General features: G+C 40.3%; 54 protein-coding genes and 2 pseudogenes. 26 read left to right on the top strand and 30 right to left on the bottom strand.

What is annotated here, in order from left to right; translation table 11 throughout:
- Positions 1-45: 45 nt before the first annotated feature.
- Positions 46-972 (bottom strand): manganese-dependent inorganic pyrophosphatase, encoded by a 927-nt coding sequence (locus J7338_RS16365; RefSeq protein ID WP_210798037.1) that lies wholly within the window; start codon positions 970-972, stop codon positions 46-48.
- A gap of 159 nt (positions 973-1,131) precedes the next feature.
- Between J7338_RS16365 and J7338_RS16370 the strand changes: the two genes are divergently transcribed.
- Together J7338_RS16370 and mutM are read left to right on the top strand one after the other, a co-directional pair.
- Positions 1,132-1,650 (top strand): hypothetical protein, encoded by a 519-nt coding sequence (locus J7338_RS16370; protein ID WP_210798038.1) that lies wholly within the window; start codon positions 1,132-1,134, stop codon positions 1,648-1,650.
- Position 1,651: 1 nt separating this feature from the next.
- A complete protein-coding gene (gene mutM, locus J7338_RS16375; RefSeq protein WP_210798039.1) occupies positions 1,652-2,461 on the top strand; it encodes a bifunctional DNA-formamidopyrimidine glycosylase/DNA-(apurinic or apyrimidinic site) lyase in 810 nt (269 codons plus the stop codon).
- A gap of 30 nt (positions 2,462-2,491) precedes the next feature.
- Here mutM and J7338_RS16380 read toward each other — a convergent pair whose 3' ends face one another.
- The 3 genes from J7338_RS16380 to J7338_RS16390 are packed head-to-tail and all read right to left on the bottom strand — an operon-like array spanning position 2,492 to position 4,936.
- Entirely contained in the window at positions 2,492-2,992 is a 501-nt protein-coding gene (locus J7338_RS16380) for a DUF3299 domain-containing protein (RefSeq protein ID WP_210798040.1), read from the bottom strand.
- 10 nt (positions 2,993-3,002) lie between these two features.
- On the bottom strand, positions 3,003-4,250 hold the full coding sequence (locus J7338_RS16385) for an ABC transporter permease (protein ID WP_210798041.1): 1,248 nt from the start codon (positions 4,248-4,250) through the stop codon (positions 3,003-3,005).
- Complete coding sequence (locus tag J7338_RS16390; RefSeq protein ID WP_210798089.1) at positions 4,247-4,936, bottom strand: ABC transporter ATP-binding protein; 690 nt, start codon at positions 4,934-4,936, stop codon at positions 4,247-4,249. The genes J7338_RS16385 and J7338_RS16390 overlap by 4 nt, the downstream gene beginning before the upstream one ends.
- A 184-nt stretch (positions 4,937-5,120) precedes the next feature.
- Between J7338_RS16390 and J7338_RS16395 the strand changes: the two genes are divergently transcribed.
- The 5 genes from J7338_RS16395 to J7338_RS16415 all read left to right on the top strand — a co-directional run bounded on the left by J7338_RS16395 (position 5,121) and on the right by J7338_RS16415 (position 10,594).
- A complete protein-coding gene (locus tag J7338_RS16395; RefSeq protein ID WP_210798042.1) occupies positions 5,121-6,227 on the top strand; it encodes a phosphoribosylaminoimidazolesuccinocarboxamide synthase in 1,107 nt (368 codons plus the stop codon).
- Between the two features lie 163 nt (positions 6,228-6,390).
- A complete protein-coding gene (locus J7338_RS16400) occupies positions 6,391-7,050 on the top strand; it encodes a methylamine utilization protein (RefSeq protein ID WP_210798043.1) in 660 nt (219 codons plus the stop codon).
- Positions 7,043-9,355, top strand: coding sequence for a putative bifunctional diguanylate cyclase/phosphodiesterase (locus J7338_RS16405; protein ID WP_210798044.1), 2,313 nt, complete (start codon positions 7,043-7,045; stop codon positions 9,353-9,355). Before J7338_RS16400 ends, J7338_RS16405 begins: the two co-directional genes overlap by 8 nt.
- The gene (locus J7338_RS16410; RefSeq protein ID WP_210798045.1) at positions 9,342-10,175 is read left to right on the top strand and encodes a DUF3034 family protein; all 834 of its coding nucleotides are present in this window, start codon (positions 9,342-9,344) and stop codon (positions 10,173-10,175) included. The genes J7338_RS16405 and J7338_RS16410 overlap by 14 nt, the downstream gene beginning before the upstream one ends.
- The gene (locus J7338_RS16415; protein ID WP_210798046.1) at positions 10,175-10,594 is read left to right on the top strand and encodes a group I truncated hemoglobin; all 420 of its coding nucleotides are present in this window, start codon (positions 10,175-10,177) and stop codon (positions 10,592-10,594) included. Before J7338_RS16410 ends, J7338_RS16415 begins: the two co-directional genes overlap by 1 nt.
- Here the strand turns inward: J7338_RS16415 and J7338_RS16420 are convergent.
- Positions 10,591-11,601, bottom strand: a complete 1,011-nt coding sequence (locus J7338_RS16420) for a glycosyltransferase family 9 protein (protein ID WP_210798047.1) — start codon at positions 11,599-11,601, stop codon at positions 10,591-10,593. The two genes, J7338_RS16415 and J7338_RS16420, sit on opposite strands and share 4 nt — an antisense overlap.
- A 364-nt stretch (positions 11,602-11,965) precedes the next feature.
- On the opposite strand from J7338_RS16420, the gene J7338_RS16425 reads away from it, so the two are divergent.
- Positions 11,966-12,820 (top strand): sulfurtransferase, encoded by an 855-nt coding sequence (locus tag J7338_RS16425; RefSeq protein WP_210798048.1) that lies wholly within the window; start codon positions 11,966-11,968, stop codon positions 12,818-12,820.
- Here J7338_RS16425 and J7338_RS16430 read toward each other — a convergent pair.
- The 3 genes from J7338_RS16430 to J7338_RS16440 all read right to left on the bottom strand — a co-directional run bounded on the left by J7338_RS16430 (position 12,789) and on the right by J7338_RS16440 (position 17,366).
- Positions 12,789-14,336: a tetratricopeptide repeat-containing sulfotransferase family protein gene (locus tag J7338_RS16430; RefSeq protein ID WP_228733014.1), complete on the bottom strand. Its 1,548-nt coding sequence runs from the start codon at positions 14,334-14,336 to the stop codon at positions 12,789-12,791. The genes J7338_RS16425 and J7338_RS16430 overlap by 32 nt on opposite strands.
- 64 nt (positions 14,337-14,400) lie before the next feature.
- The gene (locus J7338_RS16435) at positions 14,401-16,839 is read right to left on the bottom strand and encodes a TonB-dependent receptor (RefSeq protein WP_210798050.1); all 2,439 of its coding nucleotides are present in this window, start codon (positions 16,837-16,839) and stop codon (positions 14,401-14,403) included.
- Between the two features lie 170 nt (positions 16,840-17,009).
- Positions 17,010-17,366, bottom strand: coding sequence for a DUF5522 domain-containing protein (locus tag J7338_RS16440; protein WP_210798051.1), 357 nt, complete (start codon positions 17,364-17,366; stop codon positions 17,010-17,012).
- Positions 17,367-17,423: 57 nt separating this feature from the next.
- Here J7338_RS16440 and J7338_RS16445 point away from each other — a divergent pair, with 57 nt between their 5' ends.
- From J7338_RS16445 to J7338_RS16455, 3 genes are all read left to right on the top strand, one after another.
- Positions 17,424-17,750, top strand: coding sequence for a hypothetical protein (locus tag J7338_RS16445; protein WP_210798052.1), 327 nt, complete (start codon positions 17,424-17,426; stop codon positions 17,748-17,750).
- Between the two features lie 133 nt (positions 17,751-17,883).
- Positions 17,884-18,042 carry a hypothetical protein gene (locus J7338_RS16450; RefSeq protein ID WP_210798053.1) on the top strand — a complete coding sequence of 53 codons (159 nt, stop codon included), beginning with the start codon at positions 17,884-17,886 and terminating at the stop codon, positions 18,040-18,042.
- The gene (locus tag J7338_RS16455; protein WP_210798054.1) at positions 18,032-18,619 is read left to right on the top strand and encodes a Fic/DOC family protein; all 588 of its coding nucleotides are present in this window, start codon (positions 18,032-18,034) and stop codon (positions 18,617-18,619) included. Before J7338_RS16450 ends, J7338_RS16455 begins: the two co-directional genes overlap by 11 nt.
- A gap of 157 nt (positions 18,620-18,776) precedes the next feature.
- On the opposite strand, the gene J7338_RS16460 is transcribed toward J7338_RS16455, so the two are convergent.
- Positions 18,777-19,745 carry a class 1 fructose-bisphosphatase gene (locus tag J7338_RS16460; RefSeq protein ID WP_210798055.1) on the bottom strand — a complete coding sequence of 323 codons (969 nt, stop codon included), beginning with the start codon at positions 19,743-19,745 and terminating at the stop codon, positions 18,777-18,779.
- A 161-nt stretch (positions 19,746-19,906) separates the two neighbouring features.
- Between J7338_RS16460 and J7338_RS16465 the strand changes: the two genes are divergently transcribed.
- Together J7338_RS16465 and J7338_RS16470 are read left to right on the top strand one after the other, a co-directional pair.
- Entirely contained in the window at positions 19,907-22,336 is a 2,430-nt protein-coding gene (locus tag J7338_RS16465) for a zinc-dependent metalloprotease (RefSeq protein ID WP_210798056.1), read from the top strand.
- A 104-nt stretch (positions 22,337-22,440) separates the two neighbouring features.
- Positions 22,441-23,214 (top strand): YggN family protein, encoded by a 774-nt coding sequence (locus J7338_RS16470; RefSeq protein WP_210798057.1) that lies wholly within the window; start codon positions 22,441-22,443, stop codon positions 23,212-23,214.
- Positions 23,215-23,284: 70 nt separating this feature from the next.
- On the opposite strand, the gene J7338_RS21060 is transcribed toward J7338_RS16470, so the two are convergent.
- Positions 23,285-23,479 carry a hypothetical protein gene (locus J7338_RS21060; RefSeq protein WP_338052476.1) on the bottom strand — a complete coding sequence of 65 codons (195 nt, stop codon included), beginning with the start codon at positions 23,477-23,479 and terminating at the stop codon, positions 23,285-23,287.
- Between the two features lie 115 nt (positions 23,480-23,594).
- Complete coding sequence (gene rsuA / locus J7338_RS16480) at positions 23,595-24,293, bottom strand: 16S rRNA pseudouridine(516) synthase RsuA (RefSeq protein ID WP_210798058.1); 699 nt, start codon at positions 24,291-24,293, stop codon at positions 23,595-23,597.
- Between the two features lie 58 nt (positions 24,294-24,351).
- On the opposite strand from rsuA, the gene zapE reads away from it, so the two are divergent.
- The 5 genes from zapE (at position 24,352) to J7338_RS16505 (ending at position 28,999) form a co-directional block, all read left to right on the top strand.
- Positions 24,352-25,461, top strand: coding sequence for a cell division protein ZapE (gene zapE / locus J7338_RS16485; protein WP_210798059.1), 1,110 nt, complete (start codon positions 24,352-24,354; stop codon positions 25,459-25,461).
- Between the two features lie 406 nt (positions 25,462-25,867).
- Entirely contained in the window at positions 25,868-26,521 is a 654-nt protein-coding gene (locus J7338_RS16490; RefSeq protein WP_210798060.1) for a hypothetical protein, read from the top strand.
- A gap of 141 nt (positions 26,522-26,662) precedes the next feature.
- A complete protein-coding gene (locus J7338_RS16495; protein WP_210798061.1) occupies positions 26,663-27,844 on the top strand; it encodes a YaaC family protein in 1,182 nt (393 codons plus the stop codon).
- A gap of 129 nt (positions 27,845-27,973) precedes the next feature.
- Positions 27,974-28,429, top strand: coding sequence for a GNAT family N-acetyltransferase (locus tag J7338_RS16500; RefSeq protein WP_210798062.1), 456 nt, complete (start codon positions 27,974-27,976; stop codon positions 28,427-28,429).
- Between the two features lie 111 nt (positions 28,430-28,540).
- Positions 28,541-28,999, top strand: coding sequence for a DUF3291 domain-containing protein (locus tag J7338_RS16505; protein ID WP_210798063.1), 459 nt, complete (start codon positions 28,541-28,543; stop codon positions 28,997-28,999).
- A 28-nt stretch (positions 29,000-29,027) separates the two neighbouring features.
- Here the strand turns inward: J7338_RS16505 and J7338_RS20840 are convergent.
- The 4 genes and pseudogenes from J7338_RS20840 to J7338_RS16520 form a co-directional block, all read right to left on the bottom strand.
- Positions 29,028-29,195: pseudogene (locus J7338_RS20840) on the bottom strand (IS110 family transposase); the annotation flags it as partial.
- Positions 29,181-29,438: pseudogene (locus J7338_RS20845) on the bottom strand (IS110 family transposase); the annotation flags it as partial. The pseudogenes J7338_RS20840 and J7338_RS20845, both read right to left, overlap by 15 nt.
- A 408-nt stretch (positions 29,439-29,846) precedes the next feature.
- Complete coding sequence (locus J7338_RS16515; protein WP_064665428.1) at positions 29,847-30,176, bottom strand: 5-carboxymethyl-2-hydroxymuconate Delta-isomerase; 330 nt, start codon at positions 30,174-30,176, stop codon at positions 29,847-29,849.
- A gap of 16 nt (positions 30,177-30,192) precedes the next feature.
- A complete protein-coding gene (locus tag J7338_RS16520; RefSeq protein WP_210798065.1) occupies positions 30,193-30,780 on the bottom strand; it encodes a hypothetical protein in 588 nt (195 codons plus the stop codon).
- Positions 30,781-30,885: 105 nt separating this feature from the next.
- Here J7338_RS16520 and J7338_RS16525 point away from each other — a divergent pair, with 105 nt between their 5' ends.
- From J7338_RS16525 to J7338_RS16550, 6 genes are all read left to right on the top strand, one after another.
- Positions 30,886-31,356, top strand: a complete 471-nt coding sequence (locus J7338_RS16525; RefSeq protein WP_182717226.1) for a CreA family protein — start codon at positions 30,886-30,888, stop codon at positions 31,354-31,356.
- A gap of 15 nt (positions 31,357-31,371) precedes the next feature.
- Entirely contained in the window at positions 31,372-32,154 is a 783-nt protein-coding gene (locus J7338_RS16530; protein ID WP_210798066.1) for a hypothetical protein, read from the top strand.
- A 2-nt stretch (positions 32,155-32,156) separates the two neighbouring features.
- On the top strand, positions 32,157-32,780 hold the full coding sequence (locus J7338_RS16535) for a LysE family translocator (protein WP_210798067.1): 624 nt from the start codon (positions 32,157-32,159) through the stop codon (positions 32,778-32,780).
- Positions 32,781-32,814: 34 nt separating this feature from the next.
- Complete coding sequence (locus J7338_RS16540; protein WP_210798068.1) at positions 32,815-33,309, top strand: gamma-glutamylcyclotransferase family protein; 495 nt, start codon at positions 32,815-32,817, stop codon at positions 33,307-33,309.
- A 29-nt stretch (positions 33,310-33,338) separates the two neighbouring features.
- Positions 33,339-34,883, top strand: a complete 1,545-nt coding sequence (locus tag J7338_RS16545) for a serine hydrolase (protein ID WP_145234770.1) — start codon at positions 33,339-33,341, stop codon at positions 34,881-34,883.
- 72 nt (positions 34,884-34,955) lie between these two features.
- Positions 34,956-35,879, top strand: coding sequence for a histone deacetylase family protein (locus J7338_RS16550; RefSeq protein ID WP_210798069.1), 924 nt, complete (start codon positions 34,956-34,958; stop codon positions 35,877-35,879).
- Between the two features lie 211 nt (positions 35,880-36,090).
- Here the strand turns inward: J7338_RS16550 and J7338_RS16555 are convergent, their stop codons facing one another.
- The gene (locus tag J7338_RS16555) at positions 36,091-36,843 is read right to left on the bottom strand and encodes a substrate-binding periplasmic protein (RefSeq protein ID WP_210798070.1); all 753 of its coding nucleotides are present in this window, start codon (positions 36,841-36,843) and stop codon (positions 36,091-36,093) included.
- Between the two features lie 189 nt (positions 36,844-37,032).
- Positions 37,033-37,323, bottom strand: a complete 291-nt coding sequence (locus tag J7338_RS16560; RefSeq protein ID WP_210798071.1) for a DUF4144 family protein — start codon at positions 37,321-37,323, stop codon at positions 37,033-37,035.
- A gap of 80 nt (positions 37,324-37,403) precedes the next feature.
- Here J7338_RS16560 and J7338_RS16565 point away from each other — a divergent pair, with 80 nt between their 5' ends.
- A complete protein-coding gene (locus J7338_RS16565; RefSeq protein ID WP_210798072.1) occupies positions 37,404-39,920 on the top strand; it encodes an EAL domain-containing protein in 2,517 nt (838 codons plus the stop codon).
- Here J7338_RS16565 and J7338_RS16570 read toward each other — a convergent pair.
- The 13 genes from J7338_RS16570 to rsmD form a co-directional block, all read right to left on the bottom strand.
- On the bottom strand, positions 39,899-40,708 hold the full coding sequence (locus tag J7338_RS16570) for a DUF2797 domain-containing protein (RefSeq protein ID WP_210798073.1): 810 nt from the start codon (positions 40,706-40,708) through the stop codon (positions 39,899-39,901). The genes J7338_RS16565 and J7338_RS16570 overlap by 22 nt on opposite strands.
- Before the next feature lie 67 nt (positions 40,709-40,775).
- Positions 40,776-43,295, bottom strand: a complete 2,520-nt coding sequence (locus J7338_RS16575) for an EAL domain-containing protein (protein ID WP_210798074.1) — start codon at positions 43,293-43,295, stop codon at positions 40,776-40,778.
- 99 nt (positions 43,296-43,394) lie between these two features.
- Positions 43,395-44,678, bottom strand: coding sequence for a phosphoribosylamine--glycine ligase (purD, locus tag J7338_RS16580; RefSeq protein WP_210798075.1), 1,284 nt, complete (start codon positions 44,676-44,678; stop codon positions 43,395-43,397).
- 14 nt (positions 44,679-44,692) lie between these two features.
- On the bottom strand, positions 44,693-45,511 hold the full coding sequence (locus J7338_RS16585; protein ID WP_210798076.1) for a class I SAM-dependent methyltransferase: 819 nt from the start codon (positions 45,509-45,511) through the stop codon (positions 44,693-44,695).
- Between the two features lie 107 nt (positions 45,512-45,618).
- Complete coding sequence (purH, locus tag J7338_RS16590) at positions 45,619-47,205, bottom strand: bifunctional phosphoribosylaminoimidazolecarboxamide formyltransferase/IMP cyclohydrolase (RefSeq protein ID WP_210798077.1); 1,587 nt, start codon at positions 47,203-47,205, stop codon at positions 45,619-45,621.
- 351 nt (positions 47,206-47,556) lie between these two features.
- The gene (gene fis / locus J7338_RS16595; protein WP_002957804.1) at positions 47,557-47,847 is read right to left on the bottom strand and encodes a DNA-binding transcriptional regulator Fis; all 291 of its coding nucleotides are present in this window, start codon (positions 47,845-47,847) and stop codon (positions 47,557-47,559) included.
- Between the two features lie 20 nt (positions 47,848-47,867).
- Entirely contained in the window at positions 47,868-48,839 is a 972-nt protein-coding gene (gene dusB / locus J7338_RS16600; RefSeq protein ID WP_210798090.1) for a tRNA dihydrouridine synthase DusB, read from the bottom strand.
- Positions 48,840-49,121: 282 nt separating this feature from the next.
- A complete protein-coding gene (prmA, locus tag J7338_RS16605; RefSeq protein WP_210798078.1) occupies positions 49,122-50,003 on the bottom strand; it encodes a 50S ribosomal protein L11 methyltransferase in 882 nt (293 codons plus the stop codon).
- Between the two features lie 71 nt (positions 50,004-50,074).
- A complete protein-coding gene (gene rpoD, locus J7338_RS16610; RefSeq protein WP_145234798.1) occupies positions 50,075-51,916 on the bottom strand; it encodes an RNA polymerase sigma factor RpoD in 1,842 nt (613 codons plus the stop codon).
- Between the two features lie 131 nt (positions 51,917-52,047).
- The gene (gene dnaG / locus J7338_RS16615) at positions 52,048-53,802 is read right to left on the bottom strand and encodes a DNA primase (protein ID WP_210798079.1); all 1,755 of its coding nucleotides are present in this window, start codon (positions 53,800-53,802) and stop codon (positions 52,048-52,050) included.
- 169 nt (positions 53,803-53,971) lie between these two features.
- A complete protein-coding gene (locus J7338_RS16620) occupies positions 53,972-54,418 on the bottom strand; it encodes a GatB/YqeY domain-containing protein (RefSeq protein ID WP_145234803.1) in 447 nt (148 codons plus the stop codon).
- Between the two features lie 20 nt (positions 54,419-54,438).
- On the bottom strand, positions 54,439-54,654 hold the full coding sequence (rpsU, locus tag J7338_RS16625) for a 30S ribosomal protein S21 (protein WP_002957797.1): 216 nt from the start codon (positions 54,652-54,654) through the stop codon (positions 54,439-54,441).
- A gap of 163 nt (positions 54,655-54,817) precedes the next feature.
- On the bottom strand, positions 54,818-55,417 hold the full coding sequence (gene rsmD / locus J7338_RS16630; RefSeq protein ID WP_210798080.1) for a 16S rRNA (guanine(966)-N(2))-methyltransferase RsmD: 600 nt from the start codon (positions 55,415-55,417) through the stop codon (positions 54,818-54,820).
- A gap of 214 nt (positions 55,418-55,631) precedes the next feature.
- Between rsmD and ftsY the strand changes: the two genes are divergently transcribed.
- Complete coding sequence (ftsY, locus tag J7338_RS16635; RefSeq protein WP_210798081.1) at positions 55,632-57,662, top strand: signal recognition particle-docking protein FtsY; 2,031 nt, start codon at positions 55,632-55,634, stop codon at positions 57,660-57,662.
- Positions 57,663-57,671: the final 9 nt, after the last annotated feature.

The raw sequence follows: 57,671 nt of genomic DNA on the forward strand, positions 1-57,671 counted from the left end.
AGCTTACAGCTTACAGCTTACAGCTTACAGCTTACAGCTTACAGCTTACAGCTTTGCAAAAGCGTCTTGTAGTGGTGGTACGACTTGCTTTTTGCGACTTAATACGCCGTCTAGCCATACTTTACCGTCTTTTGCTGTTTCACCATAAGCTTGCTCTACAATATTTGCATCGTCAGAGGCGATTAACATTTGTGAGCCTTCTTTCATTATGTCGGTAAGCAGCAAAAGCACAGAGTGGCGATTGCCTTCTTCTTTAAGCTTGGCAATATCAGCTTCAAGATCTGCTTTAATGTCATCAAATACCGCAAGGTCAATAACTTCTAGCTGACCTATGCCCACCAATTTACCGTTCATATTGAAATCTTTAAAATCACGCATGACTAAATCACGCGCTGGTGTGTCTTCAACTGCAGACTTAACGCGGAACATATCCATACCTAATTCTTTAAAGTCTTCCACACCGGCAATTTCGGCAAGTGCTTCAACGCATTTAATATCAGCAGTCGTACAGGTTGGTGATTTGAAAATAACTGTGTCACTTAATATTGCACACATCATGATGCCTGCAATGTCTTTTGGAATTTCAACATTGTAAAAATCATACATCATTTTAATAATGGTGTTTGAGCAACCGACGGGACGGATCCAGCACTCAAGTGGTGTAGAGCTGGTTAAATCGCCTAGTTTATGGTGATCAACAACACCGACAACGCGTGCTTGGTCGATATCATCAGGTGCTTGGGTTTTTTCTGTGTGGTCAACGATATATACGTCTTCACCTGCGTAGCTTAATTTAAGTTCTGGCGCTTCAAAGCCAAACTTATCAAGAATAAATTGTGTCTCAGGTGAAATTTCACCAAGGCGGGTTGGAATTGCAGGCTCTTCAATTTGGTTTTTCAAATAAGCCAGTGCAATTGCACCACAAATAGAATCTGAATCTGGGATTTTATGACCCACTACATACATTGACATGACGGAACTCCTTAAATTTTGCCGTATATTAGCAAAGTAATCTAACTTTGGCACATTACCACTGGTGAATTTTAGTAATATTGCATAACAAATTTCGACTGCCATTTTTACATATTTTTGGTTACACTTTAACTAATTGAATCTTTTAGGAAGAACTCCATGCAGTTAGGCCGCAAGGGCTGGAACAATGTAGTTATTTTTTCCATGCTGTTAATGATTTTCTTTTTCAATGGGTTGCACACTAAGCTTAACAGTGGTCCTGAACAACCGAGTGTACAATCCGTGTTACCGACGCAGAGTTTTATTTTAGCACTCGAATTCCCTGATCAAAAAATAGAGCGCATCGGCACGTCTTGGCGTGCTACTGCGTTAGTCAAAAACGCATCATCGAGTCTATGGCAGGCAACAGCCGTTAATCTTGTTGAATTAATTAATGAATGGCAAAGTACGCAGCTGTCGGTCGCTGAGAAACCGTCTACATTTCATAATACTCCCGGGCTAACTGTTGCTACTGTGTGGCTGGCTGGTGAGCAACTGCCTTGGTTATATCAATTATATCGCGCACCGCAGGACTATTATTTATTAGATAAAAGCAACCAGCGCGTGTTATTGCTTGATAAAGCCACGGCACAGCGTTTATTCCCTAGTTTTGATTTTTCACAAAGAGAGTCTAAATAGCATGCCTGAATTACCAGAAGTTGAAGTTAGCCGAATGGGGATCACTCCGCATATTTTGCAGCAAACAGTAACAAAGGTGAATATTCATAATCCGAATATGCGCTGGCCTGTACCTGATGAAGTGTATCAAATTGCTAACTTACCTGTGTTAGCTGTTGGGCGCAGGGCAAAATATTTGCTACTGGAATGTAAATTGGGCAGTGTTATTTTGCATTTAGGGATGTCGGGTAATTTACGAGTTGTAGAACAAGGTGAGCCATTAAAAAAGCATGATCATATCGAATTTATATTTGATAACAGTAAAGTTCTGAGACTAAATGATCCACGTCGATTCGGTTGTTGTTTATGGCAAGCTTTTGGGGAGTGCCATAGTTTATTTAGTAAGTTGGGCCCTGAGCCGCTTACTGATAAATTTACCGCTAAGCGCGTATATGAGCAGTCGCGCAATAAAAAGCTGCCAGTTAAACAATTTATTATGGACAACGCTGTAGTGGTTGGAGTCGGTAATATTTACGCCAATGAATCCCTTTTTAAAGCCGGTATTCACCCACAGCGCGAAGCTGGTAAAATATCGCTTGTGCGTTATCAGCAATTAGTGTCTATCATTAAAGATACACTTGCAGCTGCTATCATCCAAGGTGGTACAACGCTAAAAGATTTTGCGCAAAGTGATGGCAAGCCAGGCTACTTTGCCCAAGAGCTTTTAGTGTACGGCCGTAAAGGTGAGCCGTGTATGGTGTGTAAAAAAGCATTAACAGAAATTCGTTTAGGGCAGCGTAGTACCGTGTATTGTAGCCAATGCCAAAAATAAGCTAAGGCGTATGCACTTGTGAGCTGGTATTTACAGCTCAAATGGTGCAACGCCGATGGCTGTCATTTTATAACCCACTTGAGCTATCTCGCCGCTCCACGTTTCAGTGCTGATAACGCCAGTCACGACGATAGCATCGTATAGGCTTTCAATTGGCACGCCGCCTTTAATTGTTACATGAACAATTTGATTCGGTGGCGGTGGGGGTACATGGATACACGCGCCAAAATATGGCACCAGCAAAAACTCAGTGATCACTTCACTGTCACCTTCAAGTGGTACAACAAATCCCGGTAAACTGACCGATTGGCCATTTAGCTCTTTAACAACAGGAGCGTCTAAATCTGGTTGCACCCAGTTTTGCTCTGTCCCTTCATGACTGGCTTGATTTTGGGTGTCTATTTGTACATGGCCTTTAGGAATTAAATCTTCCCAAAAGATTTCTTTAGGTTCGTTGGCGAAACTATTAAGGCTCAAAATAGAACTAAAAATAACTAAGTAAACGACAGTGAGTTTTTGCAAATACTGCATGGTGTTCCTCTTAAATTTTAATGCTCATGCCATCAGACAGTGAGTAAAAATAGGCACGGGTAGCTGGTATTAAACCAACGATAAAACCGGCCGCCATAATAGCGCCGATCAGCATGAGTTCATAGCTCGATAGCATAGCAATGATGATTGTGATCCCTGCGTGGCTTTGTAGATAGCCAGCAGCGAGAGCCATAAGTAAATAAAATAATCCGCAACCCACTAGGCAACCTAAGAATGTGATCAGTAATGATTCAATACTGATCAAGGCGAACAGGTGCCAAGGCCTCGCACCCACTGAACGTAAAATGGCGAGTTCTCGACGGCGTTGATTGAGACTTGCTAATAGTGTAGTGAGCATGCCTAGTAGGCTCACTAGTACCACCACCATAGAAAAGAGCAGTAAGATTTTTTCCACGATAGTGAGCATTTCCCATAATTCACGTAACGTGACGCCAGGCATAATGGCAAGTAATGCTTCATTTTTAAACTGGTTGATATTACGACGTACTTGCAGAGTATAAAGTGGTGAATCAAAGCCGATTAAAAACGCAGTAATTTGTTTTGGATTGCCAATGAGGTCAGTAGGTTTTTCATGTTCATGTTCATGTCCGGTGTGGTGGTTAGTGCTGTGGATTTGTTCAATAGCAGCTAATGGTATATGCAGGGTTTTATCAACTGGCGTGCCCGTCGCATCTAAAATGCCCACCACAGTGAAGGGATTATCATTATGATGATGAAAGCTGGTATTACCCATACCGTGTGAAATAATGATACTATCGCCCAGCGAATAGCCTAACTTGGCTGCTACCTGCGCGCCCAGTACGACCTCATTTAAATGGGCGAAGGCGCGGCCTTGGCTGAACCTAAGCTGCTGCTTTTTAGCAAATTTATAATGTTGAAAATAATCAGCGGAAGTGCCCAGTACCGCTTGGCCTTTATGGCTATCTCCTAGTGATAGCGGAATGGTCCAGTTGACGCCGCGTTGTTGTTTTATATATTGGTAGCTTTGCCAGCTAACGCCATTGTTAGCATGACCAATGCGAAAAACCGAAGACAATAACAGCTGTATATCTCCGGTACGAGCGCCAACAATTAGATCTGTGCCAGAAATGGTATTACTAAAACTACTTTTGGCATCAACCCGCACTCGCTCAATACTCAGCAATAACATGACACTAACAGCAATAGTAAACAGAGTTAAGAATGCACTAGCGCGGCGATTATATAAGCTACTAATAGCAAGTTTTAAGAGGATCATTTATCTTGCTCCTGTAGCGACACTAAATCAATGTTGCGATTAAAAAGCGGTTGTAAGCTGGTATCATGGCTGACAAAAAGTAGGGTGCTATTCACTTCGTTTGCTTGTGCAAAAAGCAAGTTGATAAAGGACTGGCGATTGTTTGCATCAAGAGCAGACGTTGGCTCATCGGCAATTATCAATTCGGGGCTGCCAATAAAGGCGCGCGCCGCCGCGACTCGCTGTTGCTGGCCAATACTCAAGCTAGCCACATTTTGTTGGTGTAATTGCTCGTCTAAGCCCAGTGCATTTAATAGCCTTGAGGCCTCTTGATTAAGGGTTGGACTATTGATTAATGCTTTTATTTGCCGTGGTTTTGAAAATTGGCAACCTAATGTGACATTATCAATCGGTGATAAGTAAGGAAGTAGATTAAAATTTTGAAAGATATACCCAATATGCTCAGCGCGAAACTTATCGCATTTACTTTTACTTAATTGACCCAGTTCACAGCCTAAAATACTCAGTTGGCCTGATGTAGGGCGGTTAATGCCTGCAAGTAACGATAATAAAGTGGATTTACCGCAACCGCTGGGGCCATGTAAAAACACATGCTCCCCCTTTGCAATTTCAAGAGATGTAATCGCAATGGTTGGGTTAATTTGTTGTTTTTGCCATGTAAAACTTAGCTGTTTTATATTTATCATCACATAAATTACTGCTGGATTTTGATGTTATCTTATAACTTGCATAACAAAATACCAACTAAACTGCGTTAAATCACATAGTGCTTTAATTGTGATTTTCTTCGGTCTCGATTATTATTAGCGGCTTATAACCCCAATTCCATTCCTGTGCCTGTAATAGGCATGCCATACATCCGGAGATAGCATGACTAGCTATAAAGTTTTAGACGTAAACGATGATTTACCAATACGCACTAAGGGCACGGTTCACAGTGGCAAAGTGCGTTCAGTTTATTGGTTAACAGATGAAGACAGCGCACGCTTGATCAGCGAAAAAGGCTATCAAGTACCTAAAGGTACTGAGCTGGCTATTATGGTAATTTCGGATCGTATCTCCGCGTTTGATTGTATTTGGCAAGGTGAAAATGGTTTAAACGGCGTGCCAGGTAAAGGGGTCGCATTAAACACCGTTGCATCTCATTGGTTTAAGTTATTTGATCAGGCAGGCCTTGCGGGAAATCATATTGTTGATATTCCACATCCGTATGTGTGGATTGTTCGTAAAGCCAGTACCGTAAAAGTAGAAGCAATTGCTCGTCAGTATATTACTGGCAGCATGTGGCGTGATTACAGTAAAGGGGTGCGTAACTTTTGTGGTTTAGAATTACCTGAAGGCTTAACCGCTAATCAAAAGTTAAATGAAGTGTTAATTACGCCATCAACAAAAGGTATTATTACTGGCGTTGCTGATATTCCTGCTGTGGATGATGTAAATATCACCCGCGATAATATTTTAAATAACTTAGCCGTATTTAACTTTAAATCAGTAGAAGATGTTACTAAGTATGAGCAATTGCTGGTTGAAGGATTTACTCTGATAAGTGAAGAGTTGGCGAAATTGGATCAAATCTTCGTAGATACAAAGTTTGAGTTTGGCTATGTCGAAGATATTGATGGCACCGATAAGCTGATCTACATTGATGAAGTTGGTACGCCTGATTCATCGCGAATTTGGGATGGCGTTGCATTTCGCGATGGTAAAATTGTTGAGAACTCTAAAGAAGGGTTTAGGCAGTTATTAATTAATAATGTGCCTGATAGTGATGTATTACTGAATAAAGATCGTATGCCTGAACGCGAACAATTAGCTAAAGATTATATTTTACCTGAGTCGGTTATGCTATCAGTGTCAGAAACATATGTTGGTATTGCCAGTAAAATAGTTGGCTACGATGTGACTATTCCTACCGATCCTCGTGCTGAGGTGGTTGCTATTTTGGATCAGCAGTATGGTTTAATTTCCAAGCTTTAATTATTAGTAATTAACGTTCTCCAATTTAAAAGCTTAGAGTTTTACTATTATTTATAGTTACTGGGCTTTTATTCTTGCATTTATAGTCAGTCTCTAATTAACTTAACCTAAGATTAATTAGAGATACTCATATGTTAGTGTTCGCACGACAGGGGATGACTAAATGAAACTGCAAGTAATAGCAAAAAAAAGTATCATGATTGTTTTCGCAACGGTGCTTGCATGCGATATTTATGCGCAAGATGTTACGCTCCACATCGTCGATCAATATGGGCAGCCTCTTACCAATGCAGTAGTAGAAATTGCTAGCGAAAGCAATAAAACATTATCGCAACAATTACCTGTATTGATAATGGATCAAGTAGATAAGCAGTTTTCACCAACGCTGTTGATTGCTCATCAAGGGCAGCAAGTGAACTTCCCTAATAGCGATAATATTCGCCACCATGTATATTCTTTCTCTGAAGCTAAACCATTTCAGTTAAAGTTATATTCAGGGCAACCAGAAAATCCGATTACATTTGATAATCAAGGGGTCGTGGTACTTGGCTGTAATATCCATGATTCAATGCTTGGATATATTTATGTTGCTAAAAGTGCCGATGTTTATCAAAGTGATGAGCATGGGAATGTGCAACTAAGTGGCCTAACTTTGCCAATACAGCTAACTATTTGGCATGCTTTACAAAAGAACACACTCGAAGAAAAACAGCCTCTAACGTTAGCTGTAAATTCACCTCATAGTTTACAAGTAACACTGCAAACAACTGAGCCTAAGCCACGTAATACTTTTGGTAGTAAGTTTAAGGGCGGGAATGACTAATAGTTTAAAAAATCGCATAACTGTTTTATGTGTAGGCTTAGTGTTATTAACTACTGTTGTGAGCTTATTTAGTTTTTGGTGGTCGACAAGTCAATTTAATGAAAAAAAGGTCACTCAAGATATTAATGTGGCCGAAAATGTCTATAAGCAGTATCTGGCGTCAAAAGAAAGTTTATTGCTCACAGCTGCAAAAGTACTAACTGCTGATTTTGGTTTTAAACAAGCGGTTGCCACTAAAGATGCGAATACTATTAGTAGTGCATTGTATAATCATAGTCAGCGAATTAATGCAGATTTGATGCTGCTTCTAGATCTGTCAGGAAAGTTAGTTTCTACTAATAAACAGCAAGATTTAAATAATAATTTACAAGAATTAATGAATGAGTTGCTCAGCAATACAGAGCAATCTAGTTTTGTTGTGCTGCACGAACAATTGTATCAAGTCATTTTATTGCCTGTTAAAGCCCCGCGCACTATTGCGTACAGTTTAGTTGGCTTTAAAATTGATGATGAGGTTGCGGTTGAACTAAAAAACTTAACCGGTATGAATGTGAGCTTTATTGCTAAAAGCGATAATTTGGTTAAAAGCTCTTTGTTAGAGCGTCCGAGCCCGTTTATTCCAAACGAATATTTTCATAACTCCACCACAAAACGTATTTTTGGTGAACAATTGGTATATCGCAATCGCGATGTATATTTGCCTTCACTTGACAATCATCCCGTTAATGTCTTACTTAGTGCTGATTTAACGCAGAGTTACAGTGAATTTGAGCGATTATTCTACACACTAGTCATTCTTGCGTCTTTAACGATTTTTATCGGCGTTATAACCAGTAGTTTATTGGCCAAAAACTTAACCATGCCATTATCTCAATTAGCGAGTTTAGCGCGGCAGTTTGCGCGAGGAAACTACAGTGTTGATACGATGAATAAAAACCAAAGCAATGAAATAGCTACGTTAATTGATGCTTTTAAAAACATGGGTAATGATATTCAGGAGCGTGAACAACAAATCAGCTTTGCAGCAAAACATGATTCTTTAACTGGTTTTTATAATCGTTCTGCAATGCTGGAAGTGTTGAACGAAAATCTTCAACAAGACCAAGAATATACCTTAGTGGCAATAGATATTCGTGGCCTTAGGCATATCAACGATAAGTTAGGAGCTCGTATTGGCGATGACTGCTTAAAAGCAGTGGCGTTACGTATTGCTGAGTTTTCCGATGAGTTTGGTGGTTTACATGCACGTATTGGGGGGGATGAATTTTTAACCGCATTTCCTAGTAGTGCGGGGCGTAATCTTAAAAGTGGCATAGTTGGGTTAATGGCGCAGTTACAAGCGGGTTATACTATTCAAAAGCTTAAAATCAACTTACGCTTTAGTGCTGGTGTGGTCGAGTATCCTTCGCAGGGGTTACAAGCGGATGATTTAATGCGTCGGGTCTTGATTGCTGTGGATAGTGCTGCAAGTGCTCATGAAAATATTCATTATTATCTACCCGGAGAGGATGAAGCGCATCTTGAACGGCTTATTATGATCGATGAGCTCAAGCAAGCGATCAATGATGATGATGGTCAATTATTTATGACCTATCAGCCTAAATTACATATCGCTACACAACAAATCAATAAAGTGGAATCACTCATTCGTTGGCAACGCAAGGATGGTAGTTGGGTATCACCGGAGTTATTTATTGATTTAGCTGAACAATCGGGGTTGATTGTTGACCTTACCGGTTGGGTGGTAAAAACAGTGATAGAGCAGGTAGGGCTTTGGCAACAGCAAGATATTTATATGCAAGCTGCAATTAATGTTTCAGCCCAAGATATCGCTTATTCCGGGTTTCATTCCAATTTAATTCGTACTTTAAAACGGTTTTCAGTCGCACCTGCGCTTATCACGATTGAATTAACTGAGCGCGATATGATTGAAAATGAAGAAAAGGGCATTCAAGCGCTAGAAAATTTGAAAACGATCGGTGTCAAAATTTCTCTTGATGATTATGGCGTTGGGCAAACATCGCTAGGGCGCTTGAAAATGTTACCTATTGACGAGCTGAAATTAGATAAATGTTTTATTCTTAAACTTGATGAATCTGAAAAGGATCAGTTTATTGTTGAATCCACGATTACCTTAGGTCATCAACTTGGTTTTTCTGTCGTAGCCGAAGGAGTTGAAACATCAGGATCGCTTGAGTTATTGCAAAAAATGCAGTGTGATCATGTGCAAGGATACTATCTAAGTCGCCCACTCAAAGCAGATGCGTTTGAGCAATGGTTGGAGCAGTATAATGAAAAAGCTTAAATTATTATTTTTAACTGTTATCGCATTATCTGCATTCAATACCTTTGCCTCAACAGGTAAGCTGTTAGCAACACCAGGGGTATCGCAAGTGGAAGGCAGTGGTGGCGGTGGTATCATACCCTGGGCACAGCTTGCAGGCTATGCCAGCGAAGATGAGTTTTCTATCAATGGTTTTTGTAGTCGTGCCGATGTTACCGATTACAGCTTGGATGTATGCGGTGCCCAAGTTAACTTATTTAATCGCGTTGAGCTTAGCTATGCACAGCAAAATTTTGCTGTACCAGCTCTAAATACCGAGATAGAACAAGAAATCACCGGTGTGAAGGTGAGACTCTATGGTGATATTGTTTATAGTGACTGGCCTCAACTTTCGCTGGGAGTGCAATATAAATCCCTTGATGATGGCACAGTCGCTACGCTTGTCGGCGCGGATGATACCTCAGGCACAGATATTTACTTAGCAGCAAGCAAGTTACACTTGGGAGCCGTTGCAGGCTATAACTGGTTTTGGAATGTTACCACGCGCTATAGTGAAGCAAATCAGCTTGGCTTACTCGGCTATGGTGGTGCGAATAGCAATGAAAAACTGCTATTTGAAGGCAGTACTGCCATTTTTCTCAGTCGAGAAGTTGCTGTTGGAATAGAGTATCGTCAAAAATCAAATAATCTCGGATTGGGTGAGCAAGATTGGCAAGATGTGTTTGTCGCTTGGATGCCAAATAAATACGTAAGTGTGACTGCCGCATACCTTGATTTAGGTAGTATTGCTGGAGCAAAAGATCAAACTGGTTGGTACTTATCGGTAACAGGATATTGGTAATGGGAAAAATACTAACAACGATAGTGTTAATAGCCAGCTTAGCTGGTTGTTCATCGGCTTCAAATCTAACGTTGTATCAGCAACTTGATGGTCAAGCAGGGCTAGAAAGATTAGTCGACAGTTTTATTAATCAAATCGGGAATGATAAGCAGATAATTCATTACTTTGAGCATGCAAATATTAGCCATTTCCGCGAAGGCTTTATTAATCATTTGTGTGTATTAACTGATGGGCCCTGTGAGTACACGCGTGATAGCATGGTTGATATTCATACTGGCATGCACATCACCGAAGCGGACTTCAATCATGTTGTCGATTTGCTTATTAATGCCATGAATGAACAAAATATTGATCATACAGTACAAAATAAAATACTCGCGAAAATGGCACCACTGAGATCTGAAATTATTAAGATTTAGTGATTCAGCAACTTTAAAGCAGCTTCACTAACGTGATGTGGCTTTATTTCGTTAATAATATCTTTTTCAAGTAGCTGATCGCCATTTGCAATTAACGTAATAGCATTAGTTACTTTGGGTGCCACAACACTCCATGGTGAAGTTCCGAGGCCCACTACAGCAACAAAAGGAATATTGAATGCAGCTGCAATATGCATGGGGCCAGAGTCGATGGTCAGTAATAAATCAAGCTCACCGATAGCGTCTATCATAGTTATAATCGAAGTTTTTCCTGCAAGGACAACAGAGTCAACTTGTTGCTGATTTAGCTGCTGATGTAATTGCTGGGCATCTTTAAGCTCGCCGTTATCCCCAAAAATATAAAAAGTGCAGTCTATATTTTTAGCTATATCTGCCATTGCAATAAATGAAAACTCATTAGGGTAATGACGAAAGCCTTTATTTTTTCCGCCAAAATAAATCCCGATAGATTTTTTGTTCTGTTTAGGGATTAACAGGCTCGGCTCTTTTACCAGCACGGTCTTTGGTATAGAGCTAAACGGATTATCATGGGGTTCATTCACAAGTCGGCAGTAGCGAAATATATAGTGGTGATTTTCGTTTAACTTTAACTTATGCGTTAATAATGGCGAACGTCCATTTTTGGCATAACCCACTCGGTATTTGATACTTGCTAAAAAGCAAAGTATTGCTTCAGACAATGAGTTGCGCATAATTATTGCAACTTGAATATTTGTGGCTTTAAGTGTTTTAGCGAACGCCCAAATAGACACAGGTTGAGTCTTATTAAAGCGTTCATCAACTATAATTGAATAGTCGGTTTCACGCTTAAACATCTCAACTAAATGAGGCCTAATTAGTAATATAATATTTTTATTTGGATAAAGGTTTTTAAGTAGCTGCAATGAAGGTGTGCAATTGACCGCGTCGCCAATGAACTTTGGTAGTACGACTAAAATATTGCCTGTTACTTGGCTAGCAGTTATCGTATTATGATTTTTTTTCATTATGCTTAACTCTGAACATCCATCGTTTTTAGAACTGATAATATTAGTAATATTTACTATTACTGGATTAGGTTGATAAGTATATACGAGTTCTAAGATTAATAACTCCTAAAATACACTTCTATTGGTGTTAGAGCGTAATGTTAAGCTCATTTTCACATTCCAAATTTATTTTTCCTATTTATTCAACGATGATTATTTAAGGGGGCGTCTAGCATTATATGAGAAAAAGTTGATTTCACCCATACTGCTTTTAAGTGTATTTACAGTGTAAATATTAGCTGGCAAGATTATGGTGTAAGAGCAATTTAGCTATTGAATAAAAAAAGCTGACTTTTTCGTCAGGTTAATTATAAGGAACACAATGAAAAACATCGTAACTTGCCAATGGCTAAACAAGCACTTAAACGACCCCAAGCTGATTATTTTTGATGCCGGTATGGTGCGTCCAGGTAAGCTGGGAGAGTATAAACCAGAAGCTAAGTTACCTAATGCACAGCGTTTTGACTTTAAAAAGCAATTAGCCGATCAAGACAATCCGCTACCGCATACCATGTGCAGTGCGGAGCAATTTACTCAGCAGATGCAGTTAATGGGGGTTGATAAAGATTCCTTAGTTATCATTTACGAAGACCAAGGCTTATTTAGTGCTGCAAGAGGTTGGTGGATGTTTAAAGCCATGGGCTTTGATAATGTCAAAGTACTCGATGGTGGCCTTGCTAAGTGGCAGTCGTTGGGTTATTTAACGCAAATTGAATATAGCCGCCATTATCATAAAGGTAACTTTGCTGCCAAACCGCGAGTTGGTTACTTTATTGATGCGGCTGCAGTCTTTCAGGGTATCGATGATGAGCAAACGGTATTGCTTGATGCGCGTGGTTATCAGCGTTATTTAGGTGAAATGGCAGAGCCGAGAGCTGGGATGCGCAGCGGCCATATTCCTAATAGCCGCGCTTTACCTTTTGTTGAATTATTGGATGATGGTGAAGCAAAGCCATTCGTTGACATTAAAGCTACGTTCGACGCTGTACTTGGCGATCAAGCAGATCTGCAAACTACCTTGCAATTTAGTTGTGGCTCCGGCGTTACTGCATGCATCTTGGCGTTATTTGCCGATGAGTGCGGATATGAAAATCTGCATGTTTATGACGGCTCCTGGAGTGAATGGGGCGGCCGAGACGAATTACCTATCGAAACAGGTCCTTGTCCTTCGCGTTAAACGCAAATCCGTAGTGCTGCCAGTAATCAATGGCTTTATTATTGAGAGGCTGGCGTACTTGTACTTTGCTTGCTGTTGCCGACGGGCTATGTTGTTTATGAAAATCCAGACACTTAACTTGCCAAGGTAAATCACAAAAATCATAGAGCAGCTGCGTGCTTGTGATTGGCTCTGATACTAATGTTTCGTATTGCATAATCATCACATTATCCGGGTGTTTTGCTGCAAAATGATTTATCAAAGAGCTGTAATCTTGATAAAAACTATCGATGTCTTGCAGGTTATAGCTATAGTGATGAAACGCACTGGCTGGGCTGTACAGTTGGCGGTAATTAGCTATACAGCTAGCTTTTCGGCCTCGTTGCATGCAAATGATTTTAGCCTTCGGGAAAGCCGCTAAAATTAAATCGATATAGTAAAAATTAAATGGCTGTTTGTCGCAGCTGCGTAGCTGTGCTGCTACTAGTTGACTAATACGCTGTTTATACTGACTCAACTGCGCCATTAACGCAGCATTTTTATATGCGTCATTGAGCACCACGCTATTTAATGCCTGAGCATTATTACCTTGGCAAACTTGGGCAATATCATTGAGTTCACCAACACCTTGCACCAAATCTGATTGATTCATTATTTTTTCTAGCAAAGTAGTCCCTGAGCGCGGCATACCAACAATAAATATCGGAGTAAAATCGTTGTCGCTTAAGGACGGCGTATAACTGTGACTTAAGGTTATCAGTTGCTGGCTAAATGCTTTGTGAGCTTGCGCATCATATTTTACATGCTGACAGATCGCTTGCTTACTTGTAGTAAAGTGGGCAAAGGCTTGCTTATAATCAGCGCAGTGCTCGTAATTGAGTGCAATCGCATGGTGCAGAAATTGTTGCTGCATCGGCGTTTTAGCGTATTCGGTTAAAGTTAACAGCTGTTGTAAATGCTGCTTAGCCTGCTTGTTATTGTTAAGTTCAGCTAGCGAGTAGTGAGCTTGAAAATGCTGCGGATGTAACTCTGTAAGTGTACGCAGTAGCTGTATAGCATCATTCAATTGCCCCATGATTTTATAGGCCACAGCTAAGTTATAACAGATTTGTGGATTTTCAGGAGCATGTTGATAGGCCCGTAATTGCCATTCTAATGCATGTTGATAGTAGCCTAAGCGAGTTAATACATTGGCAATTAAATCGCATTCAATAGCATTAAACTGTGTGTACTCTACTGCTTTATTAATCGCTTGTTGCGCATATAACAGGTTGCCACTGAGTACCGCTAATTTTGCCGAGTGAGCAAAGTATAATGGCATTGGATCAATGCTAATCGCTTTATTGAGTAGTTTATGTGCCTTGCTAATATCATTTGCTGCAACATTTACTTGCGCCAGCAAAAAATAGCTAAAGTGATCATCTGGTGTGTTTTTAATATTACTGATCAGTAATAAATGCGCGTCATTAAGCTTGCCATGGTTAATAGCGTGCTCAATTTGTTGTTGTAGGTGTTTTTGAACTGATGTTAATTGCATAGTAAGAAGCATAAAAGCCTTGGCGTAAAACACCAAGGCTTTTTTAGTTTATAGATAACCGTTATTACAGTTCAAAGTTATACGTAAACTTCATGCCGATAGTACGCGGTGTTGTAGTGTAGTGACCATACACACGTTGTAGTTCAGGCAGGTCTTTATTGAGTTCATCATATTTAGCCATACCTGCCCATGATTTATCACGGCGTACCGAAGTAAAGGCATACTTATCGAATAAATTATCAACATAAATAGTGGCAGACCACATATCACCCGTTAGCTTGGCTGATAAGTTACTCAAGGCATAGCCTGCAAGTGTTTCACCATCGGCTTTTAAGCCAACTTTAGTGATCACGTCACTTTGCGCGGTCATACCGTAGTTAATGCTTAGTAGTTTATCGTCTAGTACATCTTGTTCATAACGCAGGCCAAACGAAAGCTGATGCTCAGGTGCGCCTGGTAGGCGGTCTCCATCGGCACCATTGTAGTATGCTTGATACTGGGCATACGTTTCATCTAACTCGCCAAATAAAATTGGCACATTTTCAGTTAGCTGAGCTTTTGCATAGGCGTAAGTCGCGTAGGCCGTCCAGTTATCAGCAATTATAGCGCGAGATGAAATTTCTACGCCTTTTGAATTCGCTGAACCAGCGTTCGAAGTTATAAGCTCCTGACCATTAACTGTTGAAGAACCAACTTGCGCATCCTTCCAATCAACATTAAACAATGCCGCGTTAAAGTGTAAGCGGTTTTTAAACCAGCTCGATTTAAAACCAAGTTCATAGTTTACTGTGGTATCTGGTTTATAATCTTGCTCATTTGGCAATGTACAAATAACTTGTTGTTCAGGAAGTACATCTGGGCAAAGAGGAATGCCATTGTCACCGCCAATTCTGAAGCCTTCACTTACGGTAAAATAAGCAAGCACACCAGAATCAAAAGTATAGTTTGCGTTAAACTTAAACAGGCTACCGCTATCATTGGTTTTTATATTCGAGAATTCAATTTTATTCAGCGATGAAATGTAGTTTTCATCTTCAACATAAAGTGGTGTGGCTGAACCAATATCAGATGAAATGTCATATTCATACATGCGTGCACCAAGCGTTACATTCAACTTTTCAGTAAAGCTATAACTTATCTCACCAAATAATGCTTTCTCTGTGGTTTCTGAATTAGTTAATAAAATATACTCAAGGTCAGTTTCTATGTTTGGGATTTCATCCCCCCAGAACTCAGTTAAACCGGGTGTGTATTCACGGTCATTAACATGGCTTTCAAGCTTGTTGTAATAACCACCCACAATCCAGTTGAAGGCACTATCAGAGTTAGACACTAAGCGAATTTCTTGAGTGAAATTATCACGTTTGGATGTATCCCGTGTTTGCGCTACAAATGCTGGAAATTCAGCGTAGCCTGAATATATATCGTAAAGCAGGTCAGTTTGGTCACGTTGCCCTGATTGCTCGTAGCTTGACCATCCAGAGGCAGATACTAATTCTGCAAAGCCTAGATCCGCTTTAATTTCCAAGCTTAATAAGTCGTTTTCTTCTTCACCTGGCTCAAGTATCCGCGCGGCATTTTCGTATTGACCCACCATGCCCTGTAGGCCGCTGCTGTCACTTAATGAATTATATTGCGATGTAGAATTACCGCCATTTTCTTGTTTTTGATAAAAATAGTTTAGTGTTGCCTCAACAGCTTCGTTGGCTTGCCAACGCAGTGACACACGGCCTGTAGTAATTTTTTCATCATTTACGTCACTGACACTGCGCAAGTTAGCGCTGACATCTTGTGGGTTGGTAAAATCAGGATTTGGGTTTGATAGGCCTGGGTTTTGTACTACGAAGTTATAATCGATATAACCTGGGTTGGTGTAGTAATTGACGCTAGCGCGGATTGCCAATACATCATCAATTAACGGCGTATTAAATACTAAACCAAACTCACCGCCAGTGCCGTCACTTTCGTTTAAGCTAAACACATCACCAGTGACTTGCCCTTCGGTAATATCAAGCTGCGGTTGCTTTAATAAGTAACGAATTGCACCACCTAATGTTCCCGCTCCGTATAATGTACCTTGTGGACCGATAAGCACTTCAACACGATCTACGTCTGTTAAACGTAAATCAATATTAAGTGGGATCTCACCCACGTAAGTGGCAACTGTGCCACCATCAGAAATACGATCTGAAGTATTGGTATTTAAGCCACGGACAATAATCGGTGAACCTTCACGGCCACCTTGATCAGAAATAGTTAAACCTGGCACCCAGCGTGCCACATCTTCAAGATCACCAATGTTTTGATCTTTGATCACATCACCATCAAGGGCGGTAATATTAAGTGGTGCCTCTTGCACTGAGCCCGCACGACGAGTCGCGGTAATTTGAATTGTTTCAATTGCTTTTTCTGCTTGGGTTGTTGACTGCGCAGCAAGGTGATGGCTATTAAATAAAATAGCAGAAACAGCTGATGCAAGAAGCGCTGGCCTAAAGGTATTCATGTTCATTTTCCGAATAAGTTACAGTGATTTTATGCTTAAAAATCAAGCTGAGTTGATTATTTAAACAAAACACATTGGATGTTTAGTGAATTTATATCCAAGTGTAATGTATTTTTATTCTTTTGGTTATGCTTTATTTGTGTTTTTATGCCATTATTTTGAATAAGTATCTAAATATTTTTGTAAGGGCAGTTTTTACAGTTGTTTTTACAGCACTTTCCGCGCTTTAAGAAAAACCAACGACTGAATACCATATAACTATTTTGCATTTCATAATCGAGGTGTTCGATTAAATTATCGTTACTGTGAAAAGATTTTGCGAAAGCAAGTTGTTCTTTGAGAGGGCGTTTATAGAGGGTATTTAAAAATAGATTGATTTTAGTCAACGTACAATCTCTGCATAAACAGCTGGTGGTTGTGCTATCAAGCGGTAAAATAGCAGGCAGCTCATTGCACCAACAGGCATTGATATCATCAACATTGCAGTTAAGAGTAGCTTGGCATTGCGAGCAGGCTAAAATAGTCATTAGATATATTTTAATCTTCAATGAAATAGTCAGTTACAGGATAACAGATAATTAAAAATGAACAGAGCACAAGCGTTAGCAGAATTCGTCACTTTTGGTAAACACAAAGACGAAGCCATAAGTATTATTGTTTCAACAACAAGTGATGAGCAAAGCCCTGCTTACACATTAACGCTCGCAACTGTTCTTGATGTGCTCACTCGCTGCCAAGCAGATGAGATTGATTTAGACGATCTGGAGTTGTGGGCGAATGTTATAGAATCTAGAACCGACATCGACTATAGCGCCGTCGAAGGGGTTATCTATGCCCTCAGCAACAGCGAACAAATGGGCGAGCTTGATAAGAGTAAAGTTACGAAGCTAATTGGATTGTTGAGAATTTAGCCGTCAGCTTTAAGTAGCAAGCCATAAACGTCCCAGTGTTGAAATGGGGCATTTTAATAATTGCTAGGTATGTTATCTATGTGGAATAGTACCTGCGAGTAGGCTATAATTATAACCTTACTTTGGAGGTCATATGTCGAATACAGCGGTAAAAGGCAAAGCGAAAAACTCACGTGTTTTTGCTCCTAAAATGAGTAATTTTGTGGTCAGCTCAAGCTACGAAGGTTTAGTTTTCAAGAAAGAAAATCAAGATAAAACTATCCGTGAATTAAAGCTGAAATATGCGCGATAAGTATGGGGTTAGTAATGATAGTTATTGCTACCCTAACTCTGATATTTTAAAAAATAAATTAAACATTACCAAAGCCACTGATCTTGGGGAAGCAGAGCTTGCATTTACAGCCACAAGATATAAAGAATATTCATCAAAAATCACTACCATAAAAGATTTCAGTTTAAATCATTTAAAGCACCTTCATTGGCAGCTATTCCAAGATATTTATGATTGGGCAGGTCAGATTAGAGTCGTTGATATTGCTAAAGGTGATACTCGATTTTGTACTTGCTCTAGAATCGAAGCGGAATCACAAAAGCAGTTTACTCGTATTCAAGCATTAGAAAACATCATTTCGCAAGATGAGTTGTTGAGTGAAATAACTGATATTTTCTGTGAATTAAACATTATCCACCCATTTAGAGAGGGTAATGGAAGAGTGCAGCGCTTTTTCTTTGAAGAGCTATTTTTTCACCTAGGAATGAATGTTAATTGGCCTAACATTTCAAAGGAGCAATGGATTGAGGCTAACGTTAACGGCTACTTAGGTGATATTCGCGAATTAAATAAAATCTTTAATGATGCTATTTTATAGAATTTCTGACTTAAAAAATCTTTGCTTCCTAAAATAATGTATCGTTAGTCGATACGAAAAACTATTTTGTCAGCTGGTAAGATGTTTTCTATTTATAAATAAAAAAGCCGTGTTTGATTTAACAAGCGCGGCTTAAAATTTTACAGCTTACAGTCTATTACTTATGATATCCCAAGCAGGTTTCTACTTCGTTTTTCGAACCTAAAATCACCGCTACGCGCTGGTGGATGGCGTCGGGTTGAATATCCATAATACGTTCTGTGCCAGTTGAGGCGATGCCGCCGGCTTGCTCGATTAACATCGCCATTGGGTTTGCTTCATAAAGTAGGCGTAGTTTATTTGGTTTGTTTGGATCTTTAGTGTCGGTTGGGTAGGTAAAAATACCACCGCGACATAATACGCGATGAACATCACCGACCATGGCGGCAATCCAGCGCATGTTAAAGTTACGCGCTCGTGGGCCTGTTTCGCCAGCGATTAAGTCATTTATGTAGTTTTGCATCGCAGGCTGCCAATGGCGTTGATTTGACGCATTGATGGCGTATTCGTTGGTCTCTTCTGGTACTTGGGCAAAATCTTGAGTGAGTAAGAAGCTGCCGTGTGTTTTATCTAGCGTGAAGAAACGTGTACCTTTGCCGGTCGTTAATGCAAGCACTGTAGATGGGCCATATAATACATATCCCGCAGCGACTTGGCTTTTACCTGGCTGCATAAAGATACTTTGATCTGCAGGATCTGAGCCTTCAGGCGCTTTCATTACTGAGAAAATAGTACCAACCAGTGAATTGATATCGGTATTTGATGAGCCATCAAGAGGGTCAAAGGCGACGATATATTCTGCATTCGGGTTGCCAGCTACTGTGTAGTCTTCTTCTTCAGAGGCTATCGCTTTTACGTAGCCTGACTCCAGTAAAATATCTTTAAGTAGTTGGTTGGTCAGAACATCGAGTTTCTTTTGTGTTTCGCCTTGAATGTTTTCATCAAGCGTTGAACCGAGCACACCGGACAAGGCTCCTTGGCCGACGCGGAATGAAATTTCTTTACAGGCCGCTAAAATCGTTCTGATCAATGAGATTAACTCTCTAGGGCAACCGTCTTCAAGTAATACCGGAGGTAGTCTACGCATTCTATTTTCCTGATAACGTTATGGGCCATGATAATCATAGGGTGAGAGGGATCATCACAGCAAGCGCTGAATTTCGTCTTAAATAACTGTATTTTAGGTGCAAACTCCTATACTGGATACACCTTAACCGTATTTAAAACGCGAATAACAAAGATAAAATTATGCAAAAAATACCATTGATACGTTACATATTCTTTACTGTGTTGCTAACTATGATAACCCAAGCGCACGCAGCAATTAAGTCTATTAATGATTTTACTGAAAAAATGAATCATTTTCCGGGCTACTTTTCTTTTTATTACGACACTCAAAACGGTAAAATTTATTTAAAAGTTGATAAACTCAAGCAGCAATTTTTATTACAGCAAAGCTTGCCTTATGGTGTCGGCTCTAACGATATTGGCCTTGATCGCGGCCAGTTAGGCAATACGCATCTTGTACAGTTTGAGCGCTTTGGCGATAAAGTGATGTTACGGGCTATTAATACCTACTACCGTGCAAATACCAGCAATAAAGCCGAACAAAAAAGTATTCAAGAAGCCTTTGCATCAAGTATTTTAGCGGGTTTTAAAGTGGTTGCACAAAGCCCGCAAGCTGTATTGATTGATTATACGCCCTATTTACTGAGCGATGTACATGGTGTGGGTCGAACGCTTGCTGCACGTAAACAAGGCAATTTTAGCCTTGATGAAAGTCGCAGTGCAGTAAATATGGATCGCTCAAAAGCGTTTATGAAAAATACTGAACTTGAAGCTGTGCTGACATTTAATGGCACTCAACCGGGTGAGTATATTCGTCAGGTCAGTGCTGACCCTTACGCATTAACCGTGCATATGCATCACTCTTTAATACAGTTACCTGATGATAATTACACGCCACGTGCGTTTCATCCGCAATCAGGTTATTGGAGTATTGAACATAAAGATTATGCCGCGCCATTAAGTGAATCAATGTTGGTACGTTATATTCCGCGTCATCGTCTAGCGAAAAAAGACCCAAGCTTACCTATTAGCGAACCCGTTGAGCCGATTATTTATTATTTAGATCCAGGCGTACCAGAGCCAGTAAAAACAGCGTTACTCGACGGCGCAAAATGGTGGGATGATGCGTTTTCTCAAGCGGGTTATAAAAATGCATTTATTGTTAAAGTGTTACCAGATAACGCCGATCCTATGGATGTGCGTTATAACGTGATCCAGTGGGTGCATCGTGCAACGCGCGGTTGGTCTTATGGCAGCTCGGTGATCGATCCGCGTACAGGTGAGATTTTAAAAGGTCACGTTACATTAGGCTCACTGCGTGTGCGCCAAGATATTTTAATTGCTGAAGCACTTGCAGCGCCTTATTTAAAAGGTAATGAAGTGGCAAAAACGTTACAAGCAATGGCACTTGATCGTATTCGCCAGCTCAGTGCTCACGAAATTGGTCACACACTTGGGATTGCACATAATTTTGCAGCCTCGGTGGCCGATCGTGCGTCTGTTATGGACTACCCACATCCATTAGTGGGCTTTAATGACCAAGGTGAACTCGATGTGAGCCGAGGTTATGCACAAGGTATGGGGCAGTGGGATACGCAAGTTATAAAGTACGGTTACAGTGATTTTCGTAACCTTGATGAAGATACAGAACTAAGTGCAATTTTAGCGGATAACCAAGCTAAAGGGCTGGAGTTTATTTCTGATAGTGATGCACGAGCGCAAGGTGGCGCGCATCCAACAGCACATTTATGGGATAACGGCAGTTCGCCAAGTGAAGAGCTATTAAGAGTGCTTGACGTAAGACAACAAGCACTCGCTAAATTTGGTATTAACAATATCAAAGAAGGAACGTCACTATCTCAGCTAGAAGAGATGCTGGTGCCGCTGTATTTATTCCATCGTTATCAGGTCGAGTCTGCTGTAAAACTGATTGCAGGTGTTGATTATGATTACGAAGTACGTGGTCAAGGTATGGTAAAAGGTGCACAAGTTGTTGCAAAGGCAACTCAACAGCTCGCTTTAAAGGCCATCTTAGCTACCCTAAATGCTGATAATTTAGTATTACCAGAATCAGTGTTAGCGCTAATTCCACCCAAGGCCTATGGCGAATCTAAAAGCCGAGAAAGCATTGTTGGCCGCACTGGCTTAACCTTAGATGCAATGGCGCTACCCGAAGTGGCTGCACAACATAGTTTAGCGTTATTGCTAAATAGCCAACGATTAAATCGTTTAGCACAGCAACAAGCGCGCAGTGATGCATTTTTTAGCTTAGATGAACTGCTTGCAAAAGTTTATCAGCAGGTGTTTTTGATTCAGAGTAAAAAAGGCATGGCAGGCAAAATTACTCAGCGGGTGCAGTTATTAACAGCAAAGCAGTTTGCTGATTTAGTCGCCAGTGATAAAGTTGCTCCAGAGGTGCAAGCTCAGTTGCGTTATTACTTAGTAAAACTGAGTAAGGCGTATCAGCAAGAGTCTTTACTTAGCAGTGCTGATGTTGGTGAAAGTGCGTTTAAGCAATACTTAGCCGATCAAATTAAACAGTTTCTAGCTTCCGGCAATTGGCCTACAAATTTTACTGCATTACCAATCCCACCAGGATCACCAATTTAAATGTTAACTACAAGGCTCTAGAAGCTAGGGCCTAGTTTCTCTTGCATAAAACTGGTTTTTTGTTAACCTAGCCGCCTTCCATTTTTAGTCTTTTTGAGGTGTTTATGGCGTTTTTATCTCGTTCGATATTGGCGATGTCCATAGCACTATCAAGTCTTAATGTCAGCGCTAAAGCCGTGTGCGAAGTAGAGCTAAGGCATGGTTTGATCATCACTGATGATGTCATTCGTATTGTTGATAAGGGCCAAACCCGCGTACAAATAAATAATGATAATCAACTATTTATCCGTGGCTATTGGATTGATCTAACGTCAGATGAAACCCTAGTGTTAAATCAGTTTAGCGCGGGTATTCGCGATACGGTGCCTGAGTTGGTAGAGTTGGCAACTGACGGTGTTAATCTTGGCTTAAGTGCGATAGAGCAAGTTGTTGAAGGTATGTCGGACAAAGAGTCGGAAGTGCTAAAAACGCAACTGCAATATGTTGAGCGCGCTTTAATGGATAAATTTAAACGCGGTGATGATTTCTTTTTTATTGCCCCACAATCACTATCTAAAATTGATGATTTTTTTACCGAAGAGATCAGTCAAAAAATTCACTCTGCAGTTCACGGCTCTCTCGGCGCTATTTTAGTTTCTCTAGGTGATGCATTTAAGTCCCGCGAAGGTAATATTGAAGATCGTATCAATGACATGGGACAGCGCATGGATATTATTTCAAAAGAAATCGATAAGTCACTGCAGAAAAAAGCTCAACAGTTAGAGTTAAAAGCCTCAGAATACTGTGAATGTTTAAACTCGCTTGATGTCACCGAATCACGGTTACAAATGATAGTACCAAGTATGGCTGATTTTGATTTAGTACAAATTAAATCTTAACTTAATCAATTCAATTACTAGGATCTAAACTTGCCTGTTTCAGCTTCTAAATGGCTAGTCAGTCCTTTTATCAAGTCCGTTTGGCATGGGCTTGATGCGATAGGTCTGCGGTCTGTGAGGCGGTGTCAGAGATAGTCACAATGCGTCTTGCTGTGTGTTCCCCTGCATCGAGCTGCTCTTTAGCTGCAATGGCTGCATTGAGTGCTATAAACATTGCTCCAGCGAACAAAATTATTTTAGTTCTTAATACTAAACCTGACAGCACATCGCGCCCCTTATTATTGTTATGACCATGATTTTCTACCGTGTTTGTCGGCTTTTAATTAACAATAATAACGGAATTAGACGTGACTTTTACTTAAGTTTCCACTGTAGGTAATTTAAAGTAAAATTTCTGCTGCGCTTAAGAGTCGATATTCTCCGCTGGAAAGGGTCTCATCAAGCTCGATATTTGCTACTTTTTCTCTATGTAATTCAACTACCTTATTACCGACTGCAGCGAGCATACGTTTAACCTGATGATATTTACCTTCGCAGATCGACAAACGCATACGATATGTGGCAAGTTGCTCTGCAATTGCGGGTCTGGTTAGCTCTTTTTCGTTGTGTAATTGCACTCCTTGGCGAAGTTTTTCCAGCGCATCATCCGTTAGAGGTTCTTGCGTTTCAATCAGGTAAGTCTTAAATTTGTTATGTTTTGGGGAGGTGATTTTATGTGACCAATCGCCATCATTGGTAATGATCACAAGTCCAGTCGTATCGAGATCAAGCCGACCTGCAACATGAAAATCACTCATGTTAGGTTCATCGAGTAAATCAAATACCGTTGGGTGTAACTCGTCACTGTTAGCGCATACATAACCGACCGGTTTATTCAGCATGTAATAACGTTTACCTAAAAAAACTAGCGGCTTACCTTGCCACAATACGTCATCAGTTGCTGTGATTGGATGATCATAAGCGCTGATCACCTCGCCATTTACGCTGGCATCTTTACGCTTTATTCCTGCCCTCGCTTTGGTGCGTGGCGTTTCTGCTAGATGGCTAATAAATTTATCTAGGCGGCAAGGGAATTTCATTGGGTTCACACTTCTAGTCGACTACAATGGCGGCGAGTATAACGGATCGTGATAACGCATGACAGTACACAGCGGACAAATATTAGCATATTATCAACAGCAAATAGCCACCGGTAAATTGCAATTTGATGATGCCCAATTAGCGGCGGTGAATGCACTAGACAATCTCGCAATTGCCATTGATAAACCGCATCATTGGTGGCAAAAATCGGTATCTTTGCAGGGCATTTATTTGTATGGACCTGTTGGACGGGGTAAATCGATGCTAATGGATGTGTTTTTTGAGACTGTAGCTATTAAACAAAAAACACGTTTACACTTCCATCATTTTATTGCTCAAGTACATACTCGCCTAGGACAGTTGCAAGGGGTTAAAAACCCGCTGGATAAAATAGCCAATGAGTGGTCAGAAACGCTGAAACTAATTTGTTTTGATGAGTTTTTTGTCTCTGATATTGGCGATGCTATGATCATGGCTGGGTTATTTAAAGCCTTGTTTGCCAAAGGCATCGTTTTGGTTGCTACGTCGAATTGTCAACCTGAGCAGCTTTATTATAACGGCTTGCAGCGTGCGCGCTTTTTACCCACCATAGGGTTAATTAAAGCGCATTGTCATATTATTAATGTCACAGGCTCTGTTGACCACCGATTTCGTTTTGGAAAGCACGCGACTCATTATTTTAACAGCTCGGCTAACTCTGAACTGGATGCTGATTTTTTGGCTTTTGCAGATAACTTACAAACAGCAACTGATATTACTATTTACGGGCGTAAACTAGCGTGTTTAAGGCTCAGCAATAATGCCATTATGTTTGATTTTATGGCGTTGTGCTCAGGCCCGCGTAGCACCGCTGATTATATTCATTTAGCAAAGTACTATCAGCGTGTATATATCTGTAATGTACCAGTAATGGGCGCTGCGGCGACAGGTAAGCAAATAGTGCATGGTATTGAAGATAGCTATCAGCGTGAAAAACAAGATTTACAAGAACATACACTAGACGATGAAGCGCGACGGTTTATTGCCTTAGTGGATGAATTTTACGACCGTGGCAAGTTATTGATACTGAGTAGCGAGGTTGGCATTGCTGATTTATATCAAGGTCAAAAGTTAGCATTTGAATATGCCCGTACAGAATCTCGGCTAATAGAAATGCAAAACTGGTAGTCACTTTATTAATTATAAACCTTTACTCTCTACTTATAAGTGAGAGTTGCATTCTCTTTATCTGTAGTAGCTCATATCTGATTTTGCAGTTTTGGTAAATAAGTTCGGACTTATCTGACTACAGCTATGAGCGAAAGTCAGTCATTGAGATTGGATAAATATAATAGTCAATTGAGTCGTCAAACTGCTCTTTGCGCATATATTCATGGAAATGAGCGACGCGCGCATATTGTTCTATTTAACTTTACTTTAAAGCTTTAAAAAAACTTAGTGGTAGTAATGCTTTAGGTTATTTGTTAAAACTATATAAGGTAGATAAATGAGCGTTAAGTCGGCAGAAATATGCGCGACGCGCGCACTATAAAATTGTTAGGCACCTTATCTGTTTCAATAAAATTGAGAGCATATGAATAGCAAAATCACCAAACATCAAGAATTAACTGTAATCCTAGCTTTCATAAAGCATGCAGATAGTAAAGGGAACGTAGATTTCAAAGAAACCAATATAGGTTCTGACTTAAGTAAAATCATCTCGAATGGCAACTTAACTGATAGTTTGCTCTATAAGTTAAACGAAAATGGTATCCTGTCTTACGAAGAAATCGGTGAAGATGGCTTTGCACCAATAATCATTGCAGGTATCACTCAAAAGACCCATGAGTATATATTGGGTTTAGTTTCTTCTTTGGAAGCCGAACGCGCTTCACTTGAAACCAGAATCACTGAAATTCTAACATTTAACCCTAGCTTGTTATCAAAAAGCATAAGTGAAACTAAAGAAAAGCTAGACGAAGTGGATAGCCATATAAAAGGCAATGAGTTGCTTGCTCCAATGGCAAAGCCTTTGAAAGAAATAAGGCACCATTTTGAAAGTGTCAGCGCTGTATCCTCTAATTATGAAGACATATATAAAAACATTATTCGTCCAGTCCAAGAAGAGGGGCGTTCAGGAGTACAAGCGACTGTAAAATGGGCAATAATCAGTATCGTTTTATCAACGGGTATATCTCTAATTATCAGCAACTGGAGTAAAATAAGCTCTTTGCTCACAAGTGCCTAACAAGTTGCTTAAACGGACAAAAAACAGCTGGCTTTTGCTCGTGCCTCGCTAATTTTAGCCAGCTATTTTATTGCCGCTTAGCAAGGCGTTAGGCTTACTAAGTTAAATATCGTTGTAACTTTTAATCATTAAGGATTCAATGTGGTTGATCTAAACGGACGTATTAGAAGAGTATCTGATAAAGCTTCCGCAAATGAAAAGGCTATTAAAGAAATCAAAGATAGCTTGAAACCTGCTAAAAAAAGAGAACAACTCAAAATAGGTATATGGCCTGTTTGCGCTTACCACGCTCAAATGGAGCCCGAGCTAAAATCAAAAACGATCTTAACTGACTCTACTTGGGAGTATGTTGAGATTTATTTAAAACAAAAATCAGATGGTTCAGTAAAGCACAAAAATGCTATTTTTTATTGGCAACAAGCACGGAATTTTTATCAAGCAACTAAGTCACTAGATAACAATTCAAAACCATTGACCACTTACTATTGTTTTCTTAATGCGTCAAAAGCACTTTTAGAGATTAAGAATATTCCTTATGACTTTTCTCATGGAGTTTCAGGGCGAAGCGAAAAAGGTCATAATAATATAAAAAATGAATTCGTTAGGCTTAAGACCAAAGGTGTTTTGTCTGGGTTGTGTTCATATTTTGAGGAGGCTGTTGTTCCTCAATCGGAAGATGAACCCCATGAAGAATACTCGCTTAAAGACGTGTTTTATAATTTGGCGTATATACATCGTTCGTACAATGTAACTTATCCTAATCAAACTGAGTTATTTATACCTATATTGAATCCTAAAATAGTTAAGGACAAAACTAAAAACAAAGCATGGATGCAATTTGAATTAGAACCAGAACATTCCAACAAAGCAACCCTGACTAGGCTTGAATCCTTAAAATATGAATTGGAAGTTATAGCTGAGAATGATGAAAATTATACAATTCGTCATAAGCGGAGATTTAAATGGGATGTTGCTCGCAATAACCCAGATACAGACAACTTAAATAGACTGAATCATTATTTAAAAGCTCGCCGAAAAGAGCTTCAGTATATTTATAGTGCAAATGAGCTCTGGTATATAAAGCGAAAAGATTTAACTGCTGACTCTATAATTAATCGTAATCCACTTGTCTTATCTTATGCCGCAATGCATCGTTTGAGTGAATTAGCTAGGTACCAGCCAAACGTTTTGAAATCTCATTTGGAAAAAGATGCTTCATGGCTTCTAAATGAGTTTATTGAGAAATCTATAGTACAGTTTATAGATCAAGTTTCTTCTGAAATAACGGGGAATAAATTTCGAATTACAGGGTTTCGCTCATAAAGTAAGCCTAACCTAACAAGCGCCTCAACGAAGGACGCAAAAAGCTTGGCTTTCGTCACTTCGTTCCTTATTTTAGCCAAGCTTTATGCGCCTGTTAGGCGGGCGTTAGGCATTTTGGAAGTTTGTCATATGAAAATTCGTAAGTATTTAGAAAAAGATTGGTCTCGTATTTGTCATATACATGACTTGGCTCGTTTAGATGAGTTACGTGGTGCATCGCTGGAGGATGCATTTTTACCACTAGAAGTTGCAGCAAAAAATGAAAATATTTTTGAATATGATTTGCTAGTAGCAGAGCATAATGGAGTTGTTGCTGGATTTATAGCTTATGATGAGGAGGAAATAGCTTGGCTTTATGTAGATCCAACCTTATATCGCATTGGTATTGGAAAAGCATTGGTTAAAGCTGTTATTGAAGCGTCGTCTAGTGCATTTACGATTGAGGTACTAAAAGGGAATTCAGCAGCATTACAGTTTTACCTGAATGCAGGGTTTTCAATGGTAGAAACTCATAGCGGTGTGATGCCAGGTAATGAGAGGTTTGATGTAACAGTACATAAACTGTGTAATGCTAGAAATGCCTAACAAGCTGTTAAACAAGGACAAAAAACAGTTGGTTTTTGCTCCTTCGTCGCTTATTTTAACCAACTATTTTATTGCCTGTTAACTGGGCGTTAGGCATCACGGAGGATCCATATGCATCTTGCACAATTGAATATAGCCAAAGCTAAATACTCTTTAGAGGCTCCTGAAATTAAAGAATTCGTTGATAATTTAGAACCTGTTAATAATTTAGCAGAATCAAGCAGTGGATTTATATGGCGCTTGAAGGATGAAGATGGAGATGCAACGAATATCCAAGCGTTTTCTGACCCTAATATTATCGTAAATATGTCAGTTTGGGATTCAGTAGATGCTCTGAAAAACCTTATGTTCAGAACTCATCATAGAGATTTCCTGCGTCGCAAAAAAGAGTGGTTTCATAATATTCCAGAAGATAGTTATGTTTTATGGTGGGTTCCGGTAGGTCATATTCCTACAATTGAAGAAGCTGTAGAAAAACTGGAATATTTACGAAGTAATGGTGATACACCCAGTGCATTTTCTTTTAAAAGTAATTTTAGCGTAGCTGAGTATAGAGAATGTAATGCCTAACAAGTGACTATGGTGTCAATTCCTAATTTTAAACCATTTCAGGATCCCACAATACACCATCTCTCACCATTGAATTTATTATCACTACCAGCTTTCGTATACACGCAATGATGGCTACTTTTTTAGGTTTTCCTGCTGCAACCATTCGTTGGTAAATTTCTTTAAATTTAGGGTTGCATTGGATAGCTGACATCATAATAAAGCTATATTTTTGCAAGGCGTATACTATAGGTCCTTTATTTAACTCAACTGCAACAGCAATATTGCCTTTTACTTTTTTATGTAATGCCTCAACCCAATCATTAATTGATTCAGGTGAGTGAGAAATTACGCTGAACGCCCGAGACTCTTTGTCTTTAACCTGCACACAAATATCATGTTTTTTATCAGCCCAATCAAGGCCAACATATGCAGAAAAGTTATCATTTTTAGTATTCATGCCAAATCTCCGATTATTGAAATTTGTTATGCATTCTTTACTCTTCGAAAGAAATATAGACTGCGTTTATAAGGCAAGCCCTGAGTATTCGTTTTGAGTAAAGTAACTCAATACTTCGAAAGAAAAGCGGTGATCATTAAATGATGCTGGCACAATATTCGTAAGTAAAGAGCACATAACCTCAACAATTCAAAGTATAGATTATTAAGGTTCAAAGACTATATCTTGGTACATATGCGATTTTCAGATTTGATTGAGTCCGTTAATCACACCTGTTAATCGAATCTGACAGATCAAGTTAAGACTTATTCACTTTTATCTGGCGCGACTAAGGAATTTAAGACCATCTTCTTTCGAAGCTGGAGCTGTTATTACAAATTGATTAGAGATTTAAATTTACCTTAAATATTAACACTTACGGTAAATTTCGTGCTGCATATCATGTACGTTGACACTTAAACTGTCAGAGTCCCGACAATAAATTTGCAAGCAATGCAGTAAGCTTTCACTGAGCTGCTGTTTTTGTTCAATACTGCGCCCAGCCATAATATGCACAGCAATATGGATAAAGCCCTCCTTACCATCGCCCAGCTGATAATGGGTGTAGGCTATAGCGCGGGTTTTGATTGTTGGCAGTTCAAACAAGCCGGTCGCAAATGCTGCATTGTGTATTTTTTCAACCAATACTTGCGGTAACACGGGTAAATCTTCTGAGTGCTCAATAATAATATGCGGCATGATCTTGTTACTTCTCTTAGAAACGGTATGTGAAGCCTAAGCTTGTTTGAAATTGATTAAGTACGTCACCATCAAAATGCCATAAACATTGATTGTCTTCATCTGTGGGTAATGTACAAGAAACGTTACTAGCATTATTAACGATAGTTGCCAGCCAGCGAGTTTCAAATAAAACCCGTGCTTGGTCGTTAAATAGGTATTCAAACCCACCATATAAACCACTGGCAAAGAAGATATCTGAGCTGGCAAAATTAGGCTTTACATAGTTCGCGCCAATTTGTGCACCAACATAGCCGTTAACACGGTTGCCTAAAGGGACTTCAACGGCACTTTGAAACAAAAAATACTGCATTTCTACATCTAACTCAGGTGATGATTGAAAGTCACTTTTTGTATTGGAAAAATAAAAACCATAACGAGCAGAGTCGATAGTTCTATCAATACTAAAAGCCAGATGATTACTATCTTCAAGTTCAATCGCTAAGCCTTCTTCGGTCTGTAATGATTGATTAAAACTTTTACCCGTGTAAACACTGAGTGAGTAACCAGCGACTGCGCCGTGACTTATTAGCAGTAAACAAAGTAATGAGAATACTTTTTTCATTGTGTCGGTGCTCGTTGTTGTGATTAATTTAAGTTAGTATTGAAACATAGCTGAATATTAAATGTAAGCCACGAATCGTTTACCCCTACATGGAGCAAGTAATATATGAAACCTATAATGATAGGCGTATTGACAGGTTTATTGATCACCTTAGCGGGCTGCTCTGATGATGTTGCATCAGTTAGTTTGGGATTATTTACCACTAAAGATATTAAAGTTAACTCGCAACAAGACCCGTTAGTAAAAGGCGTAACCTGTCATATTAGCCATATCGAAGCAAACTTAGATTTTGCTGATCCTTCTGATATGTCTATTTCGTGTCGCCAAACAGGACCAATTACTGCCGACCAATTACAAGCGATTGACCGTAGTAAGTCGGGTGAGGTGGTATTTAAATCATCAAAAAGTATTTTATTTAAATCATTAAAAGTGCGTCGAATTTATGATGCGCAAACGCGAACTCTGTTATATCTGTCGTATTCAACTAAAGAGTCAACCGGCAGTCATCATCATGCGTTATCCACTGTGCCATTGTATAACACCCAAGCATGGGCGTGGGCACAAGAGCAAGAATAAGCAAAAGAGCAAACTATGTTAGCGTTATTTAAAAGCAAACCTTTATTAGATGAACAAGAGCAGCAATGGCTGATTGATACTTTTGTGTGGGCGGTGGAAAATTTTGACAGCGATTATTTCATTAATAACTCGCAATTAGTTTTGCCAAACCACCAATGCTTTCCCGATGCGGTTTCAAGCATTGAAGAAATGGCCAGTAAAGTGTTTGAGCGAGTAGTTAGCTATTCGGGGCTGCAAGCTTGGCCAATTACGCTGGTGGCTCCACAGCAATTGCAGCCGCAAGTATTTCCTCATTTTGCTTTTAGCAATCAGTTACGTGGTGATAATAGCCAATTAATAGTGCCGCCAAGCCATACGGTTAATGTGTCATTTAATCCAAATCAAATTAATCAGCCACAAGATTTAGTGGCCAGTTTTGCCGGTACTTTAGCGACAATTATGATCCACCATGTGGGCGTGTTACCACCAGGCGGTAAAGAGTTTTTACCACAGGCCGCCGATGCCGTGGCATGTTTTTTAGGTTTTGGGGTAATGATGAGCAATACGGTGTATCAGTTTAAAGGGGGCTGTGGCTCGTGTTACAACCCCTATGCGAACAGGCAAGCTACACTTAGTGAACCGCAAACCTTATTTATGCATGCCCTTATTTGCCACTTTAAAGGCTATAAAGATTCTAAAAAGCATTTAAAGCCGCACTTACGCAGCCAATTCAAAAAGGCGCAAAAAGAAATTAAAGCCTTAGTTAATAGTACTGCTAATCCGTTGTTGTTAGCGCTTGATGATAAAAAAGCGGGGTAATCGTGGCTTATTTAGATGAGTTTTTATTGATTGCACTGGCGCACTTTTTTGCTGTAGCAAGCCCCGGCCCAGATTTTGCCATTGTGCTTAAACAAAGTGTTCAGCAGGGGCGTCGTAATGCATTGTGGACCAGCTTTGGGGTAGGCCTGGCTATTTTATTACATGTTAGTTATTGCTTGCTCGGGGTTGCGGTTTTATTAACGCAATCACCAAACGTATTTATGGCATTAAAATATTTAGCGGGTGCATACTTGGCCTACATTGGTGTGCAAGCGCTTAGAAGTGCTAGACCGGCGCCAGCGCAGCAAGAAACTGTTTTTCAATCTCAAGGTGTTGAATCCAGTTGGATTGCATTTCGTCGCGGCTTTTTAACCAATGCGTTAAACCCAAAAGCCACGTTATTTTTTATGTCGTTGTTTACTTTAGTGATCAGCCAATCAACGCCATTAATTGTGCAAGCATGCTATGGGCTGTATATGGCATTAGCAACGTGGGCGTGGTTTTCGTTTCTATCCTTGGTGCTATCAAAGCCTAGTGTTCGCGGTTTTTTTCAAAAAAGTGGCTATTGGTTTGACCGTGGTATTGGCGTGATTTTGATCGCTCTAGCAATAAGAATTGTAGTGTAAGTGTTGTTTTAACAGAAATCTGTAGTAGGTGAATATGGCTGTATATAATTTTTCGTTTGGTTCAAATATGTCGTCGAGTCGTTTGTTGGCGCGTTTACCAAACGCTACTCGTATTGGTACGGCAATACTAGCCGGTTACGAGTTAACCTTTGATATGGTAAGTACTGATGGCTCAGGAAAAGGCAATGTACGCTCATCAAATGATAAGAACGCGCAAGTATATGGCGTGGTATATCAACTCAATGACGCAGAAAAAACGATTTTAGACGCCATCGAAGGGCCTCGTTATGACTGCATAGATATTCAAGTAACATTACTTGATGGGCAAAAAGTAGCGGCGCATTGTTATATTGCCAACACCACTGATGCGCAGATACTGCCTTACGATTGGTATATGCAGCACGTTCATCGCGGTGCGCTTGAAGCTGGTGTGCCTAATGCGTACAGTGATGCCATAAAGTCTCGGCCAACCTGCCAAGATAGCGACAGTGCGCGTGCAGCCATTGAGTTTGCTGTACATCAAAAATAAAAACTAAAATGATAACTCCAAGGATTGTTATGAAATTAACTAAACTAGCTATTGCGGCCACCTTATTAGCAGGCTGTGCATTTAATAGCTACGCCGATATTGATACCAAGCACATCAATCAAGTGATTGAAAATTCAATGGCGCGCTTTGATGTGCCGGGTATGGCCGTGGCGATTGTTGAAAACGATAAAGTTATTTTTGCTAAAGGCTTTGGTGTTAGTAACTTAGATACTGGTAGTAAGGTGAATAAAGATACCTTATTTGGTATTGCATCAAATACTAAAGCATTTACGGTTGCTGCATTGGCAAAATTAGTTGATGAAGAAAAGCTTAGTTGGGATGACAAGGTAATTGATCACCTTCCTGAGTTTCGTTTATATGACCCTTATGTAACCCGCGAAATGACGATCCGTGATTTATTAAGTCACCGCAGTGGTTTAGGGCTAGGCCAAGGGGATTTAATGATTTGGCCTGACACCGATAAATCAATCGAAGAAATTCTCGCAGGCCTTAAATATTTAAAACCAGCTAGTAGCTTTCGCAGCACATACGCTTATAACAACTTGATGTTTGTGACCGCTGGCGAGGTAGTCGCGCGGGTCTCAGGTATGAGCTGGAATGATTATATCGAAAAGAATATTCTCCAGCCTTTGCACATGGATAACTCACGCGCCGGTTTTTCGCGTATTCCAAAAAGTAATAAAAACTGGGCAACGGGTCATATTCCTATGGATGGTCAATTACATCCATTTTTCGTTAATTACTTAGAGGATTTTCGTGGTGCCGGCGCGATTGCATCCAGTGTGAATGATATGAGCCAATGGCTACGTACACAATTAGCCCATGGTAAAATGCCAAATGGCGAGCAGTTGTTTAGTGAAAAACAACAAGAGCAAATGTGGCATCCACATATTACCTCACTGGCGTCAAAAAGCGCTTATGAGGCTTATCATCAGCAATTTAGAGGTTATGGTTTAGGTTGGAGCATTGAAGACTACCACGGTATTAAAAAATTAGGCCATGGTGGTGGTATTTTAGGAATGGTATCGCAGGTGACGTTATTGCCTGAGAAAAACCTCGGGATTGTTATTTTATCTAATCAGCAAGCATTCGGTGCGCTCTCAGCTATTACTCATGAAGTGCTTGAAGACGCCCTTGAACTTGAAGATAAAGATTGGGTAGCAGAGTTGGCTAAAAAGCATTTTGAAGGTAAGCAAAAAGCGTATGCTAATGCTAAGCCGGACGCTCCTGCAGACTATCAACCACAGTTACCAAATATTAGTTACACCGGCACCTTACACGATGATTGGTATGGTGATGTTATTATTGAAGAGCTAGACGGTAAGCTACGTATTGATTTTACGCATACCAAACGTTTAAAAGGGCAGCTTGAACATTACACTGGCAACACATTTATCGTCAAGTGGGATGAAAAGCTACTCGAAGCTGATGCGTATATTAGCTTTGATATGAGCACTAAAAATCGTGTTAATGAAGCGACAATGCGTGCAGTATCAACAGCAGTGACTGATTTCAGTTTTGATTTTAGAAATCTTCATTTGCAAGCTAAATAGTAAACCAAAGTCGCAAAGCCATCAAAGGGTAGCTTTGTTATAGTTACAGTCGTTAACTCATTTGGAGCATTTATGCGTACTGCGATTATTTCTCATCCTTTTTGTCGTAAACACAAAATGATCGCGGATCATCCAGAGTGTCCTGGGCGCTTAGATGCTATTACCGATCGTCTCTTGGCCAGTGGTTTGGATATTGCTGTGCAGCAAAAGCAAGCGCCTAAAGCATTACGTGAGCATTACTTATTAGCCCATGATGAGGCCCTTGTATCGCTGGTGGAAAACACCCTCCCTGAACAAGGTTTAGTATCACTTGATGGCGACACTTGGTTATGCCCAGAGTCACTTTTGGCAATTGAGCGGGCGGTAGGGGCAGGGCTATTAGCCGTCGATGAAATATTAGCGGATAACCTCGATGCCGCATTTTGCTCCGTACGGCCACCGGGTCATCATGCAAACCGTACAACCTCTGCCGGTTTTTGTGTGTTTAATAACTTAGCAATTTCGGTGAAGTACGCGCAAAGTAAAGGGATTAAGCGCATTGCGATTGTCGATTTTGATGTTCACCACGGTAATGGCACGCAAGACATTTTTATCGATGATGATAATGTGTTGCTTTGCTCATTATTTCAGCACCCTTTTTACCCTAATACCACCGTTGAAAATAACGATACATTGGTTAATTCACCGTTGCCCATAGCTAGCGATGGCAATGATTTAAAAAGGTTGTATAACCAACAGTGGTTACCTAAATTAACAGAGTTTAAGCCAGAGTTATTGTTTATCAGCGCAGGGTTTGATGCGCATTTTGAAGATGATATGGCAAGTCTAAAATTTGTTGAGGCCGATTATGCTTGGTTGACACAACAGCTGTGTGACATGGTAAAAAGTACTGGCTGTAGAGGGATTATCTCTTATTTAGAAGGAGGATATAATTTATCAGCGCTAGGGCGCAGCACCATAGAACATATTAGAGTGTTTACACAAGCAGAAGAGTAGCTTTATATTCATTCTACAATTAAGTAAATATTTAGACCTGTTTATTTTCCAAGGTTGCTTTCGCAGCAGTAAAAAATAAAGGCGTCAGGTTCGTTGCTTCACAACACCACTCACATGCCATGGTCGTTTTTATTGATGCTGTTTGTACCTAAATACAGTCTTAACGACAAAATGGTGAATGTCATCTTAGAATAGTTATTATTGAATAATATTAATTTTTGTCCAAGAGGTTGTTGGCTAGTAATACGTAGTGAAACATCTGCATAGCTTCTTGCTGGCTTATCTTTTCTACGGCACTGCGTAGCTTGGTTATCGTTAGTGGATCACACATGTCTTTAGAGCAAAATAATGTTAAATCTAGTCGCCATTGCCCGATGGGCTGGAAAATTTTGAGGCCACCTAATCCTGCTTTAATGAGTGTTTCTTTTAAATAAGGAGCTGGCACTATAATTGCCTCAACCCTTTGCTTTTTAAGCATTCCAAACAGCTGCTCATAATCGTTGCTTAGATGCAGTGTCATACCCTTTAACTTATCCGAGACAGGTAAATGATGAACTCCCCTTAATATTCCAACATGCTGTTTCTTAAGTGAAACATCCATAAAGTCAGGGTTAGTTGTTATCAAGACATAATCAAAAGAGAAAGTTTTTATGATAGCGTTGCTGCTTGCTCTTACCTCAGGTTCGTCAAAAGTAATTAATAAATCAATTTTTTGATTTTCTAGGGCGTGAATTGCTCTTGATAGCGGCATCGCATACAACGAAAATTGCAAGCCAGTTTTTTCTTCTAACTGCTTGATATATAAATTTTGAAAACATGTCGGTGCACTACTATTTGGCTCGCAGCCGAATGGGTGTATATTTACTATCCCAAAAACTAGTCTACTTTTTAGGGTATCGGAAAAAGCTGTATTACTCGCTATAAAAAAGCAAAATGTTATTAATATAAATATCGTTACATTCATAGTTTAGCACACTCATCTTATGAACTAAGGCTAGGACAAATAGTTAGTTGTGCAACTGGTTTTACTAAAAATATGTTTAATATTTGCACTATAGGCTTTGCTATCATAATTTACTTTATTATTTCCTAAATTCGGATAATGAGAGCAATTACGCGTTTTAGCTAAAAAAGTTGCAGTAAAAAAATATTTTTATTTTATTCCTAATAGATCAAATGCTTGGGAAGCTGTTAGGCTTGTTATTTTAGTTAAGCAGCAGTGTCCTTCATTAGCTAAATATTGCTTAACGTATTGTGTTAATTTTTCACGACTGAGTGCTTGGCATGGTGTGCCGTCTAGGGTGTGATAATTACCATTACGTTCCAGTACTCTTATTTGAAGCAATTCGTTTTTATTCATTCCATATAAAAAATCATCTACCTCGGTTGGCCGTTCCACTACTTCTATTTCCTCATTATAAATAATGATTTTTGGGTAAGGCATGCTTATTTGTTGTCCTAAATCAAATATATATTCACTTGTCTAATTATACTTGCTGACTCGTATAAATCTAGGATGCTGGTATGCCAAAGAGTAGTTGTTACCAAAAGGTCAGTGATGTTTTCACGGATAGAGTACTTTCATGCTCAAAGTATACGAAGCTTCTCGATGTTGTAAAGCTAATGCGGACACATAATGTTAGCGCTATTTTTGTATTAGAAGAACAGCATATTTGTGGTATTTGGACTGAAGCAGATTGCATCAAACTAGACTTTACAAATAACAATATTCAGCATATTGAGATACACAGTGAGATGTCGAGCCCTGTGTTAAGTATTTCGCTATCACAATTATTGAGCGATGCTGCGATTACTTTTCATCAACATAATGTTCGTCATCTACTTGTAATAGATGATAGTAAGTCACCTTGTGGCGTTATTAGTATCAGTGATATTGTTCGCAATCAAGGGCTTGATCATTATTTGCAATTTAGGCCAATTGAAGATCAATATCATAAAAATGTATTGATAGTGCCAAGTGATTGCGAATTACACGAAGCCATACATATGATGCGTGAGCGCTGTGAGCAAGTTATTTTAGTGTATAACCAGCAACTCAATGAGCACGGCATTATTACTCAGCGAGATTTGCTGCACTTAATTTTTGCACCCAATAGCCGATCCACATGCTGGCAATTAGCAAGCCGTCCTTTGTACCAAATAAGCTATAAAAGTAGTTTGTTTGATGCCTATCAAGTGATGTTACAAAACAATGTACGTCATTTAGTAGTAAACGACAGACAGGGAATTAAAGGGGTGCTTACCCTTGAGCATCTTATTAATGAAATAGAAAGCGCGTATTGTAGTGAGCTTGAAAAAGTACTTAAGCAGCGTGATATGGCGCTACAGCACTCACAACGTAATCTGTATTTAGCCAATAAAATCATTGATGCATCATTAGATGGAATTATGATCACTCATCAAAATGGGGAGATAATTCAAGTTAATCCGGCTTTTACCTCGCTTACAGGTTATAAAGAAGAAGATGTCATCGGTCAGACCCCACGTATATTAAGCTCTGGGCAGCATGCTAAAAATTTCTATATAAAAATGTGGCAATCGCTTGCTGACAAAGGAGTGTGGCAAGGAGAGATCTGTAATCGTAAGAAAAATGGTGATACGTATGTTGAGTGGCTAACCATAATTAAAATACGCGAGCCGAGTAGTAATGACATCGTCTATGCAGCAATATTTAGTGATATAACTGAACGTAAAAACGCAGAAGATAAAATTGTACAGCTTGCTTACTTTGATGAGCTCACAGGTTTACCTAATCGGCGTTTATTTAATGACAGATTAAGCATGGCATTAGCTGCTGCACATCGTAGTAACGACATGCTCGCGGTGATGTTTATTGATCTTGACCGCTTTAAAGAAATTAACGATAGCTTAGGTCACAGTGCCGGTGATGTGCTACTAAAATTAGTTGCTAAACGAGTACAAAGTGTTTTACGCGAAGGCGATACTTTAGCGCGTCTAGGTGGCGATGAATTTGTGGTGTTGTGCGAGATTGAAGATGTTAGCGCAGTGATTAGTTTTGCTGAGCAAACCTTAAATAAATTAAACGCTCCTTTTCAGCTTGAAGGGGTTGAAGTAGGCGCAACAGCATCAATTGGTGCTGCGATTTACCCTGACGATGGACTCGATAGTGAAACTTTACTAAAACATGCTGATATTGCCATGTATCGCTCTAAAGAAGTAGGTAGAAACTCATTTCAGTTATTTAAACCATCGATGAATGCACGCTCTTTAGAGCGCTTGGCTATGATGAGCCGGTTTCAATATGCGCTCGAAAATGATGAATTTGAACTATATTTTCAGCCAAAACAGTGTTTAAGAAGTAAAGCTATTAAAGGTGTTGAAGCACTCTTACGTTGGCAAGACCCCGTACTTGGCATAATATCGCCTGCACAGTTTATTCCATTAGCGGAAGAACTCGGTCTAATAGTAAAGCTGGATCTCTGGGTACTCAACAAGGCTGGTATGCAACTGACTCTATGGCAACAGCAAGGAATAACTGCTGGTCGGTTGGCAATTAACATCTCAGCCTGTCATCTTAGCCAGGGCAAGTTATCGAGCAGTGTTCAGCAGATGCTGCAACGCTATAACTTACCAGGTTACTGCTTGGAAATAGAGTTAACTGAAAGTAGTTTTATTAGCTCGTTTAGTCAGGCGAAAAGAGAGTTATGGCAACTTAAAAAAATGGGCGTGCATATTGCGCTTGATGATTTTGGTACTGGTTATTCTGCGTTGAGTTATCTTACAAAATTGCCCATTGATACGCTAAAAATAGATGTCAGTTTTATTGCTAAAGTTCCCGATGAGTATGGTAATAGTGAAGTGGTTGCTGCGATCGTTGCAATGGCAAATAGCCTCAACTTAGATGTTATTGCTGAAGGAGTAGAAAAGTCTTCTCAGTATCATTATTTGTTGGAGTTAGGATGCCAACTGATCCAAGGCTATTACTATTGCCGCCCGTTAACGCAGCGGCAATGGTTTGATTTTTATCAGCTTCAAAATCAACCGACGGTGATATCGTAAGAAGTAAATTTACGGATGTTGATAACGCCAGTATCAAAAATTAAATACTGGCCTTTAATACCGTTTAAAATACCGCTTACAACGAGCTCTTTATCAAAGTTAAAAGAACTGATTTTGGTTGGATAGGCAGTAACTGGAAACTCAAGTTCAACCACTTCTTCATCAAGTTGTTCTATCGCTGTAGCACCAAATAGCTCTGCCAGTTCATTTAGTTTGTCAGCAATTTGTGGAATAAGCTCTGCCGCAGCCGCTTTTAAATCAAGGACATCGCTTTGTCCTTTGAGCATATTACGCCAATTGGTTTTATCGGCAATAAATTGTGCTAAGGCAACCTCAACTAGCCCTGATTGTAAGCGCGTTTGGACTTTGAATATTGGCAGTGCTTGCGTCGCGCCTTGGTCAATCCAGCGGGTTGGAATTTGTGTATGCCGGGTGATCCCCACTTTCAGCCCTGACGTATTCGCAAGATAGACATAATGTGGGATCATACAGTTTTCTTCGCCCCACTGTGGCTCACGGCAAGTACCTTGATCAAAGTGACATGTTTCAGGTTTCATAATACACATATCGCAGCTAGCAAGCTTACGCATACATACAAAACAGTGACCTTGTGAGTAACTTTTTTTGGTCTTTTTACCGCAGCTAGAGCATACAATAGCACCATTAAAAGTCAGTGTAAGTTGCTTGCCAATATAGGCATTAAGATCGACTAACTCATCACCCACAGGCAAATGATACTGAATTGGTTGTGTTAGCGATGATTTTAATTTTTTGATTGTGCCTTGCATCTTTACGCCCCTAAAGATGATAAAAAGAGGATTCTATCAGTAATCCTTTCGCATGTGACAATTTTACTTAATTAGCTTGTTTATTTTCAGCTAACCAGAGCAAATAATCATCTACAGCAATGGCTTTGGAGTAGTAGTAACCTTGTGCGTAGTCTGCGCCCATAGTGTGTAAAAGTTGTTGTGTTGTTACATCTTCAACTCCCTCGACGGTGACTTTTAAACCCAAACTATGCGCCATTTCTATCGCAGCTTTAACAATTACTCTATTAGCACTGTGAGAAGGGAGGCCAATAATAAATGACTTATCTATTTTTAAGGTCGAAAAGTTGTAGCTAACAAAACAATTTAGTGACGAATAGCCAGTACCAAAATCATCTAAAATTACTTCAATACCAAGGCGTGTTAATTGTTCAACTAAGTTAATCATTTGCTGTTGGTTTGTAATTAAAGCTGATTCAGTAAGTTCAAATTTAAGTTGTTTAGCAGGAACGTTATGTTTGAGTAAAGTGTTCTCAATTTTCTCAATTAAATTATGGATCATTAAGTTTTTAGCACTTAAATTAATACTTACTTTATGCTTAAAAAAACCTGCGTGATTAAACTTTGCGATATCTTGGCAAGCCTGATCCAGCACCCATAATGTAAGTTCATTGATAAGACCAGTGCGTTCAGCTAGTAGGATTAAAGCCTCAATATTGATTTGCTCATAAGGTGCATTAGGCCAGCGTAATAAGGCTTCACTGCCAACCGCTTGGCCTGTGCGTAAATCTATTTGTGGCTGATGATAAATAGTTAACAAGTTCCTTTTTAAGGCATTTTGAAATGCAGCTGCTAAGCTAATGTTCATAGTGACAGGCATTACTTTTGAGCGGTTGTTTGGATAGCTTGTTTGTGGCACTTCAGTTAGCGAAAAATAGCCATTTTGCAACCATGTATCAAAGCCACTATCACGCTCTAGAATACAATAACCCATTGCGTAGTTTAACTGTAAATTAAACCCTTGCACCGGATGGTATTTAGGTAAGCTTTTACGGATTTTAGTTAATTTATCATGCAGTGATTGTACACTTTGAGTTTTAATTGAAATGAATGCCAGCACACCGTTGCTTAAGTCGGCTATTCGCGGACAAGTAACGATATTGCTCTCTAAATTGATAAACTCACGCTCTTTATTCAGTTGCAGCTCAAGGGATTTGGCTATTGCAACAACAAGCTGACTGCTTTGCGTTTGATTTAAAATATGACTGAGTGAATAAAAATCGGTAATTTTAATTAAGCATAAGCTCGCTGTGCGCTGTTTGAGTTGTAAACTCATATAGGCTTGTTTTAGCATGGCACTGTTTAATAATTTGGTTTGCTCTGTATGAGTGGCGTGATACAGCGCTTTTTCTCGTTGATAGCGTACTCTATCAGCAAGTGCCATAGCCATTAATACCACCTCACATAGTATTGCAACCAAAAATGCGTGGCGAATAGCAAAGCTGTAAGGTAATACGCCAGTTAATTCAAGAGGTTGAATCGCTGCGCCAATAATAAGTGGTATCCACGAAATAACATAGAACTTGGCCCATCGAAAGCCACTACGTAATTTGCTGTAAATCATAATAATACATACGATGTACAACAATACCAACACAACAAAAAATATCGGTGCTGCAATATTTTCAGCTATGAAAAAACAACTTATACCTAGAAGAAACATTAAAAACATTAAATATATACTGAGCTTAAAACGCCAGCATTGCTCTTTATGGTAACGCAAAAACATGGTGCAGAATGCCAAGGTAAATAAAGCAATTGCATAGTTGCTAGCAACAATATATTTTTGAAAAAACAGCTGCCAACTTAGCGGCCAAAGATAAAAACCAAAGCCAAGTACGCCACCCATTAAAATTATGGCACTAATAATGTAACCAATATAAATTAAGTACACGCGATCTTTAATACCAAAAAAGAGTACTAAGTTATAGAGTGCCGCCATAATAAGTACTCCCACAAAGATCCCCCAAATAGCGGTTTGTGAGCGGATTAAATCTTGAAACTCTGCTTCGCCATATAAATTGATAGGGGTTTTGCTTATGCCAGTTGTATCAATTTTCAGTAGTAGCTTTTGTTTACTCTGCGCAGAAATTGTAAGATCAATATGCGGCACGCTGTATTGAAAAAGAGAGAGTTCAGATTCCAAATCACCAAGTCGAGTGGTCGTTATAATATTATTGTGACTATCTAGGTGATAAGCAGTTAAATGATCAACCATTGGATTATCAAAATGAGCGACAATATGTTCTTTTTCTTGGCTACGATTATCAAGATCGACTAGTAACCAGTAATTACGTGGCGTGAAGTTCCAATCGATATGCTGAAAAGGTTTTGCTGTAAAGCTATTTAGGTTGTCTAAAATCTGCTGAGTATGCAGATTTTTTGTATCATCAATGAGATAACTTTGGGATAAATATATGGGAGTGGTTTTGTCGATTGTATATCTAGTGGGCGTGACTAAATGACTTGCGAAATTAGCAATTACATAGAACAAGAAAAGTAGTATTAAAACGGCAATAAAGCGATAGCGAAGATGGTTATTTTTCAATTGTCAGCGTTCTTTTTTAGCCCTTAGAATTAGTGTAGCACTAAAAAGCGCAGATAAACTGCGCTATTTTATTAAATAGCAACTGGTTATACCAATGAGCTATTTTTCGCGAGCAATAGCACGATACGCAATATCTGTACGGTATTCCATACCTTGCCAACTAATTTCATCAACCAGTTGATAGGCACGTTGTTGCGCTGCGGTTACTGTATTACCTAGTGCCGTTGCACATAATACTCGGCCACCGGCAGTCACTACGTTATCGCCAGCTTGCTTAGTACCTGCGTGGAAGACTTTTTCGCCTTCAGGGTAGTTTACTTTCAGGCCGCTGATTGCATCGCCTTTCGGATAGCTATCAGGGTAACCTTTCGCAGCAAGAACAACCCCTACCGCAGCGCGAGGGTCAAACTCAATGGTGGTTTTATCAAGTTCAACACGATTAGCGGCCTCAATCAACTCAACCAAATCTGATTGCAGACGTAGCATCATAGGTTGTGTTTCTGGGTCGCCAAAACGACAGTTATATTCGATAACTTTAGGCGTGCCATCTGCATCAATCATTAAACCAGCATAGAGGAAGCCAGTGTAAGGATGGCCTTCGCTTGCCATGCCTTCTACCGTTGGGGTGATCACTTCGTTCATAATACGCTGGTGGATTTCGTCAGTAACGACAGGTGCTGGTGAGTACGCCCCCATACCGCCAGTGTTTGGACCTTGATCGCCGTTATAAGCGCGTTTGTGGTCTTGGCTAGTTGCAAACGGTAATACGTTTTTACCATCAACCATCACGATAAATGAGGCTTCTTCACCTTCTAAGAACTCTTCGATTACCACGCGGCTGCCTGCTTCACCAAAAGCGTTACCAGCGAGCATATCGCGAATAGCATCCTCAGCTTCAACGTCGGTCATGGCAACAATAACGCCTTTACCAGCCGCTAAACCGTCCGCTTTAATAACAATCGGCGCGCCTTTTTCCTTTAAATAAGCAAGCGCGGGGTCAATTTGCTCAAAGGTTTGGTAATCACCCGTTGGGATTTTGTGACGTGCTAAAAAATCTTTTGTGAATGATTTAGAGCCTTCAAGTTGTGCAGCGCCTGCCGTTGGGCCAAAAATAGCTAAGCCGTGTTCACGAAACTTATCTACTACACCCAGTACGAGTGGAATTTCAGGGCCAACAATGGTTAGCTCAACGTTATTTTGTTGTGCAAAGGCGAGTAGGGCGTCTAAATCTTCTACTTTAATCTCTACATTCTCAAGCTTTGGCTCAAGTGCAGTACCTGCATTACCTGGGGCAACAAATACAGTGTTTACTTTGGTGTTTTGAGCAGCCTTAAACGCAAGTGCGTGTTCGCGGCCGCCGCTGCCAATGACTAATACATTCATGGCGAATATCCTATTTAAAGCGGTTTTTTAAATTTCAGCGTCATACGGTCGCTTTCACCAATAGCTTTATATTTAGCGGCATCTTGCTCGCCAAGTCTAAGGCTCGGTGGAAGGGTCCATACACCTTTAGGGTGATCGGCTGTATCAAGAGAGTTTGCATTTATGTCACTGCTTGCTGCAAGTTTAAAGCCTGCTTGTTTAGCAAGTTCGACTACCACGCTTTGCTTCATATAACCTGATGACTTTTGCATTTCATCAGCTTGTGTTTCAGGTAGGCGATGTTCAACCACACCTAAAGTGCCACCTGGTTTAAGTGCTTTGTAAAAAGACTTAAAAGCATTAGCTGCGGCATCTTTATCTTTGCTCATATACCAGTTATGTACATTACGGAACGTTAACACCATGTCTGCGCTGCCCGCAGGTGCAATGTCTAAATGTGTTGAAGGGGCAAATTCAGTGATTTTTACTTTACTGAATCGCTCATCTTCGGCGACTTTCTTTTTAAAGCCAGCGAGTGAACGTTGATAATAGCCAACTGATGAATCTGCTGGAAAGTGTGCAGCATAATAGGTGCCTTGCTCTTTCAGTGCTGGCGCTAAAATTTCACTGTACCAGCCGCCGCCAGGCGCAATCTCAACCACTGTCATTGTTGGCTTTAGGCCAAAAAACTCGAGCGTTTCTACTGGGTGGCGGTATTGGTCGCGTTCACTGCTGCGCTCGCTTGATTTAACGGCTTGAGCAACCGCTGAACTTTGGCCATGATCATGGGCAAGTACCAGCGTTGAGCTCATTGCAAGGGTAGCAACCAGTAGTGTTTTTAGTGCAAATTTCATCGTCTGTTCCTTCATATTATAATTTTATAGAGGTTATAGAATAAGCAGAATACGTGAATTTATAGCAAACAAAAAGAGCTAACTAATGTAGTTAGCTCTTTGCGTGATTAGTGGCGGAAGTGACGCATGCCAGTAAACACCATTGCCATGCCAGCTTCGTCAGCAGCGGCGATAACTTCTTCATCGCGCATTGAACCACCGGGTTGAATTACTGCAGTAATACCAGCCTCCGCAGCTGCATCAATACCATCACGGAATGGAAAGAACGCATCAGATGCCATTACTGAACCTTTCACTTCAAGGTTTTCATCAGCAGCTTTAATACCAGCAATTTTAGCTGAGTAAACACGACTCATTTGGCCTGCACCTACACCAATGGTCATACCGTCACGGGCATAAACAATGGCGTTTGATTTTACAAACTTAGCCACTTTCCAGCAAAATAATAAGTCTTTAAGCTCTTGCTCAGTAGGTTGGCGCTTAGATACAACTTTTAAGTCGCCTTGCGTAACCATACCTAAATCGCGGTCTTGAATTAATACGCCGCCATTTACACGTTTAATGTCGTGGCCTGTGCCTTTAGCAGAGAACTCACCACATTCTAATAAACGTACATTTTGCTTGGCAGAGACGATTTGTGCTGCTGCTTCAGATACTTTAGGCGCAATGATCACTTCAACGAATTGACGTGACACAATCGCTTCAGCGGTGTCTGCATCAAGCTCTTGGTTAAAGGCAATAATGCCACCAAAGGCTGATGTAGGATCTGTTTTGAATGCACGGTCATAGGCTTCAAGAATATTTTCACCGATTGACACGCCACAAGGATTAGCATGTTTAACAATAACACAGGCTGGTACATCAAATTCTTTCACACATTCAAGAGCTGCATCTGTATCAGCAATATTATTGAAAGAAAGTGCTTTACCTTGCAGTTGTACGGCAGTTGCAACAGACGCTTCTTGAACGTCGTTTTCAACATAGAAAGCCGCGTCTTGGTGTGAATTTTCACCGTAGCGCATATCTTGCTTTTTAGTAAATTGCATATTGATAGTGCGTGGGAATTTAGTTTCCTCAGCTGCTTCATCGGTGTAGTCAGCAACCATTCTACCGAAGTAGTTAGCAATCATGCCATCGTACTGTGCGGTGTGCTCGTAAGCAGCAATGGCAAGATCAAAACGTGTTTTGTATGTAGTTGAACCATTGTTGCTTTGCATTTCGCTGATCACGCGGTCGTAATCTTTGGCGTTTACTACAATAGTCACGTCTTTGTGGTTTTTAGCCGCAGCACGCACCATCGTTGGGCCGCCGATATCAATGTTCTCAATGGCATCTTCAAGGCTGCAGTTTTCTTGAGCGACTGTATTCGCAAAGGGGTATAAGTTAACTACAACGATATCGATAGCTGAGATGTTATGAGCGTCCATTACATCTTCATCTTGACCACGACGCGCTAAAATGCCGCCATGAATTTTTGGGTGAAGAGTTTTTACGCGACCATCCATGATCTCAGGGTGACCTGTGTGGTCAGATACTTCAGTGACTTTAATGCCGTTATCAGCAAGTAATTTACAAGTACCGCCAGTTGATAAGATGTCTACGCCTTGTGATTCAAGAGCGCGAGCAAATTCAACAATCCCGGTTTTATCTGACACACTTAGTAGTGCGCGACGAATTGGACGATGTGTATCCATTATAGTTTGATTACCTCAGTGTTTGAGCTAGCTTAGAAAGGCGTTATTTTAACTGAATATCGCTTAAAAAACGATGTTTAAAGAATGAGGATTATGCAATTAGATGCTTTTTTGAGGATTTTTAAAGATATAAAAAAAGCACCCGAAGGTGCTTTCTTATTTAAAATAACGTGGTTATTTTAAATTTTTATACTAGTTGTAATGGATTAGTAAGCAATTATAACGATAGAAAAATATGTCAATAACAAGGAAAAAATTTTGTAGTGTAGTTATTCTACATAAGAAATTTTTAACGTAGTTAGGGACGTATTTAGCTTCATTAGAATGATTACGGTTCCCTTATAACAGGTATTAGTTCATGCCGTATTTCTTAAGCTTCTTACGTAAAGTACCACGGTTGATACCTAATAAGATTGCCGCACGTGTTTGGTTACCACGTGTATAAGTCATTACTTCTTCAAGTAATGGCGCTTCTAGCTCTGAAAGAACAAGGTCGTAAACGTCTTGCACATCTTGACCGTTAAGCTGTTTTAAATAATGATGAACAGCTTTTTTCACTGCATCACGCAATGGCTGCGGTTTCTCGTGTGACTGAACATGAGGGTTAGTGATAAATGGAGAAGTCACGTTTTGTTCGAACATTGTTTATATCTCTTTCTTTCTTAGTTAGCTGCTAGTGTTATAAAGTATTGCTCTAAAGCCTCGATTTGTGCCTGTGGATTCTCGAGGACATTAAATACTCGCCTAAACTGACCATCACTGTCATGGGTTTGCAAATACCAAGATACATGTTTTCGAGCGATACGCGCTCCCATTGGCTCACCGTAAAACGCATGAAGGTTCACTAAGTGTTCCATCAAAATACCGCGTACTTCCTCAATGGGAGGTACTGGTAAATGTTCACCGGTTCGCAAATAGTGGTCTATCTCCCTAAATATCCAAGGGCGACCTTGGGCGGCTCGACCAATCATAATGGCATCTGCACCCGTATAGTCCAAAACCTGTTTTGCTTTTTCGGGTGATGTAATATCACCATTAGCAACCACAGGTATCGACACTGAACGTTTTATATCCCTAATCGTGGCGTATTCAGCTTCACCTTTGTACATACATGCGCGTGTACGCCCATGTACGGCCAATGAAGCTATGCCATAACGTTCAGCTATTCTCGCAATCTCTACACCGTTACGGTTATCCTGATCCCATCCTGTACGGATTTTCAGTGTTACAGGTACATCAACAGCGCTAACCACCGCATCTATAATCTCTTCCACTAAACCAGGAAACTGCAAAAGGGCGGAGCCTGCGAGTTTCTTGTTCACTTTCTTAGCTGGGCACCCCATATTAATATCTATGATCTGTGCACCATTACTTACATTGAATTGTGCAGCCTGAGCCATGAGCTCAGGATCAGCTCCTGCGATTTGCACTGAACGTATTCCCGATTCACCGCTATGATCCATACGGTTCATCGATTTTTCGGTTTTCCATACCAAAGGATTTGACGATAGCATTTCAGATACAGCTAGCCCCGCACCTAAGCGGCGACAAAGTTGTCTAAATGGTCTGTCTGTAATTCCCGCCATTGGCGCTACAATTACATTGTTCTCTAATTGATATGTTCCGATACGCACTGTATTCAATAGGCCTCTTTTCAAGGGGCGCTAAGTTTACGGTTTTTTTGTCAAAAATCAAAGGCTATAAATTGAACAAAAGTGACTTTTTTTTGACTTTTGCATATTGACATTTGATAACAGTTTGACGAATGGCTTTATTTGTGTGAATTTTATACAGAACTAATTTGCGGTAAGAAAACCATTCGCTTTTGTTGTGTGTAAATAATAGGTAAAGCCTGTTAATTGCAGGCTTTACATGAAGGTTTTACGTTAATACTCTAAACTGTGGATACCAGTAAATTAAGCTTTTTTTATACCACTTACACGTGTCCATTCACCTTCAACAGCAATATCATCAAGGGCTAAAAAGGGTGCATAAACATCAGCTACTGACTGTGCTTGCTCTTCTAAAATCCCTGACATGGCAATTTTACCATCTGGTTTTAACAAGCCTAATATAACACTGTGTAATTCACGCAGTGGCGCCGCTAAAATATTGGCCACCACGATATCAGCAGTAAATTCAGGTTGATTTTCTGGCAGGTATACTTCGAGTTTATCGGCAACGCCGTTGCGCTGCGCATTATCTAAACTTGCTTCAAGGGCTTGAGGGTCAATATCGATACCTATCATGCGCTCAGCGCCAAGTTTGATTGCTGCAATGCCTAAAATGCCTGATCCACAACCAAAGTCGACCACAGTTTTACCAGTTAAATCTTGGCTTTCAAGCCATTTTAAACACAGTGCCGTAGTGGCATGAGTGCCAGTACCAAACGCAAGGCCAGGATCGAGTAACACATTGACGGCATCAGGATCGGGAATGTCACGCCAGCTTGGACAGATCCACAGCTTTTCACCAAACTGAATAGGGTGGAAGTTATCCATCCATTCTCTTTCCCAATCTTTATCTTCAAGCTGCTCTATTTTGTACACTAAGGTGTCTTTTAGCTCGTCATGGCGCTTTAATAAAGCAACGACTGCATTCATATCATGATTAGCTTCAAATAGACCAATCACAGTAGTATCAGCCCAAAACACCACAGTGCCGATTTTTGGTTCGTAAATAGGGGTGTCTTTAGCATCAATAAAGGTAACAGACGCACTGCCTGCCTCCATTAATAAGTCGCTTACTGCATCAGCGGTTGCAGCGTTGGCATTGATACGGATTTGGATCCAAGCCATGATTATTTCCTTGAAATAGAAAAAAGGCCGCTACAGCGGCCTTTTAGGTTATTACATGTATTAGTTGCTAATTACTTAGCATCTAAGAAGCTTTTCAGTAAGTCTGAACGTGATGGGTGGCGTAATTTACGCAGTGCCTTCGCTTCGATTTGACGAATACGCTCACGCGTTACGTCAAACTGCTTACCTACTTCTTCTAGGGTATGGTCGGTATTCATATCGATACCAAAACGCATACGCAATACTTTTGCTTCACGGGCAGTTAAGCCAGCAAGCACATCGTTGGTAGCACCGCGAAGAGATTCCATTGTTGCCGAGTCGATTGGCGAATCAATAGTCGTATCTTCGATAAAGTCACCTAAGTGCGAGTCTTCATCATCACCGATTGGTGTTTCCATTGAAATTGGCTCTTTAGCAATCTTAAGTACCTTACGGATTTTATCCTCAGGCATCATCATGCGCTCTGCTAATTCTTCTGGATTTGGCTCACGACCCATTTCTTGCAGCATTTGACGAGAAATACGATTAAGTTTGTTAATCGTTTCAATCATATGCACCGGAATACGGATTGTACGCGCTTGGTCGGCGATAGAGCGGGTGATTGCTTGGCGGATCCACCAAGTAGCATAAGTTGAGAACTTATAACCACGGCGATATTCAAACTTATCAACAGCTTTCATCAAACCAATGTTACCTTCTTGGATTAAGTCCAAGAACTGTAAGCCACGGTTGGTGTATTTTTTAGCAATTGAAATCACAAGACGTAAGTTCGCTTCAACCATCTCTTTTTTCGCACGGCGCGCTTTTGCTTCACCAATGCTCATACGACGGTTGATGTCTTTAATACGCTCAATGCTTAAACCTGTGCTTTCTTCGATTACACATAGCTTATTAATACAGCGGATGATTTCTGGTTTGATTTCTTCTAATTTTGCAGAATGTTTTTCATTCGCAGCAATCTCAAGATCAATCCATGCAGCATCAGTTTCATTATTAGCAAAGTGCTTAACAAAAGTTTTCTTCGGTAACTTAGCGATTTGTACAGCTTGTTTCATGACGATACGTTCTTGAACACGAACTCTGTCCATCATTTCACGCATGTTGTTAACCATACGATCAAACTGTTTCGGCACTAGTTTAAAGGTTTTAAACAGCTCACCAATCTCAAAAATCGCAGCTTGCGATTCTGGATGTGAACGGCCTTTACTATCAAACGTGTCGCGTGCTTTATTGTAAAGATCACGAAGGTTTTCAAAGTGTACACGAGCCTCTTCAGGATCTGGGCCCGTATCTACTTCTTCTTCGTCTTCGTCATCGCTATCAGTATCATCGTCATCTTCGTCATCAAGCTCTTTTTCGCTTAATTCAGAACCGATATGAGTAGCAGAGATTGGCGCAGCATCTTCATTAGGATCGAAGAAACCAGAGATAATGTCGCTTAAGCGCATTTCTTCGGCTTCAAATTTATCCCATTGTTCAAGTAGGTATGTAATTGCTTCAGGGTATTCTGCAACCGATATTTGTACCTGGTTGATCCCTTCTTCAATACGCTTCGCGATAACAATTTCGCCTTCACGGGTAAGCAATTCAACAGTACCCATTTCACGCATGTACATACGAACCGGATCCGTTGTACGGCCGATTTCTTTATCTACAGTAGCAAGCGCAGCGGCTGCAGCTTCTGCTGCGTCTTCATCTGTTGTCGTTTCTTGCATCATCAATTCATCGGCATCAGGCGCGTTTTCGCTAACCTTGATACCCATATCATTGATCATACTAATGATATCTTCTACTTGATCTGAATCGATAATATCTTGTGGAAGGTGATCATTAACTTCTGCAAAAGTTAAGTAACCTTGCTCTTTACCTTTTTGAATCAGAAGTTTTAATTGTGACTGAGGAGTTGGATCCATAGAGATTGTTTCTTCCACTCTGATAAGTTGATACAACAGGCGCCAGCTTGCTTATTTATTAAGCCAAGCTAAGTATAATTTGACGCAGTGAATAGCACAGTATAACAGCATAATTCATTTTTGACTAGCTGTTAGTGCCTTTTTGACCCTTTTAACGCTTGAGTAAGGGCTAAACATTCTAGTCTTTCTTCATTCGTAAGTCCTTGGGTCTTGTCTTTTATTAATAAGGTCTCGAGTCGATAATTTAAACACTGATCTTCAATAAATCTGAAAGTATTTTTAAATTCGTCCTCTAAGCGGTCCTCATTGATCTCATGACGCCAAGTCGCGAGTTTAATGAGCGCCTCGTACTCGGGGGTTTCTCTAAATGATTCAAGTAATTGCGCTGTAGTAATGTCACTTTTTTGTAAAGCGCAATGTTGCAACTTAATAAGTAAGGCGATACCGGCAATATTCATTTGTGCTAAATCAGCTAAATAAGGCACTGAATTGGCTAATTTGGGGTGTTGAATTAGTAACCCAATTGCGCGACGCATTGGTGTAACTTTAAATTTTCGCTCAATCGCATGCTGCTGCTTAGGTGTTTTTAAGCGATTGTTTAGCTGTTCTTTAGTGCGGCCTATTAATCGACCTAAGTGCTCTAATAAGTTTTCTTGATAAAACTGACTAGGGATTTTCTCAATTAATGGAAGCACTGCACTAAGAAGCTTAGCTTTACCTGCATCGGTAGTTAAATCAATCTCTTGGCTGAGTTTATTAAACAGTACTTTAGTAAAATCATCGGCCTGAGATAAACGTAGTTCAAACGCTTCTTTGCCTTCTTTTTGAACTAATGAATCAGGATCTTCACCGTCTGGCAAAAACACAAACAGCAGCGCTTTACCATCATTTAAATAAGGCAGGGCATTTTCGAGTGCACGCCAAGCGGCATCTCGGCCAGCGCGGTCACCATCATAACAACAAATTACTCGCTCTGTGGTTCTAAACAATGTATGCATGTGCTCAGTGGTGGTGGCAGTACCAAGCGCAGCTACCGCATATTCAATACCTTGCTCGCTCAGTGCTACAACATCCATGTAGCCTTCAACTATGAGTACATGGTCAAGCTTTTTATGCGCTTGTTTTGCTTCATATAATCCATATAGTTCAAAGCCTTTATGGAAGATACGGGTTTCTGGCGAGTTTAAATATTTAGGCCCTTGATCCGCTTGCATCACACGGCCGCCAAAGGCAATAACACGACCACGCTTATCGCGAATAGGGAACATTAAGCGATCACGAAAGAAGTCAAATTGGCGGCCTGGGGTTTTTTCTGAGGCCAGCTTTAGCTCAACTAATTGCTCTTTTTGTTCTTTATTGCGGCCAAGTTGTTGGCAAAGGCCTTCCCATTCACTGGGGGCATAACCAATCATAAACTTTTTAACTGTTTCGCCACTTAGGCCTCGGCCTTTTACATAGTCTATTACGGTTGCTGAATTAGCATGATGTTTTAACTGGTGTTGATAAAAACGCGCACTATGGAGCATTAAATCGTAATCTGAGCGTTTTTGTTCTGCGGTTCGCTCTGGACCATTACTGGTTCCTTGCTCGCGTGGAACATCGAGATTTAGGATACTTGCAAGTTCTTCAATGGCATCAACAAATTCAAGCTTGTCGTATTCCATAACAAATGAAATAGCGTTGCCGTTCGCACCACAACCAAAGCAATGATAAAACTGTTTGTCTTGAGATACGGTAAATGATGGGGATTTTTCGTTATGAAAAGGGCAACAGGCTTGGTAATCTTTGCCCGCTTTTTTTAAGCCAACTTTGGAGTCAATTAGCTCAACAATATCGGTTCTGGCAAGTAAATCATCTATAAAATTACGTGGGATCTTTCCAGCCATTAGTAAAGTGTAGTCCTGAGATAAATAGAAAATAAGGTGAACGAAATATCAGATAATTTAGTTCTACAATTTAGATTTGAACACAAATGCTATTTTTATTAAAGCGAAAAACGAAGAAACCGAGCACATGGCTCGGTTTGCTTAAATCATACATCTGTATGTGGGAGTATTAGGCTGTTAATCGTTGCTTAATTAAACCAGAGATTTTACCTAAATCGGCGCGACCCTCAGCTTTGCTTTTGATTATACCCATTACTTTACCCATATCTTGCATACCTGCTGCGTTAGTATCAGCAATAGCCGCATCAATAAGAGCTATGATTTCTTCTTCACTCAATTGTTGAGGTAAGAATTCTTCAAGAGCTGTGATCTCATTGGCTTCAATTTCGGCTAAATCTTCACGGCCAGCATCAGTATACTGAGTGTAAGAATCACGGCGTTGTTTAACAAGCTTCACTAATACTGCGGTAATACCGTCATCATCAAGTGTTATTTGCTCGTCAATTTCACGCTGCTTGATTGCAGCAAGCACCATACGAATTGGGTTAAGACGAGACTTGTCTTTCGCTCGCATCGCATCTTTTTGCGCATCTTTTAGCTTTATTAAAAGGCTCATTTATACAAGACCAATACTGATCAATATAATTTAACGCGACGTGCGTTATCGCGAGAAAGCTTCTTCATGTGACGCTTAACCGCTGCAGCTTTTTTACGCTTACGCTCAGCTGTTGGCTTTTCATAGTGCTCGCGACGACGAACTTCTGAAAGGATACCTGCTTTTTCACATGAACGCTTGAAGCGACGAAGTGCTACGTCAAACGGTTCGTTCTCTCTTACTTTAATTACTGGCATTAAAAATTCACCTACCTAAATAATGAGCGTTGCTCAAGTTGATCAAACAATGATCAAGTGGTTCAAAAATGGTGCAGTATTGTAATCCGAAGCCGCACCACATGTAAAGGATAAATATTGTCTGCTCCAAGTGGAAACATAAAATATTTCTATGTTACTAATTTTACTGTAGTTCATAGAGGCGGCAAAATACTTGTCCCGCCACTTTTTCTTTTAATAACAGCCAATTGCTAGGTGTTTGTAACGCGCTCATCTCGCTTTCTACTTCAACATAAATGAGGGCATTTTTACTGAGCCAGGCATTTTCAGTAAGTAAGTCACAGCATTTTTGGGCTAAACCTTGGCGAAAAGGTGGATCAATAAACACTAAACTATACTGCTGTTGTTGCGAGTTTTTGCTTAAATGCAGCAAACTATCAGTACAAACAACCTCAGCATTAGTGAGCTTTAAGGTATTTATATTGGTTTTTAATTGTGATGCTGCGAGTTTGTCCATCTCTAAAAAACAGGCTGAGTGAGCAAATCGCGACAGCGCTTCAAAGCCTAATCCACCAGAACCTGCAAAACAATCGAGTACGTTAGCATCGCGAGTATCTTGCATTAACCAGTTAAATACCGTTTCTTTGATACGATCTGTGGTTGGACGAAGACCTTGTACATCTTTTACAGGTAATTTACGGCCACGAAATTGCCCGCTGATGATCCTAATAACACCATCGTTGGCTTTATTACTCATTTGTTTTTGTGGTGATTTATTTCTCATTTAGCTCACTAAAAAATGGTATCTAGAATCCAGCTCAGATAATATTGCAATCATATAGTAGCGTGTCATTTTTCAACTGCGCTAAAAGTGTTACTATGAGCATCTTAGACAATATGTTGTGGTTATTAGCGGCTGTGCTTTTTAAAGCAATGCAGCTAATACACAAAGTATTACCGTTAGTTTATCAGATTTTTATAAGTGGTTATTAGCAAGTATGGCAAAAAAAAATAAATTCCTGTCTTGGTTCGGTTTTGGTAAGTCAGATAAAAACCAACAAGTAGAGCAGACCGCCCAAGAGGCCGATAACCAACAAGCGGAAGTTGAGCGCTTAGAACAACAGCGTATTGTTGCAGAGCAAGCGGAAGCAGAGCGCTTAGAACAACAGCGCATTGCTGCAGAGCAAGCGGAAGCAGAGCGTTTAGAACAACAGCGTATTGTTGCAGAGCAAGCGGAAGCAGAGCGCTTAGAACAACAGCGCATTGCTGCAGAGCAAGCGGAAGCAGAGCGCTTAGAACAACAGCGCATTGTTGCAGAGCAAGCGGAAGCAGAGCGTTTAGAACAACAGCGCATTGCTGCAGAGCAAGCGGAAGCAGAGCGCTTAGAACAACAGCGCATTGCTGCAGAGCAAGCGGAAGCAGAGCGCTTAGAACAACAGCGCATTGCTGCAGAGCAAGCGGAAGCAGAGCGTGTAGAGCAACAACGAATTGCTGCAGATGAGGCGGAAGCTGAGCGCGCAGAACAACAGCGTATTGCTGCAGAGCAAGCTGAGGCACGTGATGCTGAACGCCAAGCTATCACAGATGCTGAATTAGCAGCAACAGAACAAGCAGAACAACAACGCCGCGATGAAGCCGCTCGTTTAGTACAGCAAGAAGAAGCAATGCTTTTAGAGCAAGAACGTATTGCAGCAGAACAGGCCGAAGCTGAGCGTTTAGAGCAAGCGCGTATTGCAGCAGAACAGGCCGAAGCTGAGCGTTTAGAGCAAGCGCGTATTGCAGCAGAGCAGGCCGAAGCTGAGCGTTTAGAGCAAGCGCGTATTGCAGCAGAGCAAGCCGAAGTTGAACGTGTAGAACAAGCGCGTATTGCAGCAGAGCAGGCCGAAGCTGAGCGTTTAGAACAAGAGCGTATCGCAGCAGATCAAGCCGAAGCTGAGCGCGTAGAACAAGTGCGTATTGCTGCCGAGCAAGCAGAAGCCGAACGTGTAGAACAACAACGTATTGCTGCCGAAGAGGCGGAAGCTGAGCGTTTAGAGCAAGAGCGATTAACAGCCGAGCTTGCCATAGAGGAAGCAAAAAAAGCTGAAAAACCTAAGAAAGAAGGGTTCTTTGCTCGTCTTAAAAAAGGTTTATTAAAAACCAAAGTAAACTTAGGTTCTGGCTTTGCATCGATTTTCACTGGTAAGAAAATTGATGATGAATTATTTGAAGATCTTGAAACTCAGCTATTAACAGCCGACTTAGGCGTTGATACCACCATGAAGCTAATCGATAGTTTGACGGATGCGGCTAACCGCAAACAGTTAAAAGATGGTGATGCATTATATGAGCTAATGAAGCAAGAAATGGCGGCAATGCTTAAAACGGCAGAACAGCCATTAGAAATTCCTGCTGATAAAAAACCATTTGTTATTTTAATGGTGGGGGTTAACGGAGTTGGTAAAACAACGACCATTGGTAAACTTGCTAAGCAATTTCAGGATCAAGGTAAATCAGTGATGTTAGCGGCGGGTGATACATTCCGTGCAGCTGCGGTTGAGCAATTACAAGTATGGGGTGAGCGTAATAAAATCCCTGTAATAGCACAACATACCGGTGCCGACAGTGCCTCTGTAGTATTTGACGCATTTCAAGCTGCAAAAGCACGTAATGTAGATGTATTAATTGCAGATACAGCTGGGCGCTTGCAAAATAAAGATAACCTAATGCAAGAGCTTGAAAAAATAGCCCGAGTGATGAAAAAAATTGACCCCGATGCACCACACGAAGTGATGCTGACTATTGACGCCGGCACAGGGCAAAATGCTATTAGCCAAGTGAACTTATTTAATCAATGTGTTGGTCTTACTGGGATCACCATGTCTAAGTTAGATGGAACAGCCAAAGGTGGGGTTATTTTCGCGGTGGCCGATAAGTTTAACATTCCGATCCGCTATATTGGTGTAGGCGAAGGCATTGAAGATTTACGCGCATTTAATAGTAATGACTTCATTGACGCGCTATTTAGCCAAGATGAGGACGAAGTTTAAATTTCAAGA

The organism is Pseudoalteromonas ostreae, from assembly GCF_018069805.1.
Lineage (GTDB): Bacteria > Pseudomonadota > Gammaproteobacteria > Enterobacterales > Alteromonadaceae > Pseudoalteromonas > Pseudoalteromonas ostreae.

Bases quoted from the DNA above. Each gene is read 5' to 3' on its own strand.
- J7338_RS16365 (WP_210798037.1), bottom strand. From the start codon at position 972: ATGTCAATGTATGTAGTGGGTCATAAAATCCCAGATTCAGATTCTATT.
- J7338_RS16370 (WP_210798038.1), top strand. From the start codon at position 1,132: ATGCAGTTAGGCCGCAAGGGCTGGAACAATGTAGTTATTTTTTCCATG.
- mutM (WP_210798039.1), top strand. From the start codon at position 1,652: ATGCCTGAATTACCAGAAGTTGAAGTTAGCCGAATGGGGATCACTCCG.
- J7338_RS16380 (WP_210798040.1), bottom strand. From the start codon at position 2,992: ATGCAGTATTTGCAAAAACTCACTGTCGTTTACTTAGTTATTTTTAGT.
- J7338_RS16385 (WP_210798041.1), bottom strand. From the start codon at position 4,250: ATGATCCTCTTAAAACTTGCTATTAGTAGCTTATATAATCGCCGCGCT.
- J7338_RS16390 (WP_210798089.1), bottom strand. From the start codon at position 4,936: ATGATAAATATAAAACAGCTAAGTTTTACATGGCAAAAACAACAAATT.
- J7338_RS16395 (WP_210798042.1), top strand. From the start codon at position 5,121: ATGACTAGCTATAAAGTTTTAGACGTAAACGATGATTTACCAATACGC.
- J7338_RS16400 (WP_210798043.1), top strand. From the start codon at position 6,391: ATGAAACTGCAAGTAATAGCAAAAAAAAGTATCATGATTGTTTTCGCA.
- J7338_RS16405 (WP_210798044.1), top strand. From the start codon at position 7,043: ATGACTAATAGTTTAAAAAATCGCATAACTGTTTTATGTGTAGGCTTA.
- J7338_RS16410 (WP_210798045.1), top strand. From the start codon at position 9,342: ATGAAAAAGCTTAAATTATTATTTTTAACTGTTATCGCATTATCTGCA.
- J7338_RS16415 (WP_210798046.1), top strand. From the start codon at position 10,175: ATGGGAAAAATACTAACAACGATAGTGTTAATAGCCAGCTTAGCTGGT.
- J7338_RS16420 (WP_210798047.1), bottom strand. From the start codon at position 11,601: ATGAAAAAAAATCATAATACGATAACTGCTAGCCAAGTAACAGGCAAT.
- J7338_RS16425 (WP_210798048.1), top strand. From the start codon at position 11,966: ATGAAAAACATCGTAACTTGCCAATGGCTAAACAAGCACTTAAACGAC.
- J7338_RS16430 (WP_228733014.1), bottom strand. From the start codon at position 14,336: ATGCAATTAACATCAGTTCAAAAACACCTACAACAACAAATTGAGCAC.
- J7338_RS16435 (WP_210798050.1), bottom strand. From the start codon at position 16,839: ATGAATACCTTTAGGCCAGCGCTTCTTGCATCAGCTGTTTCTGCTATT.
- J7338_RS16440 (WP_210798051.1), bottom strand. From the start codon at position 17,366: ATGACTATTTTAGCCTGCTCGCAATGCCAAGCTACTCTTAACTGCAAT.
- J7338_RS16445 (WP_210798052.1), top strand. From the start codon at position 17,424: ATGAACAGAGCACAAGCGTTAGCAGAATTCGTCACTTTTGGTAAACAC.
- J7338_RS16450 (WP_210798053.1), top strand. From the start codon at position 17,884: ATGTCGAATACAGCGGTAAAAGGCAAAGCGAAAAACTCACGTGTTTTT.
- J7338_RS16455 (WP_210798054.1), top strand. From the start codon at position 18,032: ATGCGCGATAAGTATGGGGTTAGTAATGATAGTTATTGCTACCCTAAC.
- J7338_RS16460 (WP_210798055.1), bottom strand. From the start codon at position 19,745: ATGCGTAGACTACCTCCGGTATTACTTGAAGACGGTTGCCCTAGAGAG.
- J7338_RS16465 (WP_210798056.1), top strand. From the start codon at position 19,907: ATGCAAAAAATACCATTGATACGTTACATATTCTTTACTGTGTTGCTA.
- J7338_RS16470 (WP_210798057.1), top strand. From the start codon at position 22,441: ATGGCGTTTTTATCTCGTTCGATATTGGCGATGTCCATAGCACTATCA.
- rsuA (WP_210798058.1), bottom strand. From the start codon at position 24,293: ATGAAATTCCCTTGCCGCCTAGATAAATTTATTAGCCATCTAGCAGAA.
- zapE (WP_210798059.1), top strand. From the start codon at position 24,352: ATGACAGTACACAGCGGACAAATATTAGCATATTATCAACAGCAAATA.
- J7338_RS16490 (WP_210798060.1), top strand. From the start codon at position 25,868: ATGAATAGCAAAATCACCAAACATCAAGAATTAACTGTAATCCTAGCT.
- J7338_RS16500 (WP_210798062.1), top strand. From the start codon at position 27,974: ATGAAAATTCGTAAGTATTTAGAAAAAGATTGGTCTCGTATTTGTCAT.
- J7338_RS16505 (WP_210798063.1), top strand. From the start codon at position 28,541: ATGCATCTTGCACAATTGAATATAGCCAAAGCTAAATACTCTTTAGAG.
- J7338_RS16515 (WP_064665428.1), bottom strand. From the start codon at position 30,176: ATGCCGCATATTATTATTGAGCACTCAGAAGATTTACCCGTGTTACCG.
- J7338_RS16520 (WP_210798065.1), bottom strand. From the start codon at position 30,780: ATGAAAAAAGTATTCTCATTACTTTGTTTACTGCTAATAAGTCACGGC.
- J7338_RS16525 (WP_182717226.1), top strand. From the start codon at position 30,886: ATGAAACCTATAATGATAGGCGTATTGACAGGTTTATTGATCACCTTA.
- J7338_RS16530 (WP_210798066.1), top strand. From the start codon at position 31,372: ATGTTAGCGTTATTTAAAAGCAAACCTTTATTAGATGAACAAGAGCAG.
- J7338_RS16540 (WP_210798068.1), top strand. From the start codon at position 32,815: ATGGCTGTATATAATTTTTCGTTTGGTTCAAATATGTCGTCGAGTCGT.
- J7338_RS16545 (WP_145234770.1), top strand. From the start codon at position 33,339: ATGAAATTAACTAAACTAGCTATTGCGGCCACCTTATTAGCAGGCTGT.
- J7338_RS16550 (WP_210798069.1), top strand. From the start codon at position 34,956: ATGCGTACTGCGATTATTTCTCATCCTTTTTGTCGTAAACACAAAATG.
- J7338_RS16555 (WP_210798070.1), bottom strand. From the start codon at position 36,843: ATGAATGTAACGATATTTATATTAATAACATTTTGCTTTTTTATAGCG.
- J7338_RS16560 (WP_210798071.1), bottom strand. From the start codon at position 37,323: ATGCCTTACCCAAAAATCATTATTTATAATGAGGAAATAGAAGTAGTG.
- J7338_RS16565 (WP_210798072.1), top strand. From the start codon at position 37,404: ATGCCAAAGAGTAGTTGTTACCAAAAGGTCAGTGATGTTTTCACGGAT.
- J7338_RS16570 (WP_210798073.1), bottom strand. From the start codon at position 40,708: ATGCAAGGCACAATCAAAAAATTAAAATCATCGCTAACACAACCAATT.
- purD (WP_210798075.1), bottom strand. From the start codon at position 44,678: ATGAATGTATTAGTCATTGGCAGCGGCGGCCGCGAACACGCACTTGCG.
- J7338_RS16585 (WP_210798076.1), bottom strand. From the start codon at position 45,511: ATGAAATTTGCACTAAAAACACTACTGGTTGCTACCCTTGCAATGAGC.
- purH (WP_210798077.1), bottom strand. From the start codon at position 47,205: ATGGATACACATCGTCCAATTCGTCGCGCACTACTAAGTGTGTCAGAT.
- fis (WP_002957804.1), bottom strand. From the start codon at position 47,847: ATGTTCGAACAAAACGTGACTTCTCCATTTATCACTAACCCTCATGTT.
- prmA (WP_210798078.1), bottom strand. From the start codon at position 50,003: ATGGCTTGGATCCAAATCCGTATCAATGCCAACGCTGCAACCGCTGAT.
- rpoD (WP_145234798.1), bottom strand. From the start codon at position 51,916: ATGGATCCAACTCCTCAGTCACAATTAAAACTTCTGATTCAAAAAGGT.
- dnaG (WP_210798079.1), bottom strand. From the start codon at position 53,802: ATGGCTGGAAAGATCCCACGTAATTTTATAGATGATTTACTTGCCAGA.
- J7338_RS16620 (WP_145234803.1), bottom strand. From the start codon at position 54,418: ATGAGCCTTTTAATAAAGCTAAAAGATGCGCAAAAAGATGCGATGCGA.
- rpsU (WP_002957797.1), bottom strand. From the start codon at position 54,654: ATGCCAGTAATTAAAGTAAGAGAGAACGAACCGTTTGACGTAGCACTT.
- rsmD (WP_210798080.1), bottom strand. From the start codon at position 55,417: ATGAGAAATAAATCACCACAAAAACAAATGAGTAATAAAGCCAACGAT.
- ftsY (WP_210798081.1), top strand. From the start codon at position 55,632: ATGGCAAAAAAAAATAAATTCCTGTCTTGGTTCGGTTTTGGTAAGTCA.